The organism is Psychrobacillus sp. FSL W7-1457 (genome assembly GCF_038593405.1).
Classification (GTDB): Bacteria; Bacillota; Bacilli; order Bacillales_A; family Planococcaceae; genus Psychrobacillus.
On sequence record NZ_CP151993.1, the window covers coordinates 1,958,928 to 2,016,598 of the forward strand.

Annotated in this window: 60 protein-coding genes, 1 pseudogene and 1 other annotated feature (2 of these 62 cut by a window edge); of the genes and pseudogenes, 13 read left to right on the forward strand and 48 right to left on the reverse strand. The window is 36.3% G+C overall.

The features are described 5' to 3' along the window. The 5 genes from NSQ95_RS09410 to NSQ95_RS09430 all read right to left on the reverse strand — a co-directional run. Positions 1-373 carry the 5' portion of a lipoprotein BA_5634 family protein gene (locus NSQ95_RS09410; protein ID WP_340883517.1) on the reverse strand. Its footprint begins 203 nt before the window's first position, so 373 of the gene's 576 nt are visible here — the first part of the coding sequence; it begins with the start codon at positions 371-373; its stop codon lies off the left edge, out of view. 192 nt (positions 374-565) lie between these two features. Next, entirely contained in the window at positions 566-1,798 is a 1,233-nt protein-coding gene (locus NSQ95_RS09415) for a transglycosylase SLT domain-containing protein (RefSeq protein WP_342560764.1), read from the reverse strand. A gap of 129 nt (positions 1,799-1,927) precedes the next feature. Beyond that, entirely contained in the window at positions 1,928-2,440 is a 513-nt protein-coding gene (locus tag NSQ95_RS09420; RefSeq protein ID WP_340883513.1) for a hypothetical protein, read from the reverse strand. After that, the gene (locus NSQ95_RS09425) at positions 2,433-4,178 is read right to left on the reverse strand and encodes an ATP-binding protein (RefSeq protein WP_342560765.1); all 1,746 of its coding nucleotides are present in this window, start codon (positions 4,176-4,178) and stop codon (positions 2,433-2,435) included. Before NSQ95_RS09425 ends, NSQ95_RS09420 begins: the two co-directional genes overlap by 8 nt. Continuing rightward, positions 4,175-4,855 (reverse strand): response regulator transcription factor, encoded by a 681-nt coding sequence (locus NSQ95_RS09430; protein WP_340883510.1) that lies wholly within the window; start codon positions 4,853-4,855, stop codon positions 4,175-4,177. The genes NSQ95_RS09425 and NSQ95_RS09430 overlap by 4 nt, the downstream gene beginning before the upstream one ends. Positions 4,856-5,114: 259 nt before the next feature. On the opposite strand from NSQ95_RS09430, the gene NSQ95_RS09435 reads away from it, so the two are divergent. The 3 genes from NSQ95_RS09435 (at position 5,115) to NSQ95_RS09445 (ending at position 8,375) form a co-directional block, all read left to right on the forward strand. Continuing rightward, a complete protein-coding gene (locus NSQ95_RS09435) occupies positions 5,115-5,624 on the forward strand; it encodes a hypothetical protein (protein WP_342560766.1) in 510 nt (169 codons plus the stop codon). A 123-nt stretch (positions 5,625-5,747) separates the two neighbouring features. Further along, entirely contained in the window at positions 5,748-6,614 is an 867-nt protein-coding gene (locus tag NSQ95_RS09440; protein WP_342560767.1) for an SDR family oxidoreductase, read from the forward strand. 303 nt (positions 6,615-6,917) lie between these two features. Beyond that, positions 6,918-8,375, forward strand: coding sequence for a serine hydrolase domain-containing protein (locus NSQ95_RS09445; protein ID WP_342560768.1), 1,458 nt, complete (start codon positions 6,918-6,920; stop codon positions 8,373-8,375). Between the two features lie 99 nt (positions 8,376-8,474). Here NSQ95_RS09445 and NSQ95_RS09450 read toward each other — a convergent pair whose 3' ends face one another. The 4 genes from NSQ95_RS09450 to NSQ95_RS09465 form a co-directional block, all read right to left on the reverse strand. Then, complete coding sequence (locus NSQ95_RS09450) at positions 8,475-9,167, reverse strand: AIM24 family protein (RefSeq protein WP_342560769.1); 693 nt, start codon at positions 9,165-9,167, stop codon at positions 8,475-8,477. Positions 9,168-9,342: 175 nt separating this feature from the next. Continuing rightward, positions 9,343-9,522 (reverse strand): hypothetical protein, encoded by a 180-nt coding sequence (locus tag NSQ95_RS09455; RefSeq protein ID WP_342560770.1) that lies wholly within the window; start codon positions 9,520-9,522, stop codon positions 9,343-9,345. A gap of 136 nt (positions 9,523-9,658) precedes the next feature. Beyond that, a complete protein-coding gene (locus NSQ95_RS09460; protein WP_342560771.1) occupies positions 9,659-10,741 on the reverse strand; it encodes a DUF2812 domain-containing protein in 1,083 nt (360 codons plus the stop codon). Continuing rightward, the gene (locus NSQ95_RS09465) at positions 10,728-11,030 is read right to left on the reverse strand and encodes a PadR family transcriptional regulator (protein ID WP_342560806.1); all 303 of its coding nucleotides are present in this window, start codon (positions 11,028-11,030) and stop codon (positions 10,728-10,730) included. Before NSQ95_RS09465 ends, NSQ95_RS09460 begins: the two co-directional genes overlap by 14 nt. Positions 11,031-11,247: 217 nt before the next feature. Here NSQ95_RS09465 and NSQ95_RS09470 point away from each other — a divergent pair, with 217 nt between their 5' ends. Continuing rightward, positions 11,248-12,918: a ribonuclease J gene (locus NSQ95_RS09470; protein ID WP_342560772.1), complete on the forward strand. Its 1,671-nt coding sequence runs from the start codon at positions 11,248-11,250 to the stop codon at positions 12,916-12,918. A 57-nt stretch (positions 12,919-12,975) separates the two neighbouring features. On the opposite strand, the gene NSQ95_RS09475 is transcribed toward NSQ95_RS09470, so the two are convergent. The 8 genes from NSQ95_RS09475 to NSQ95_RS09510 all read right to left on the reverse strand — a co-directional run bounded on the left by NSQ95_RS09475 (position 12,976) and on the right by NSQ95_RS09510 (position 22,600). Continuing rightward, positions 12,976-13,791 (reverse strand): ZIP family metal transporter, encoded by an 816-nt coding sequence (locus NSQ95_RS09475; RefSeq protein ID WP_342560773.1) that lies wholly within the window; start codon positions 13,789-13,791, stop codon positions 12,976-12,978. Between the two features lie 142 nt (positions 13,792-13,933). After that, positions 13,934-14,476, reverse strand: coding sequence for a GNAT family protein (locus NSQ95_RS09480; protein WP_342560774.1), 543 nt, complete (start codon positions 14,474-14,476; stop codon positions 13,934-13,936). A 130-nt stretch (positions 14,477-14,606) separates the two neighbouring features. After that, positions 14,607-15,659, reverse strand: a complete 1,053-nt coding sequence (locus NSQ95_RS09485) for a LacI family DNA-binding transcriptional regulator (protein WP_342559585.1) — start codon at positions 15,657-15,659, stop codon at positions 14,607-14,609. A gap of 99 nt (positions 15,660-15,758) precedes the next feature. Further along, on the reverse strand, positions 15,759-17,423 hold the full coding sequence (locus NSQ95_RS09490) for an alpha-glucosidase (RefSeq protein WP_342559586.1): 1,665 nt from the start codon (positions 17,421-17,423) through the stop codon (positions 15,759-15,761). 81 nt (positions 17,424-17,504) lie between these two features. Beyond that, positions 17,505-19,043, reverse strand: coding sequence for an alpha-amylase family glycosyl hydrolase (locus tag NSQ95_RS09495; RefSeq protein ID WP_342559587.1), 1,539 nt, complete (start codon positions 19,041-19,043; stop codon positions 17,505-17,507). 28 nt (positions 19,044-19,071) lie between these two features. Then, the gene (locus NSQ95_RS09500) at positions 19,072-19,914 is read right to left on the reverse strand and encodes a sugar ABC transporter permease (RefSeq protein ID WP_251553106.1); all 843 of its coding nucleotides are present in this window, start codon (positions 19,912-19,914) and stop codon (positions 19,072-19,074) included. A gap of 1 nt (position 19,915) precedes the next feature. After that, a complete protein-coding gene (locus tag NSQ95_RS09505; RefSeq protein ID WP_340883493.1) occupies positions 19,916-21,196 on the reverse strand; it encodes a sugar ABC transporter permease in 1,281 nt (426 codons plus the stop codon). A gap of 114 nt (positions 21,197-21,310) precedes the next feature. Beyond that, positions 21,311-22,600 (reverse strand): extracellular solute-binding protein, encoded by a 1,290-nt coding sequence (locus NSQ95_RS09510; RefSeq protein ID WP_340883492.1) that lies wholly within the window; start codon positions 22,598-22,600, stop codon positions 21,311-21,313. A gap of 314 nt (positions 22,601-22,914) precedes the next feature. Between NSQ95_RS09510 and NSQ95_RS09515 the strand changes: the two genes are divergently transcribed. From NSQ95_RS09515 to NSQ95_RS09525, 3 genes are all read left to right on the forward strand, one after another. Continuing rightward, positions 22,915-24,663 (forward strand): glycoside hydrolase family 13 protein, encoded by a 1,749-nt coding sequence (locus NSQ95_RS09515; RefSeq protein WP_342559588.1) that lies wholly within the window; start codon positions 22,915-22,917, stop codon positions 24,661-24,663. A gap of 293 nt (positions 24,664-24,956) precedes the next feature. After that, a complete protein-coding gene (locus NSQ95_RS09520; RefSeq protein ID WP_340883490.1) occupies positions 24,957-25,847 on the forward strand; it encodes a hypothetical protein in 891 nt (296 codons plus the stop codon). A gap of 27 nt (positions 25,848-25,874) precedes the next feature. Then, on the forward strand, positions 25,875-26,075 hold the full coding sequence (locus NSQ95_RS09525) for a hypothetical protein (RefSeq protein ID WP_169359134.1): 201 nt from the start codon (positions 25,875-25,877) through the stop codon (positions 26,073-26,075). 11 nt (positions 26,076-26,086) lie between these two features. Here NSQ95_RS09525 and NSQ95_RS09530 read toward each other — a convergent pair whose 3' ends face one another. The 5 genes from NSQ95_RS09530 to NSQ95_RS09550 all read right to left on the reverse strand — a co-directional run bounded on the left by NSQ95_RS09530 (position 26,087) and on the right by NSQ95_RS09550 (position 30,738). Continuing rightward, on the reverse strand, positions 26,087-26,275 hold the full coding sequence (locus NSQ95_RS09530; RefSeq protein WP_169359133.1) for a hypothetical protein: 189 nt from the start codon (positions 26,273-26,275) through the stop codon (positions 26,087-26,089). Between the two features lie 682 nt (positions 26,276-26,957). Continuing rightward, positions 26,958-27,914 (reverse strand): tyrosine recombinase XerC, encoded by a 957-nt coding sequence (locus NSQ95_RS09535; RefSeq protein ID WP_340883488.1) that lies wholly within the window; start codon positions 27,912-27,914, stop codon positions 26,958-26,960. 212 nt (positions 27,915-28,126) lie between these two features. Continuing rightward, positions 28,127-28,711, reverse strand: a complete 585-nt coding sequence (locus NSQ95_RS09540) for a hypothetical protein (RefSeq protein WP_342559589.1) — start codon at positions 28,709-28,711, stop codon at positions 28,127-28,129. A gap of 398 nt (positions 28,712-29,109) precedes the next feature. Beyond that, complete coding sequence (locus tag NSQ95_RS09545) at positions 29,110-29,742, reverse strand: hypothetical protein (RefSeq protein WP_342559590.1); 633 nt, start codon at positions 29,740-29,742, stop codon at positions 29,110-29,112. A 96-nt stretch (positions 29,743-29,838) separates the two neighbouring features. Next, entirely contained in the window at positions 29,839-30,738 is a 900-nt protein-coding gene (locus NSQ95_RS09550; protein ID WP_342559591.1) for an aminoglycoside phosphotransferase family protein, read from the reverse strand. A gap of 182 nt (positions 30,739-30,920) precedes the next feature. On the opposite strand from NSQ95_RS09550, the gene NSQ95_RS09555 reads away from it, so the two are divergent. After that, entirely contained in the window at positions 30,921-31,400 is a 480-nt protein-coding gene (locus NSQ95_RS09555) for a GNAT family N-acetyltransferase (RefSeq protein WP_342559592.1), read from the forward strand. 145 nt (positions 31,401-31,545) lie between these two features. Here the strand turns inward: NSQ95_RS09555 and NSQ95_RS09560 are convergent, their stop codons facing one another. The 6 genes from NSQ95_RS09560 to NSQ95_RS09585 all read right to left on the reverse strand — a co-directional run bounded on the left by NSQ95_RS09560 (position 31,546) and on the right by NSQ95_RS09585 (position 36,097). Further along, positions 31,546-32,331, reverse strand: a complete 786-nt coding sequence (locus NSQ95_RS09560) for a DUF4097 family beta strand repeat-containing protein (RefSeq protein WP_342559593.1) — start codon at positions 32,329-32,331, stop codon at positions 31,546-31,548. Between the two features lie 45 nt (positions 32,332-32,376). Next, positions 32,377-32,796: a DUF5391 family protein gene (locus NSQ95_RS09565; RefSeq protein ID WP_342559594.1), complete on the reverse strand. Its 420-nt coding sequence runs from the start codon at positions 32,794-32,796 to the stop codon at positions 32,377-32,379. Positions 32,797-32,897: 101 nt separating this feature from the next. Further along, entirely contained in the window at positions 32,898-33,491 is a 594-nt protein-coding gene (locus NSQ95_RS09570) for a lysophospholipid acyltransferase family protein (protein ID WP_342559595.1), read from the reverse strand. Between the two features lie 176 nt (positions 33,492-33,667). Beyond that, positions 33,668-34,555 carry an aminoglycoside phosphotransferase family protein gene (locus NSQ95_RS09575; protein ID WP_342559596.1) on the reverse strand — a complete coding sequence of 296 codons (888 nt, stop codon included), beginning with the start codon at positions 34,553-34,555 and terminating at the stop codon, positions 33,668-33,670. 105 nt (positions 34,556-34,660) lie between these two features. After that, positions 34,661-35,158 (reverse strand): hypothetical protein, encoded by a 498-nt coding sequence (locus NSQ95_RS09580; protein WP_342559597.1) that lies wholly within the window; start codon positions 35,156-35,158, stop codon positions 34,661-34,663. Positions 35,159-35,227: 69 nt separating this feature from the next. Continuing rightward, a complete protein-coding gene (locus NSQ95_RS09585; RefSeq protein WP_342559598.1) occupies positions 35,228-36,097 on the reverse strand; it encodes a GNAT family N-acetyltransferase in 870 nt (289 codons plus the stop codon). 247 nt (positions 36,098-36,344) lie between these two features. Between NSQ95_RS09585 and NSQ95_RS09590 the strand changes: the two genes are divergently transcribed. Then, positions 36,345-36,662 (forward strand): hypothetical protein, encoded by a 318-nt coding sequence (locus NSQ95_RS09590; RefSeq protein WP_342559599.1) that lies wholly within the window; start codon positions 36,345-36,347, stop codon positions 36,660-36,662. 348 nt (positions 36,663-37,010) lie between these two features. Here NSQ95_RS09590 and trpA read toward each other — a convergent pair whose 3' ends face one another. The 6 genes from trpA to NSQ95_RS09620 all read right to left on the reverse strand — a co-directional run bounded on the left by trpA (position 37,011) and on the right by NSQ95_RS09620 (position 43,853). Further along, on the reverse strand, positions 37,011-37,799 hold the full coding sequence (trpA, locus tag NSQ95_RS09595; RefSeq protein ID WP_342559600.1) for a tryptophan synthase subunit alpha: 789 nt from the start codon (positions 37,797-37,799) through the stop codon (positions 37,011-37,013). Then, on the reverse strand, positions 37,792-38,991 hold the full coding sequence (gene trpB, locus NSQ95_RS09600) for a tryptophan synthase subunit beta (protein ID WP_342559601.1): 1,200 nt from the start codon (positions 38,989-38,991) through the stop codon (positions 37,792-37,794). The genes trpA and trpB overlap by 8 nt, the downstream gene beginning before the upstream one ends. After that, the gene (locus tag NSQ95_RS09605) at positions 38,988-39,602 is read right to left on the reverse strand and encodes a phosphoribosylanthranilate isomerase (RefSeq protein ID WP_342559602.1); all 615 of its coding nucleotides are present in this window, start codon (positions 39,600-39,602) and stop codon (positions 38,988-38,990) included. Before NSQ95_RS09605 ends, trpB begins: the two co-directional genes overlap by 4 nt. Then, entirely contained in the window at positions 39,599-40,390 is a 792-nt protein-coding gene (gene trpC / locus NSQ95_RS09610) for an indole-3-glycerol phosphate synthase TrpC (RefSeq protein WP_342559603.1), read from the reverse strand. The genes NSQ95_RS09605 and trpC overlap by 4 nt, the downstream gene beginning before the upstream one ends. Continuing rightward, positions 40,387-41,415: an anthranilate phosphoribosyltransferase gene (trpD, locus tag NSQ95_RS09615; protein WP_298467552.1), complete on the reverse strand. Its 1,029-nt coding sequence runs from the start codon at positions 41,413-41,415 to the stop codon at positions 40,387-40,389. Before trpD ends, trpC begins: the two co-directional genes overlap by 4 nt. A 68-nt stretch (positions 41,416-41,483) precedes the next feature. Next, positions 41,484-41,700 (reverse strand) — a binding site (T-box leader). A gap of 131 nt (positions 41,701-41,831) precedes the next feature. After that, on the reverse strand, positions 41,832-43,853 hold the full coding sequence (locus NSQ95_RS09620; RefSeq protein WP_342559604.1) for a right-handed parallel beta-helix repeat-containing protein: 2,022 nt from the start codon (positions 43,851-43,853) through the stop codon (positions 41,832-41,834). A 591-nt stretch (positions 43,854-44,444) separates the two neighbouring features. Between NSQ95_RS09620 and NSQ95_RS09625 the strand changes: the two genes are divergently transcribed. Beyond that, a complete protein-coding gene (locus NSQ95_RS09625; protein WP_342559605.1) occupies positions 44,445-44,684 on the forward strand; it encodes a hypothetical protein in 240 nt (79 codons plus the stop codon). Then, on the forward strand, positions 44,684-44,965 hold the full coding sequence (locus NSQ95_RS09630) for a hypothetical protein (RefSeq protein WP_342559606.1): 282 nt from the start codon (positions 44,684-44,686) through the stop codon (positions 44,963-44,965). Before NSQ95_RS09625 ends, NSQ95_RS09630 begins: the two co-directional genes overlap by 1 nt. 165 nt (positions 44,966-45,130) lie before the next feature. Here NSQ95_RS09630 and NSQ95_RS09635 read toward each other — a convergent pair whose 3' ends face one another. Continuing rightward, entirely contained in the window at positions 45,131-45,886 is a 756-nt protein-coding gene (locus NSQ95_RS09635) for a class I SAM-dependent methyltransferase (RefSeq protein ID WP_342559607.1), read from the reverse strand. Positions 45,887-45,936: 50 nt separating this feature from the next. Then, positions 45,937-46,773, reverse strand: a complete 837-nt coding sequence (locus NSQ95_RS09640) for an alpha/beta hydrolase (RefSeq protein ID WP_342559608.1) — start codon at positions 46,771-46,773, stop codon at positions 45,937-45,939. Positions 46,774-47,405: 632 nt separating this feature from the next. On the opposite strand from NSQ95_RS09640, the gene NSQ95_RS09645 reads away from it, so the two are divergent. Together NSQ95_RS09645 and NSQ95_RS09650 are read left to right on the forward strand one after the other, a co-directional pair. Next, a complete protein-coding gene (locus NSQ95_RS09645) occupies positions 47,406-47,561 on the forward strand; it encodes a hypothetical protein (protein WP_251553080.1) in 156 nt (51 codons plus the stop codon). Positions 47,562-47,671: 110 nt separating this feature from the next. Next, positions 47,672-47,887 (forward strand): hypothetical protein, encoded by a 216-nt coding sequence (locus NSQ95_RS09650; RefSeq protein WP_342559609.1) that lies wholly within the window; start codon positions 47,672-47,674, stop codon positions 47,885-47,887. Positions 47,888-48,125: 238 nt separating this feature from the next. Here the strand turns inward: NSQ95_RS09650 and NSQ95_RS09655 are convergent, their stop codons facing one another. From NSQ95_RS09655 to NSQ95_RS09710, 12 genes and pseudogenes are all read right to left on the reverse strand, one after another. Then, positions 48,126-49,322: an MFS transporter gene (locus tag NSQ95_RS09655; protein WP_169358299.1), complete on the reverse strand. Its 1,197-nt coding sequence runs from the start codon at positions 49,320-49,322 to the stop codon at positions 48,126-48,128. Positions 49,323-49,345: 23 nt separating this feature from the next. After that, positions 49,346-49,927 (reverse strand): TetR/AcrR family transcriptional regulator, encoded by a 582-nt coding sequence (locus tag NSQ95_RS09660; RefSeq protein ID WP_251553078.1) that lies wholly within the window; start codon positions 49,925-49,927, stop codon positions 49,346-49,348. 115 nt (positions 49,928-50,042) lie between these two features. Then, the gene (locus NSQ95_RS09665; protein ID WP_342559610.1) at positions 50,043-51,086 is read right to left on the reverse strand and encodes an LCP family protein; all 1,044 of its coding nucleotides are present in this window, start codon (positions 51,084-51,086) and stop codon (positions 50,043-50,045) included. Between the two features lie 116 nt (positions 51,087-51,202). Beyond that, positions 51,203-51,646 carry an NUDIX domain-containing protein gene (locus NSQ95_RS09670; RefSeq protein ID WP_342559611.1) on the reverse strand — a complete coding sequence of 148 codons (444 nt, stop codon included), beginning with the start codon at positions 51,644-51,646 and terminating at the stop codon, positions 51,203-51,205. Then, positions 51,633-52,180: pseudogene (locus NSQ95_RS09675) on the reverse strand (histidine phosphatase family protein). The gene NSQ95_RS09670 and the pseudogene NSQ95_RS09675 overlap by 14 nt, the downstream one beginning before the upstream one ends. A 21-nt stretch (positions 52,181-52,201) precedes the next feature. Beyond that, on the reverse strand, positions 52,202-52,819 hold the full coding sequence (locus NSQ95_RS09680; RefSeq protein ID WP_169358295.1) for an NUDIX hydrolase: 618 nt from the start codon (positions 52,817-52,819) through the stop codon (positions 52,202-52,204). 514 nt (positions 52,820-53,333) lie between these two features. Next, positions 53,334-53,870 carry a PadR family transcriptional regulator gene (locus tag NSQ95_RS09685; RefSeq protein ID WP_205963950.1) on the reverse strand — a complete coding sequence of 179 codons (537 nt, stop codon included), beginning with the start codon at positions 53,868-53,870 and terminating at the stop codon, positions 53,334-53,336. Between the two features lie 67 nt (positions 53,871-53,937). Continuing rightward, positions 53,938-54,678 carry an ABC transporter permease gene (locus NSQ95_RS09690; RefSeq protein ID WP_169358294.1) on the reverse strand — a complete coding sequence of 247 codons (741 nt, stop codon included), beginning with the start codon at positions 54,676-54,678 and terminating at the stop codon, positions 53,938-53,940. Further along, positions 54,672-55,382 carry an ABC transporter ATP-binding protein gene (locus NSQ95_RS09695; RefSeq protein ID WP_342559612.1) on the reverse strand — a complete coding sequence of 237 codons (711 nt, stop codon included), beginning with the start codon at positions 55,380-55,382 and terminating at the stop codon, positions 54,672-54,674. The genes NSQ95_RS09690 and NSQ95_RS09695 overlap by 7 nt, the downstream gene beginning before the upstream one ends. Positions 55,383-55,520: 138 nt before the next feature. Beyond that, entirely contained in the window at positions 55,521-56,594 is a 1,074-nt protein-coding gene (locus NSQ95_RS09700; RefSeq protein WP_342559613.1) for a metallophosphoesterase, read from the reverse strand. 41 nt (positions 56,595-56,635) lie between these two features. Beyond that, on the reverse strand, positions 56,636-57,034 hold the full coding sequence (locus NSQ95_RS09705) for a GNAT family protein (RefSeq protein WP_342560807.1): 399 nt from the start codon (positions 57,032-57,034) through the stop codon (positions 56,636-56,638). A gap of 224 nt (positions 57,035-57,258) precedes the next feature. Beyond that, on the reverse strand, positions 57,259-57,671 hold the 3' portion of the coding sequence (locus NSQ95_RS09710; protein ID WP_342559614.1) for a universal stress protein. 7 nt of this gene lie beyond the right edge of the window; 413 of the gene's 420 nt are visible here — the last part of the coding sequence; its start codon lies beyond the right edge, outside the window; it ends in the stop codon at positions 57,259-57,261.

A 57,671-nucleotide genomic window follows, 5' to 3' on the forward strand; every position in this document is an offset into this window, starting at 1 on the left:
CTATCGCATCCAGATTTTCCACCTTTTGCTTAGCAAAAATTAATCCTTCACCTTCTGAAACTTTCGAAAGAGATTTAATTACTTTTGATTTCCCTTTTTCTTGGTCAGTTATTTCTCGAATTAACTGTTTGCTTACAAGTACTTTTGCAGTTTCTTCCGTCATAGTCATTACTTTTTGTTGACCTTGCTCGATCATCTTAATAGTGAACTGTTCTTCTTCGATTATCTCTTTTTTATCTCGCTCTACAGAATCTATAATATCCTGTTGTTCTCCGTACAATATAACTCCATTAGCTTTTGCAAACATCCCACACCCTGATAATAGTGACGCAGCAACAATGGACGTAAGAAATACTATAAATAATTTTTTCATGTTTTTTAACCCCTTTTCTATTTTTAAAGCCTTCCTTGCTATTACTTTATTATAGGGGAGACATTTACAAAGAGCCTTCGCTTTAGATGACGTTCACATTACAATATTGCAACCTTGGATTTCCAATTAAACAAAAAAGAACCATTCTACTTTTCAAGCCGTAGAATGGTTCTTTTAATATAAACACGATTGTTATTGTCCCAGTAAAGCTAACTTGCTTTTAGATGGCGTTTCGTATTTTATATTGGAGGAATTCTGGATGTAGCTCCCCCCGCCTACGCCATATAATCCGCCATTGTTGCTCTTGTAATTATATACACGGTATTCTTCACCTTTTTTAAGCGTACGGACAGTTGTAATCGATCCACTGCTATCCATTTTGACTAAGTTTGTATCAGATAAGACAGTAACCTTACCTATTTGCCCTAGCTTAAGTTCTGTTTTACCCCACATGATCTTTTTAACAGGCTGGGTATTCGTATTTTTGTAAATGTAAGCAGAAGATATATAACCTACAAGTTTTTTGTCTGCTGTTCTAACTGGATACCATACGAATTGGTTTATGCTTGTTAGTGACTGGTCATATAAAAATTTCCCTTCAATAGTTAAGACAGTATTCTTGCCTATAGTAGTTGAAGCAGATGAAGTGCTGGGCTGTGATCTTAATTTTACATTGTCTATCGTGACACTAACCCTGTCTCCTTTTTGGAAATGATATGAGGAAGAATGCATCGGACTCGTTAATGTGTACTCCTTCTTCTTAAAAACTATGTTTTCAGTGCTGCTAGTATCATATTCAAAGTCCTCTGTACGGAAGTCTAGCTTTCCTAATTTAGTATTGTTCAAGTAACTATCCTTTTCAATAAATGAAAATACTTTCTCCTGATATGCCTCACTATTCTTTAAACCGTTAGATTTATAAATAGGGCTGTTCGCTGGTTTTATACCGTTATAAGCCATCACTGGAAAATACCAGCTCTCGATAAATTCTGGTCCTGATCCTTTTATTTTAGGTAAATCATTACGTTGATACATACTTTTAAGAATTTCCACACCAGCTTGAATATTGTAGGTGACATCGTATTTTAATCGTTCTTGATCATAGGCTGATTGATTAGTTATTTGCATAATACCTATCCCTTGATCTAATGAAACGACTGGCTGTCCATTTTCGTCAAATTGCTTCCATCCACCGTTTTCTTTGGAAGCCACAGCTTTCACAATCTCTGGAGGAATATTTGCATCTAAAGCTGCATTTGTAAGAAGACAGTTCATATGCTGATATGTCGGATTTTGGTTTTGCTTAATATCTCCGTACGAAGAACAATTAGCTTCCCATGTTGACTCAGCGGAAGCTGTATCATATGTCCAAACTAGTAATAGCAAACAAGTTAAGTAGCCCACAATCACTCTAGATAATTTCATTTATAAATACCCCATTCTTTGAATATTTTATATTTACTAGTATATTTTACCATAAAATATAAATGAGGTGTTTTAATTTTTAGACATGTCTTTCAACCGGAATAAAGAAAAAGCTATTCAACACAGATGTTAGTTTAAAGTAATAGTTTTCTCCCAAGTTAGCTCTTTGCCTTGGTCATCTTTGAAAATAAATATTACCTTCCCTTCTTCTCCTTTCATAGCATCAGAATAGAAGAATCCGGAATACTCTCCATTTCCACTAATATAGAATCCTTCTTCTCCGCTAGCTCCATGTTCAATGGCTTCTTGAACTGTATTAATCACTTGACTTTTATTTGAAATCCACTGCATTTCTGTTAAGGAGAATCCCTCTGGTACCTCCTTTATGACAAAGTCAAAGCTATTACCTTCAATTGGCTTAGCTGTTTGGTCAATAACGATTAAAATCTCGTCTTCCGTCACTTGTTTCGATTGATTGCTTTCAGTTTTAGTTTCATTTTCGTTATCCGACGTTCCTTTTGCTGCTGTTGATTCGTTTTGACTTTCTTCCGACTTGTCGGATGTATTAGAATTCACTTGTGTTCCACAACCGCTTGTAAAGAAAAGCACCATAACAGCTATAATGTAAATAGATTTATTCATCTTGATCTCCCCTATCCTCATTTAATGTAAAAGAAAATGCTACTCCTTGATTTGTATTCATCCCTCGATATTCACTTTGATGAAGCTCGAGTATATGTTTCACAATGGCTAGCCCCAAACCAGTACCACCGGATTTGCGGTTTCGTGAGTTTTCAATACGGTAGAATTGTTCCCAAATATTGCTTAGCTCCTCCTCCGCGATGAATGAGCCAATGTTTTCTATCATTACTGTCACTTTACCTGCCTCTGTTCGAGCAATACTAACGGTTATTATAGTATCCTCGGAAGCATGCCTAATTGCATTGCTTAAAAGATTTAAGATAACCTGTTCAATCCTTCTGTAATCTGCTATAACTAATATTTGATCAGCTTCAAAGTCAAAACTGAGTAGTAATCGCTTGCTCTCCAACTGCTGCGAAAACGATTCAGCTACATTCTGAATGAGCTCGGTTAGTGAAAAGTTTTCCATCTGTAAGCGGATAGCCTTAGCTTCATATTTCGAAAGCTCTAGCATATCTAAGATTAAGGCATTCATCCGATCTGTTTCACTAACGATGAGAGATAGATAGCGTTCGCTTTTTTCTTTAGCTATATTATCCTGCAAACCCTCAGTGAAGCCTTTGATGATTCCAAGAGGTGTTTTCAGCTCATGAGAGAGGTTTGCAATTAATTGTTTGCGAAGTTTCTCAGCTTGCTGTTTCTCTTTTATTTCCTCTTGTAATTTCCCATTTGCAAGTGTTAAATCATTTAAAGCTGCTTGTAAATTATTCGATAAGGAATTCATATCTCGCGCAAGCCCACCAAATTCATCCTTGGAATGGATTTCTATTTGCTCAGAAAAGTCGAGTTTAGCTAGGCGCGTTGCAGAACGGCTTAACATTCTAATTGGTCTTGAAACAATCCTGGAGTAAATCATGGACAGGATAATAACGAGCCCTATAACAATTGGAGCTATTAAGATAAAATATTGTTTAAGCACCTCGACTGCCTCTCCAACAGGCTGTAAAGAAGCCATAACCATTAAATACCTGTCCTTATCCCCTAGTGAGGATGTTAAAACAATGTAATTTACTCCGCTCCATTTGTCCTGCCATTGTCTTTGTACGATAGATCCATCTTTCAAAAGTGACAATTCTCTAGAATTAGGTATCCAATCATTTAAGACTTCATCAATGAGGGTGTCTTGATAAAGAGGGTTGTATGACCTTTGTTCTGGTAGCAGAAAATCAGTTACCTTTCCCTGAACTCTTGACAGTCCCATTTGCACGTCCCTATATTTAGGGGGGTTAATCTCAACTGGCTGTAAAATTGTATTTTTTTCATCTATGAAAATTCCATCTATAACTAATGTATTGCCAATCTCGAGTTCTTGTGGAATGGATCCCACCTCCATCCCCTCATTGGGAATTCGAATAGAGATCAAGGTTTGGTCAACATTTAGCTCGATAAAATATGGTTCTATTGGCATGTGGTTAAAATGTTCATTTAGTATAGAAATTGTTGCATCATTTTGATTCATAAAGGAAGCAATTTGCTCATTTATTTGTTGTTCATTTAGTTCCTCTTTATTGATTTGATCTTTTAAATAAATCATATTCTCTTCTAATGTTTGTACCTTTGACGAATGGTAAAACTTTTCGAAAAAGAACACTTCAGCCAGCATAACCGAAGAAAAAACGATTAAAATAAGAGTAGTTGTTACAATAAACAGTTTAAAAACTACACTATTTCTTCTCATGATTCCACTTCAAATTTATAGCCAGATCGTATAACTGTATAAATATATTTCCCTTCTACTCCAAGCTTCGCTCTTAACTTTTTTATATGTGTATCTACGGTGCGTAAATCTCCCATATAGTCATACCCCCATACAGCGTTTAAAATATATTCTCGGTGCAATACCTTGCCATAATGCTTGATAAGAAAGATGAACAAATCATACTCTTTTGGTGAGAGAAGTATCTTTTCGTGAGCAATGGAAACAGTATGTGCAGATCGATTAATACGTATATTCCCGTAAATCTCCGTATCTCCATCCTGTACGACAATACCTTCCCTTCTTTTGATCAATGCATTCGCACGGGCTACCAATACCCTTGGACTTAGAGGCTTAGTAACATACTCATCTGCACCTAGCTCAAATCCCAAGATTTGATCATCGTCTTCTGATTTAGCGGTAATAATTATGATAGGTACCTCCGATTTTTCGCGAATGTACTTGCATACAGACCATCCGTCCATTTTAGGCAACATGATATCTAAAATAACTAAGTCAAAGTTTGTCTGATTGAAACATTCAAGCCCTGCTTTTCCATCATCTGCTTCATAAATTTCCCAATTTCCCCTTTTGAAATAGTCTGTTATAAATTCCCTCATTAACATGTCATCCTCAATCAACAATACCTTTAGTTTCATAGTTTAAGACACCCATTTCTCCCTCAATCTTAGTCATCACCCCTAAGGCTCACTATAAAGGCCTTATGTGTACATTGTGTGTATTTTATATTATTTTTGAAAAGAATTATATAATTGTAGTTAAAATCTTCCTATTTTCCTATATTTGTAGTTCCTTAGCACAAGGTCTGTTTAACATAATAATAACTGTCCAACTCCATCAAACATGCTGACATATACTAATAAAGGGTCGAATCAACTGTTATTGGAATGATTGAAAATGTGGACTGAATCACAAATAAGTGCTTGGATTGAAGCAATAGGAACTGTATTATCTGCTATAGGAAGCACTCCTTCACACGTTTTATCAGATGCGATGCTAAACGATCTAAATGTCATTGGTTTAGCATTACAGGCTATTGGAAGTAGTCTAATACCGCAAAATCAGGATTATTTATTCATTGTAGGAAGCCAGCTGGAGGCAATTGGAAACTTGGTATCCTTACAAGCAGAGTTCATTGAAAATGAAAACGTTAGCTCGGTGTTAGGTTCCCAAGGTGATTTGATTGAGGCAGTAGGAGGAGCATTAACGATTGATTTCACAGGAAACCAATCCATACAAAATGCTCTAAATAATTTAGGTGATGTTATTCAAGTCATTGGATCTGCCTATCAAGCTTTGTCGGTTAGATATCCACCTAATAGTTTAAAAAATCAGGAAATCAATACAGTGGGTAGCTGGATACAAGCTGTTGGAGCCGTACTTTCTGCTATATTTGTAGAAGCGTAGGTTAATAACAATTATAATCCTTTGATATATAATATAATCTACCTTCCCTTACATGTTTGGTGTTTTTTGCTATGGGTAATTAATCAGTATAATGGAAAATTACACATAGCTATCAAGAAGGGAATGAATTTAGTGAAAAATATAAAAGACGAAAAAATTCCAGCACAAGAACAGAACCGCCAGCCAGGAATAGAAGCGGAAATGAAGCCTAGTCCTGACTTTACTCAAAATCTTGCAGGTAAGTCACAAAGACTTGCCGGAAAAACAGCTTTAATCACCGGTGGGGATAGTGGTATCGGACGAGCAGTAGCAGTGGCTTATGCTAAAGAAGGTGCAGATATAGCAATCTCCTACTTAGATGAACATGAGGATGCTGAAGAAACCAAAAAATTTGTAGAGAACGAAGGCAAAAAATGTTTACTAATACCTGGAGATATTGGTGATGAGTCAGTTTGTCAGGAAATTATTAATAAGGTGATTGGTGAATTTGGAAAGCTCGATATACTAGTTAATAACGCAGGTGAACAGCACACGCAAGAATCACTGAAAGATATAACAGCTGAACAAATGGAAAAAACTTTCCGTACAAACGTTTTTAGTATGTTCCATCTGACTAAAGCTGCACTTGATCATTTGAAAGAAGGAAGTACGATTATTAACACTACTTCTATCACTGCATTCCAAGGTGCACCTAATTTGATTGATTATTCCGCTACAAAGGGTGCAATCTTGACTTTTACTCGCTCCCTCGCAGGCTCGCTTGTAGAGCAAGGAATACGAGTAAATGCCGTTGCGCCTGGGCCAATATGGACACCACTTATTCCAGCCTCTTTCGCAGCTGATGAGGTAGAAGGTTTCGGGAGTCAAACACCTATGAAACGACCTGGCCATCCAAGTGAGCTAGCATCGGGCTATGTATATTTAGCGTCAGAAGATTCTTCTTATGTTACTGGACAAGTACTTCATATTAATGGGGGTACTCCTTTATAACTTCATGCATATTCATAAAACAGGTTCCCCTTTCTAAAGACGAGGAACCTGTTTTTATATTTAAAGTTTGGTGGTTTTTATCAAACTGAGAAAAAAACTTATTGTTAATAAAATGAATATCAATTGTTACATTAATGCTTTTTCCTTGAAGTTATGATCAGCTATTACCTCAAAAAGGCTATATACGACCGTGGACTTAGAGCGTACTTAGCCTTAAGTCGGTTAACCAATTAATACTTTCTTTGTATGATTATTTTGTACTTTTAATATTTAAACATCATAAAAAGATTGGAGGGATAGTATTTGAAGTCAAGCAAATCAAGCATTATTTTTCTGTTAATAATCATAATAATAGCTATATTGCCTTTTCCCTATTCAGCAGGAGAACAGGCTACACAAACGCTTAAAAATGAAGATATTGATCAGTTTGTCAATAGCTATCTTGAACAAAATGGGCTACCTGGTGCATCTATTGTAGTTGTTAACGAAGGTAAATTAGTATATGAAAAAGGATATGGTCACGATTCTGAGGGGAATCCAATAACGAATAATTCTTTAATGAGAATTGGATCCGCCTCCAAACCTTTTACTGCATTTGCTATTTTACAACTTGTTGATGAAGGAAAAGTTCAACTAGATGACCCAGTAATTAAGTATTTGCCAGAGATTACACTCGACGATTCAAGATGGAAGGAAGTCACAATACGTCAGCTTTTGAGTCATACATCAGGTATCCCAAACCCGATAATTGTTCCACCTGCAAGTGATTTAGATGCGGGAGTAAATCGTTTACATGATTGGAAACTTCGTTCAAATCCAGGGGAGAAATACTTTTATAGTAACGCGAATTACTGGATCATAGCTCTTTTGGTGGAAAGAATAAGTGAAATTGAATTTTCTCAATACCTTAACCAAAAGGTATTCTCTCCACTAGGTATGAATGACTCAGTTGCGACTGTTACCACTGGAGATGTCGTAGAAGGATTACCTAAAGGATATGTAACAGCATACGGAAAGGCCTTGCCTTGGTCAGAGCTTGAAGCGATGAGTTTGGGAGCAGGAAGTATTATATCAACTGCATCAGACATGGGTAAATGGCTTTCTATGCTAACAAATGACGGGAGATCTGATAAAGGAGAGCAATTACTATCAAAAAAATTGTTAGAAGAATCTTATTCGCCACCACTTGAAAGTAAAAAATATGGACTTGGATGGGAGTTAAGTTCACCGAATGTAAAACCTGCGCGCATTTCCCACAGTGGTGTGGAAACCACGTATCAAGCACAGCTAGATATTATACCAGATAGTGGTTATGCTGTAGCGGTGTTGCTGAATAGCTTTACACCAACAATGGAGCACGCTTATGAAATTAGTACGGGAATCATCCAGCTGACTGAGGGAAAAGAACCTGAATTAAAGGCTCCGGTATCTAAAATAATAGATTTATCACTTGGCGTTATCACTTTGGTTTATTTGGGGTTAGGACTTAGAGGAATCCTTCGGAGTAAAAGGTGGTCTGAGAAACGTGGAAAATATCCTGTTTGGAGATTTATCCTGCGATTATTTCCTCAAATGGTACCAGTATTATTAATCGGTTGGTTGTTTTTTATTGTTCCTGTCTTACAAAATAACAGTTCGACAACGATCAATGTAATTGGTTTATATCCAGCAGCGATGCTGTTAATGGCTTCTATTTTCATTATTGGGCTGGTTCATATTGTTATAAGAATCTATTATCGAATAACATTCAAAAAAGTTTAACGTTTAAAAATAAATTATAAAAACGCTCAGAGCTTCTCTGAGCGTTTTGTCATACAACTATATTTTTAAAAGTTAAATCATATTCGATTTAACGAATATTTAACTTTGCCCTTGGTAATATACCTCTTCATAAGGTTGTACAATAACAAAACCGTCCCCTTCGAACTTCATTTGAATCGACTCTCCACTTCCCCTGCCGACGAAAGTTTTAAAAGAAATATCTGTTTGGAAATCTGGCTTAAGATTCCCGGACCAAGCCACGGTTGCATTTGGATCTGTAAAAACAGGCTTCCCAGGGGTCACTCGTAATGTGAGAGGCTCATAATGTGAGGTAATAGCTATTAAACCAGTTCCCTCGCATCTTACATTAAACAAGCCACCAGACATCATCCCAGCCACTTTTTTCATGACTTTGATATTGTGTTTTATAGTAGGCTCAAAGGCCAGCAGATCATTCCCATTTACATAAATCGCTTCATTTTGAAGATGAAGAATAATAATCTTTTTTCCACTGTCGGCAAGATATAGCTTTCCCTGTCCATTTGCCTTCATAAGAGAGGCCCCTTCACCCGTTAAAGCTTTTTTGAACATTGCACCCATGCCATGCTCTAGTACACCCTCACGTTCAAATTTAATCTTCCCATGATAGGCAACCATAGCACCTGCCTTCGACCAGACACGTCCATCCAGATTAACCTCAAGTAGACGTTCCGTTTCTAATTCAAATACGCCCTCACCCTTGTCTTCCTGCTCCGTACTGCGTATAAATTCAGCTATCGAGTATCGATTCATCACAACCACCCCTTCTTCTTATCATATACGTTGAAGAGACAAACTATGTTTTAAATTTTTTTATGAAACCTATAAATCTAGCGTGATATCGATTATCTTAGTGTTGATCTCACGATGGACTGTACTATCAAGGTTTAATAGAATAGCGAGGCCTATACCTTCGTCTTGTATTATTCTAAAATGTTTGATTGTTATACCGATCTACTTCTCTATCGGAGTTAGCTTGAGCAGCTACCTGATTAATTGTCTTCTTATGCTTGAGGTTATATTTCTTACTACTTAAACGATCAACAAGATAGGCAGCTAGTATCATACTTAAAAAGAAACCCCAGAAAATCCACATCATCCAGTGCATGACATCCACCCCTTCTGAAAAGACGTAACAACTAATATAATATAGATACGCTAAAATCTTTAGAAAGTTTCAATTATTTGGCATAAGAAAGTAAACTCATGAATAAAAAAAGAATCCATAAGGAAGGATTCTTTTTTTAATACTCTTTCAGTAAATTTAACTCTTTTTTATATCCAAGGATGATTTTGAAAGATAATATTATCCAAAAAACCGTCATAACTGTTATTACATACTTTAATACAATATCAATCGAAGAAGATGATCTATTCAAACCCCATTGTAAATACATGGACTGTGCAAGCACCAACAATAAGAATAGAGCGATGGTCATATTCATTCTAAAAGCTTTTTTAATTTGCTGTCGTTTCTCCGCTGCATCGTAAGAGAATGCAGGTTTATAGTCTAGCTCGCTATAGGGCATCGACCAGATAGAGTAATTTAATAGGGACATATTAGATGTGTATCGAAGCCTCCATCCATTTTCTTTGTGAAGGGTATAATAGTCAGCCTTCAGCTTTGGTTCAAATGTTACTTCATATGCCATTTTTTCGTGTTTGGAAGGAACAAAAGAAAAGACGGTAGCAAACACACTTTCAAGCTCATATCCCTTTTGATGCATTTCATCTAACCAGTTTTTAGTCTGGAGTGGCTGATACATCCACGCTAAACGAATCTTCCTAACTTTTTTTCTACTATGTTCGACCTCTTCATTTAGATTAAAAGTGCTTTTTTCAAATGCTCTATAGGAAATAAAGACAAAAGTAGTTATACCTGCTAGTAGCAATAAAATAAGTAAGGGAATGATTACAGTATAATTAGAGGTACTATTATCATAAGCGTTAAAAATTAATAAGTTAACAGGGCTTGTTGATAAATAAAAAATAGATAAAAATAAAAATAAATAGGCATGCAATCGAATCCTTTTAAACAAGCTATCGCTAGATGGATAAAATGGAACATGAGATGCTTCATTTTTGAGGATACTCCATTTACCCACCTTTAATGGATCTCGCCAGCCGGCTTTTTGTAAGCGATCGGGTAAATTGCCGGATTTGTATTGTATCGAATAGGTTACTTTGCTAGGTGTTGTTTTATTAAATGTAAATCTGCGTGTGAATCTGTTGAAATCTTTTAACATAAAACCTTTCAAAGCCATGCTTTCTAGCCATTTCTCGGTCGATTGTATACGGTAGCTCCAAAACCATCTAAATGTCTTCATCAAACTCCCCCTTATAAAGCGAAATATTATTTTGCACTTCCTGTAACCTATCCATTTCCTTTCGCATAATTAGTTTACCTATTCCTGTAATTTCATAAATTGTTTTTCTTTTTTCATCTGAAAAGACAGTGATCATTTCATCTTTTTGCATTTTAGTGAGCGTTCCATAAATCGTGCCTGAACCTAGATGAAGCCTACCATTTGTCAGCTCTTCTACTCTTTTGATAATACCGTATCCATGGCGTGGTTCTGTCAAAGAAAAGAGGATATAAAATGCGGACTCCGTCATCGGTATGTATTTCTTAATTAGTTTCTCCAAGCTGCTCCACCCTCTTTATAATATGTCACAACATGACTATATCACAACGTGACATATTAGCCAATATGTTTTTAACTGATTATTTGTTTATTTTACAAAGTAAATATTACCTTTTCCGATATTTCTCTCATAAATAATAGTTTAAAGTTCATACTTAAAATAGTTTATTTAATCAGGAGGTATCTTTTTGACTACAAAAAATTCGACCGTATCTGTATTTGCACTTGGTGGTATAAATGAAATCGGTAAGAATATGTATGTGATTGAATCATACGATGATATTGTAATTATTGACTGTGGCGGTAAATTTCCAGATGAAAGTCTTCCAGGTGTTGATTTAATTATTCCTGATATTACATATCTGCAGGAAAATGAAAGCAAAATACGTGGTTTAATCGTCACCCATGGGCATGAGGACCATATCGGTGGAATTCCTTACTTTTTAAAACAGCTGAATGTACCAGTCTATGCCACAAACCTTACCCTTGGTTTGATAGAGATTAAGTTAAAAGAGCATGGGATTCTCCGGGATAGTAAGCTATTCCTGATAGACGAGGATAGTGTTTTAAGGCTTGGCACCATACGGACGACCTTCTTCCGAACGAGCCATAGTATACCAGACTGTCTAGGAATTACTTTTCAGACTCCTGTAGGCACGATCGTTCATACTGGCGACTTTAAGTTTGACTGGACACCAGTAGACAAACAAGCTGCAGACATTCATCGAATGGCGGCGATTGGTCAAGAAGGTGTGCTATTGCTTCTTTCTGAAAGTACGAATGCAGAGAGACCAGGATCCTCTCCTTCCGAAAAGCTTATAGAAGAACATTTAGATGAAACCTTTAGGAAGGCAACGCGAAAAATTTTCATTACTACTTTCGCCTCTAATGTGCATCGGGTACAGCAAATAGTAGATGCATGTATTAGAAATAATAGAAAGATCCTCTTACTCGGTAGAAGTATGGTGAATGTCGTTAGAGTTGCAACTCAGCGTGGCTATTTGAGAATACCAGAAGGAATGCTACTAGAAGAAAGTGAAGTTCCGACAATGTCTCCCGAGGAAGTGACGATTCTTTGTACAGGTGGACAGGGTGAGCCTATGGCTGCTCTTTCGAGATTGGCTAGCTCTAGGTTTCGTAAACTCGAGGTACATCCTGAGGATACCGTAATTTTTTCATCTAGCCCCATCCCTGGCAATGAAACGAATGTCACAAGGGTAGTAGATAATCTGTTAAGGTTAGGAGCTAACGTGATCTATGGCTCGGGAAGCAAGACAGGTATGCATGTTTCTGGACACGCTTATCAGGAAGAGCTGAAGCTCATGCTAACATTGATGAAGCCAAAGTACTTTGTCCCAATCCATGGAGAATATCGCATGCTCCATATACATCGAGAGCTAGCACAGTCTGTCGGTGTAAAACGGTCTAATATATTTCTTCTAAATAACGGCGATGTTGTGGATATTATCGATAATAATGAGGTCATACAGACGCGCTCCGTAGAGGCAGGGGACGTTTTTGTAGATGGTTCAGGCATTGGGGATGTCGGGGAAATCATTCTTCGTGATCGCCGAGTACTTGCCGGTGATGGAATGGTTGTTATCGTCATTAGTCTTAAAAAAGGATTGAAGAAAGTCCTAAATGGGCCTGATACACTAACTCGTGGCTTTGTATATGGGCCAGATTCTGAAGAGCTAATCAATTTAATCAATCAAAATGTTCGCACGACAGTAGAAAAATGGGATAACAATAAAAATCAGCGTACACTCAAAAAGAACATCAAGAATTCCGTAGAAAACCTCATATATACTCGTACGAAGAAAAAGCCAATGATTCTTCCGATCATTATTGAAATTTAAAAATCAGTGCATCCTCTGTACAAGTAGGATGCGCTGATTTTTTGCTAGCTCATAAATCTATCCAAATGCAACATCCAGAATCATCATAATTGTGAAACCAATCATTAGGCATACCGTTGCTAAATCACCGTTTCCATACTCCTGGGAGCCGGGAATTACCTCCTCCACCACAACAAAAATCATAGCTCCTGCTGCGAACGCAAGTGCAAAAGGTAAAATAGGTGACATAAAGGATACAGCAAGGACACCGACTACTGCAGCTATCGGTTCCACCATTCCGGAGAATTGCCCATAAAAGAAGCTCTTTCTATGAGACATGCCATCTCTTCTCAAGGGCAATGATACTGCTGCACCCTCTGGTAGATTCTGAATACCAATGCCTATTGCTAATGCTAAGGCTGCAGTTAAAGAAGATGTATCTAGTCCTGCTGCTACTGCTCCAAAAGCAACGCCTACAGCAAGACCCTCTGGGATATTATGAAGGGTGATCGCAAACACAAGCAACGTACTTCTTCTTTTGCCTTTAGGCTTTATCCCTTCTGTTTGGTTCGAGTTAGAGGAAGGATGCATATGTGGAATTATTTTATCGGCGAGCCATAAGAAGAATCCACCTAGTAAAAATCCGGTGGCTGCTGGAAACCAGGCTGGGAATGCCCCTTCCTTTGACATTTCAATGGCAGGAGCAAGAAGCGACCAAAAGCTTGCCGCTATCATGATTCCTCCAGCCGAGCCAAGCATGCCATCCATCAACTTTTGATTTACTGTTTTTGTAGTGAAAACAAGAGCTGCACCTAATGCTGTCATGCCCCAAGTAAATATAGTTGCTAACAATGCCTGCAATACCGGACTGAGCGTAGATATGTAAGCAATCATAAGACCTGTCCCTTCTTCATGTTCTTCTACTATCGTATGATTTACTAAACATTTTTATCTATAAACGAGTCCAGTGTATGTTACTAAATATTTGAATATAAAAATGCCTGGCAGGTATTAAACTGCTCGGCGCTTGTTCAATCTATTTCTTCCAGTCACTTGCTAGCATACCGTAGACCTCATGATCCACATAATGATCGTATAGCCATTCCGATTGACGAATGGTGCCTTCATGTGTAAAACCAAGCCTTTCAGGAATTGCTCTGCTTTTCTTGTTTTCTACTGCAGCGCGAATCTCTACTCGATTCAATCCTAAATCGATTAAAGCATAATCTACAAATGCTTTTACGGACTTAGTCATGAGACCATTACCCACATAATCTTCACCCAACCAATACCCGATGCTTGTGGATTTGTTATTCCAGTCTATTTTATGAAATCCGATAACACCTGCAAGATTGCCTTCATACCATATTCCTGCTTGGATTCCGTTGTTTTCGCTGAACTGTTTCATCGTCGATTGGATGAAGTTCTCCGTATCAGCAACCGTTTTTGTATAATCGATAAACGGTAGCCATTCTCTTAAAGAATTCTTAGACCCAACAGTTAAAGAGAACAATTGTTCGGAGTCTCGTAAATCTAGCATTTTTAGTGTAATTTTGTCATCAATTGCATATGTAAACATAATATATCCCTCCTTATAAAGAGTATAAAATATTTTTAGAATAATAGAAATAGTTTTTAGTTTACATAATAAAATTATAATGAAAAAATGGTTACCCAATATCTCATGGATAACCATCATTTAGTTTAACTTAAACTGTACTATCTTTTATAATTGCTTTTTGTGAGATTGCACAAGAGTTACGAACCACAAGCTGATGTGGAATGATAATGCGCTTCACAGGTTCGTTCTCATTCTCCAATATTTGAATTAAGCTTCTGGCTGCCTGATAACCTAACTCCACAATATTGATATTAATGGATGTCAACGGTGGTCTAGACATTTCTGCAAACAACGCATTGTTGAAGCTTATGATAGAGACCTGGTTTGGAATGTCGATTGCCATTTCTGTAAGCGTGTTAACTACACCTAGGGCCATCAAATCATCCGTCACGATTAAAGCAGTTGGCGAAACACTTGCTGAGAATAGTTTGTTGACCGCTTGCTGGCCACCTTCTCTCAAGAAGTATTCAGAATGAATGATATAGTCCTCTAGTAATGGTAGATCTTCCTCTCTCAAGGCATTCTTGTAGCCTTGGAGTCGGTCTAATGTAACGGTTAGGCTTGGACTACCTCCAATGAAACCAATATGCTTATGTCCAAGTCCTATAAGATACTCAGTCGCCTCTTTTGCTGCAAGGAAGTTGTCATTATCTACATGAGTTATTTTCTCTACATGCTCAAAAGGCTTACCAATCATCACAAACGGGAAATGGCGTGTTCTTAAATAACTTAAAATCTCATCATTAACTCGAGAGTAAAGAAGTATAATTCCATCCACTCTGCCGCCTTGGACCATCTGTACTACTCCATCAAATAGTTCTTCTTCTGTCGTTCCAGTAGTCATTTGGAGAGCATAATGTTTTTCATGCACGCCATCACTTAGTCCGTGCATAACCTCTGCAAAGAAAGGATTTTGAAAGAAAGCACCTGAAGAAGGCGGTAATACCAGGCCAATTACTTTCGTGGATTGATTTGCTAGACTTCGAGCAATAAAATTAGGATGATAACCTAGCTGCTCCATTGCCTCTCTTACACGCTTCTTAGTTTTGTCACTAATGCGGGGATTATTGGCAATTACCCGAGAGACCGTCGAGGGAGCTACATCTGCTAATTTTGCTACATCTTTAATCGTAACCGCCAAAGGAATTCACCACTCTTTTTCTGTTTTCTTCAATATTCTTTAGAATATCATTATATAGATAAGGAAAGTTATTAACTAGTCTCTAAAGAGTTAAACCTATTATTTAGACAGATATACTCTTGTCTCATAGGGCTTTAAAGTAGCCATTCCGGTTAATGTATCAGGTGCCCCCTCAAAATTACTTAGCACGAGGCGATAATCCTTCTGCTCCACCTCATGAAGATCCAGTTCTACTGTCTTGTTACGGAAATTGCATAGAATAACCGCGAATACATTGTCTAAGTATCTTGTATAGACATATACATCTGGATCAGTTTCTAAAAGAAGATCATATGCCCCATAAACAAACACTTCATGTTCCTTACGAAGCTTAATCATGCTTTTAAAAAAGTGGTAAATAGAATGTTCGTCCTTTAATTGAGCCTCTACATTAATGGAGGAGTAGTTCGGATTAACTTTCATCCAAGGCGTTCCAGTAGTAAACCCAGCATTATCTGTGCTATTCCACTGCATTGGAGTTCGTGAATTATCTCTTCCACTAGTCCAAATAGTTTCCATCACTTCAAGATGTGGACGACCCTTTGCTATTTCTATCTCATAGAAGTTACGCATACCAATATCATCGTAATCATCGATGGAAGGTAGTTGAACATTTGTCATACCAATTTCTTGCCCCTGATAGATGAATGGCGTACCTTGCATAAGGAAATAGCATGCCCCAAGCATCTTAGCACTTTCATTCCAATATTCCTGGTCATTTCCCCAGCTAGATACACTTCTTGTTTGATCATGATTTTCTAAAAATAGCGCATTCCAGCCTCTTTCATGGAGTCCCTTTTGCCATTTTGTTAGCGTCTTTTTTAAACCAATGACGTCTACAGACTTATTGGCATCCTTGTTCCAAAGCCCTAAATGTTCAAATTGGAAAATCATACTAAACTTTCCGTTTAACTCACCAACCCAATCATCTGCCTCTTCAACACCTACGCCATTAGCTTCACCGACCGTCATGATGTCATATTTAGAGAACGTTTCTTCCTTTAGCTCACTTAGGAATGTTTGGATGCCTGGTTGGTTAGTATGCATATCAAAAGAGGAAACAAACTGCTGTCCATCCGGATTTGGCATGTCTGGAAAGCCTTGTCGTTTTTTAATATGACTGATAGCATCTACACGGAAACCATCAATCCCCTTATCCAGCCACCAATTAACCATCTTATATAATTCCGATCTTACATCTTCGTTTTCCCAATTTAAATCTGGTTGTTTGATCGCAAAAAGGTGCATGTAATATTGTTCGGTTGCCGTATCATATTCCCATGCACTCCCGGAAAAAATGCTTTCCCAATTGTTTGGTGGCTCTGTCCCTTTGCCATCACGCCAAATATACCAGTCTCTCTTTGGGTTATCTTTAGAGGACCGAGACTCTACAAACCATGGATGCTCATCACTCGTATGGTTGATGACAAGGTCCAAAATAAGCTTCATACCTCGTGCATGTGTTTCTGTTAGTAATTCATCAAAATCCTTCATATCTCCAAATTGCTCTGAAATCCCTTGATAATCGCTAATATCGTAGCCATTATCCGCATTTGGGGATTTAAAAAATGGAGATACCCAAATAACATCTATTCCTAATTCTTTTAAGTAATCAAGCTTTGTTATTATTCCACGCAGATCCCCGATGCCATCGCCATTGCTATCCATAAAGCTTCTAGGATAAACCTGATAGCTGACCGCTTCTTTCCACCAATTTCTATTCATATAAAAAATACTCCCTTCGTTATGAGTTGTGTACATCTATCCCATAACTTTTAGACTTTCTTTTAAAGCTTCTTTCAGTCCTTACAATCTAGACCGTTTGTTCACTTCTTTAATTCCTAGTATAAGAATAATGATGAATGACACAATTACTGCAGATGAAAGAACTATAAATAACCAGTTAGGTCCTGGCTTCTCAGTTAGCTCGAAGATTTCTGCTTGACCACTCTCTAATTTAATCGAGTATTCATTCCCATTCGACTTAACGATAGTGTCAGAGAGCTGGCTAACTAACCGTTTCCCATTTTCAAGTTTATCCTTAAGCACAATGGTCTGATCACTCGACGTGTTATTTATGGCAACAACGATCTTCTCACCATCTGATTTTCTAGAATAAACTGCGGTTCCTTCTTCTTCATGCAATAGTTCCATCTCACTATTGGTTAAAGCTGGATGCTCTTTTCTTATTGCTCCAAGCTTAGATATGTAGTCAACTACATTGTTTTCTGTATTAAAATCCAACATACGACGATTATCCGGGTCATTACCACCATCCATCGCCATCTCGGTACCATAATAAATGATAGGCACACCAGGAGCGGTATATAGAAAGGTGAGACTTTGCTTAAGTTGAGTCAAAGGATTTTCTTTTTGAGTGATCACCAGATGACTAAATCTTGTCATATCGTGGTTATCGACAAACTGTCCAAGCAAGTGGGACCGATCAAAAACCTTCTCGTTTCTTTCAGCGTTTGAGAACAGCCAGCCAAGTGATTGATTTGATCTCTCGAAAGCAGTGCGCAGACTACCATTTTGGGAAAAGTCAAAAAAACCATCTATTCCTGTTTCCTCATAGCTGGCAACGACATTTGGATTGTCATGCCACACTTCCCCTATCAAATATAAGTCTTCCTTTTCAGCCTTTACAGCAGAAGCGAATTCTTTCCAGTAATCCTTCGATACATGTTTGACTGTATCTAAACGGAAACCATCTATATCTGTTTCTTCTATCCACCATTTCGCTGCATCTATTAAATAGGCAGCTACCTCTGGATTGCTTTGGTCTAAGTCTGGTAAATCATATAGCCAGCCATTTTCTACTTCCTGCTGGTCATTCCAATTAGTTATGGGTTGGTTGGGATGAAACCAGTCTTCCTTAGAAGGGTCACTTAGCCATTCATGATTTGGCCCCACATGATTGACAACAAAATCTAAGATAATTTTTATATCTCTTTTATGTGCTTCATCTACAAGGGTCTTAAATTCATCGATTGTTCCGAAATATTCATTTGTTTTATAGTAATCCTTTGTCCAATAGCCATGGTACCCTTTTGGCATATTTTCAAAGATAGGGGTCAGCCATATAGCAGTGAAACCCATTTCTTCTATATAACCTAGCTTATCCGTAATTCCTTTAAAATCGCCACCATGATAAGCATAAGGGTCATCAGGGTTAGCATCCTTATCATTGGACGGATCACCATTATTAAAACGATCGACCATGATCATATATATAATCTCATCCTGCAGCGTACGCTCTCCACTGGCAAAGACTGAAAGTGGCTGGAAGCTAACTAAAAGTATAAGAATGAAAAGTAAATGTCTACCCCTTTTTATAGTCATACACCCCCGATAGTTTCTTTGAACATTATTATCCCTTTGTTCCCCCAGCAGTTAGTCCGGAAACAAAATACTTTTGGAACGCTAAGAACAAAATAGTTATCGGAATTGCGATTAATACGGAGCCCGCAGCAAAAGTGGTGAACTCATTCCCAAATTGCTTAGATACTAGCTCATACAGCCCCACGCCCATCGTAAATTTTTCCTCTGAGCGAAGCATTACGCGAGCCAATATAAAGTCTCCGAAAGGTGCGATAAAAGAAAACAAAGCAACTACTGAAATAATTGGCTTTGCTAACGGCATAATGATCTGCCAAAAAATTCGAAGGTGTCCAGCACCGTCCATCCTTGCAGATTCATCAAGCTCTTTTGGAATGGTGTCGAGGTAACCTTTCATTAGCCATGTATTCATCGGTATCTGACCACCTGTATAAATTAAAATTAACCCTAAGTGAGTGTCTAATAGACCAGTTCTTTGTGCTAAAACAAAGATTGCAATTAGCGCTGCAAAGTTAGGAATCATTTGAAGCACTAAAAACGTTAGTAAGCCATTTTTGCGTCCGACAAAGCGATAACGAGAAAAGGCGTATGCAGTTAGTGATACACTGATAACCGACAAAGCCATCGTGATCAAGCTAATCTTCATGGAGTTGATATACCACAAAACATAATTAGAGTTATCCATATCAAACAATTCTAAGTAATGCTTGAAGGTCGGATTTTCGGGAAACATAGTTGACCCGGAAAGACTCTGACCTGGATTTAGTGATGACCCAATTACCCAAAGAAGCGGATAGATAACGACTAGAGCAGCTACTAAGAGAATAAAGTACGAAAGCGTCAGTCTAATAATTTTCTCTGTTTTCGTATTCATATCACATCATATCCTCCTCTTTGAATGAATTTGTACGTTTGAACTGCCATAAAGCTACGGCCACTACAACTAATGATAAAAGCATCGTAATTGCTGCAGCTTTACCATATTGAGCAGAAGTCATCGTTAGCTTGTAAATCCAAGAGATTAAAATATCTGTTCCTCCGGCATTTTGCCCAGGTAATGCAGGACCACCACCGTTGAATAAGAAAATAACATTGAAGTTGTTAAAGTTGAACGTATATTGCGTGATTATGATAGGAGCAGTTGCGTATAGTACCATCGGCAAAGTAATACTACGGAACTTTTGCCAAATAGACGCTCCATCTACGTTAGCTGCCTCATATAGTTCATCAGGAATCGATTGAAGAACACCCGTAGTCATTGCAAAAACAAACGGGAATCCAAGCCAGGATTGTATTCCTATTAATGCAATACGGGTCCACATTTCAGAAGTCATCCACGGGACAGGGTCTATACCAAGAAAGCTTAATATTCCATCGTTAATAACCCCGAAAGATTCATTGAACATACCAGAAAATATTAAGATAGATATAAATGCTGGAACTGCCCAAGGAAGTATTAAAATTGTACGGAAGACTGCTTTACCTTTTAAATCTTTTTGATTAATGACAACTGCAAGGAATATACCAACCGCGACCTGGAGTGTTGTTGCTCCAAAAGTCCAAACAATCGTCCATCCTAGCACACTGAAGAATGTAGAGCGCCATAATTCTAATTTAAAAATGTCTATATAGTTTTGTATACCAACCCAGTCCACTAGCTTTGCAGGTGGTGTATGGTACAGGTCATAGTTTGTAAATGAAAGAAGGATAACGAAAAAGATTGGGAAAATAACTACAAAGATTAACAGTAAAAATCCAGGGGAAATCATTAAATATGGAAAACCATTATCTAATAAGTTATGGTACTGCTCTCTTACGCTATTTAACTCGAAGCCTTCATCTCTTTTTTTTCCATTGTTATACGCATCATAAATATTAAAAGCATATATACCTAAACCGATTGCTGCTACGAGTAAAGCAATAACTCCATCAACTAAAAGGAACACGGAATGATCTAAACCAGGAATTTCACCAAGCGTAATTAGTCCCCAAAAGCCCCAGTTAAGGGTTTGATAAAAACTACCGAAAAAAGCTACTGTTAAAACTAAGAAAATGATTCCTTTAACATACTGTTTATTATAAAGCTGGCCCATACCTGGAATAATCGATAATAGCCCAGCAGTTTTTCTATGTTTGTTTGTGACATTATTGTCCATCGCTAAAGCGGCCTCCCTCTTTCCTTTGAAAGGAGAATTTCTTTTCAAAATTATATTATATATAAGCAAAGCCATGTTCCCATGATAGGAAACATGCCTTTGCAATTTAAATCATCAGTTAGGGTGATTTGTTTCAATATTTGTTTTGATGTTTTTAACTGCATCGTCCATTGCTGCTTGTGGTTGAGCTTTTCCTGTTGCTATAGTTTGTAGTGCTGATGCTGCAGGACCCCATACCTCTGCCATTTCTGGAATGTTCGGCATTGGTACTGCATATTGAGATTGAAGTGCTACTGCTTTTGCCCCTTCGTTGTCTGCAATAATCGGATCGTCGATTAATGTTTTAACTGGAGGTATTTCTTGTGTTGTTTCAAAGCGAATTTTTGCATTTTCTTCATTTGTTAACCACTCTACTAATTTTGTAGACCAATATTTGTGTTCAGTGAATGCAGTTACATGCCATCCTTTAACTCCCATGAACGTTTTCATAGGTTCGCCGTTAGGAAGCTTAGGCATTGCAGAAATACCGATGTCAATTCCAGCATCCTTCATGCTTTGGAAAGACCAAGGACCATTCATAACGGAAGCAATTTTTCCTTCGTTAAATAGTCCATCTCTTGTAGAACCACCGCTTTCCCCAATAATCCCTTTAGGGAAAAGACCTTCTGAATACCATTTTTGGATATAAGAAGCTCCTTCAACTGCTCCCTCGTTATTTAAACCAATATCGTCTCTATCTAGAGCTCCATCATTTTCTTTAAAAACGTATCCGCCCATTCCAGCAATTACACCATGTGCAAAATAGAAGTCATCCCAAGTTGCGATAAATCCAAATTGCTTGCCGTCTGTAAAGCCTTTTGAAAACTCATAAACGTCATCCATCGTTTCTGGTGCTTCTGTCATTAGAGCTTTGTTATAAATAAATACAGGTGTTTCCGTTGCTTTTGGAAGACCATAAAGTTTTCCATCATATTTTTGTGCGTTCACAGAAGATTCACTGAATGTAGATAGTACTTCGTCACTTACTTCAATTTCTTGAAGAAGACCTTCTGTAACTACTTGACCAATTTGGTCATGCGGCAAAGTAACAACGTCGGCACCAGTTCCTGATGGACCATCCATACGAAGCTGGTCGCGCATTTTATCTGCCATACCTAATTCTTTAAATTCTACTTTAATTCCATATTCCTTTTCAAAAGACTCAATTGCAGGTTTTAAGGCTACAGATTTATCTGTATCTTCCCATACAACAAGTTTTTCAGGCTTAGCTGGTTCATCCGTATTGCCACTTTCCTTATCACCTGTATTAGATGATCCTGTGCTTGTTTCTCGATCTGGTCCACATGCTGCTAACAAAGCCATCAATAAAACTAGAATCGATAAGAATGATAGTGTTTTTTTCATTTCTTTTAACCCTCCCAATTGTTTATCTCTATTTCTTAAAGTTGTACAACCGTTTGCACAAATATATAAATGAAAACGCTCACATAAAATTAAATTATGAACATGCTAAGCTACTTATTCTTGTTATTTCTAGTATATTAAGAAAAATAGAATCATAATGTTTCAATAAAATGTTATGAAAGCGATTGCACAACTTATGGTTTTATTATACATTTAAAGTAAGTTTGCACAATACTTTTTTTAATATTTTTAAAAAATATTTTATTTAATAATTTTGAAGTGTAAAGTACTCACTTCTAAAAAGGAGAAATCAAATGGAAAAGTCCGCTGTATTTCATAGACCAGTAGATAACTTAGCTTATTTACTCGATAACAAAACGTTACACATACGATTAAAAACGAAAGCAAATGACCTTCAAGAGGTTTTACTAATTCATGGAGACCCATACATATGGTCAGATGGTGAATGGAAGTATGAAATGGAAAGGATGTACTTAGCTGGCACAGACGGAGTACATGATTATTGGGAGATTAAGATTTTCTCAGAAACAAATAGAATTCGATATGGATTTAAGTTAATTTCTAGTGACGAAGAAGTAATTTATACTGAAAAAGGGTTTTATGCTAATCCCCCTAAAGATTCAGATTACTATTTTTGTTTTCCTTATTTGCACAATACAGACCTTTTTGACGCTCCAGCCTGGGTAAAGGACACAATTTGGTATCAAATTTTCCCGGAGCGCTTTGCTAACGGTGATCCTTCTATAGATCCTCCAACGGCTAAGGCCTGGGGCAGCGAGCCACCCGCTATAAACAATTTCTTTGGTGGGGATTTCGCTGGCGTCATTCAGCATTTAGACTATTTGAGTGATTTAGGTGTAAACGGTATTTACTTCACTCCTGTGTTCAAGGCAAGCTCCAACCATAAATATGATACAATTGATTATTTGGAAATAGACCCACAGTTTGGAGACAAAGAATCGTTGAAGCGACTTGTAAAAGAGTGTCATGAGCGTGGCATTAAAGTGATGTTAGACGCTGTTTTTAATCATAGTGGCTATTACTTCCCACCATTCCAAGATGTTTTAGTTAATGGGGAAAGTTCACGTTATAAGGATTGGTTCCATATTCATAGTTATCCTGTCCGGGGTGGTGAAAGACCGAACTATGAGGCATTTGGTTTTGTCGAGTCTATGCCGAAGCTAAATACTGCCAATCCGGAAGTGAAAAAATATTTAATGGATGTAGGTGCATATTGGATAGAGGAATATGACATCGATGGCTGGAGATTAGATGTGGCAAATGAAGTGGACCATAAATTCTGGCGTGAGTTTAGGGAAACTGTTAAAGCAATTAAGCCTGAAGTATATATTTTAGGTGAAATTTGGCATGACTCTATGCCGTGGCTTCGTGGAGATCAGTTCGATGCAGTAATGAACTATCCGTTCAAAACAAACCTATTTAATCTTTTAGTAAATGAAAGCATTAATTCTACACAATTTGTAGAAAATATAACAAGGGTTTACTATAACTATCCTAAAAATGTTTTTGACTATACATTTAATTTAGTTGGTAGCCATGACACTGCTAGATTATTAACAGAATGCGACGATAATATAGGTAAAGTAAAGCAAATATTTACCCTTCTACTAACTTTCATGGGCACGCCATGTATTTACTACGGAGATGAGATTGGCTTAACTGGTGGTCAGGACCCGGGGTGTAGAAAATGTATGGATTGGGATGAGTCGACACATAATCTTGATTTAAAAAACCATATTAAAGAACTTATTAGTATCCGTAAGCAAGAAAGGCTGCTTGCCAACGAAGGCTCAGTTAGGTTTATCCTTCCTACCACTGATAACGGGATTTTTGGTTATGAAAAGTTCAATGAAAAGTATTCTATTGTTGTGTTATTTAACCCAGAACAATACGAGCAGTCATTGGAGTTGGACATAGCTAGTGAGCAGGTGTTGATGTATAGTGATCCAATGTCTGTCGAGGGTAGTACGCTTACTCTTGGAGGAAATGGTTACGTCATTATTAAATCAAAGCTAACGTGAATTAAGTATATTATGAGGATTTTCCATTAACTATTAATGCACAGCAAAAAGGTCGGATTCCATTCGTTTTGGAATTCGACCTTTTCATTCTGTTAAAATCCTATTTTCATTGGATTATTGAAACAATGTTTTTCAGCATTCCTTCTATTATTCTAGCGTTACTATCATTTTTTGGAGCAACCTTACGTACGATAAAGAGGATTTGGTCATAATTTGGGCTCTGTCACATACAATCAATTGATAGACAAATATACAAAACATGATTTATATATGTATGGAGGTGTAGTCCTTAGATGAGATTCCCAATCCAAGAAAGACGCACTCTATTCCAATGGATAAATATGATAATCCCTTACATTTATACTATTGGGATATTAATCATTGTAGCATGGATGGCCACCTCCTCTCTGCTTATTGGAATTTCTACATGGCAAGAGAACCCCAAGGCATTTTTCCTTCAAAATGTTCAGATTAAAGAAATAGAAGCTGAACAAGTGGTCCAAGAGACTGCTTTTTCGATTATTATAAAACCCTTTGTGCAATCTAATTTTCATCAGGTCATATTTAGAGGCATCTTTTTGCTTTTTATATGGTTTCTGCTTTTTCTGTTGATTCCAGTTGCCTTTAAGAGATTGAAAAGGTTTAAGTTTATGAATTTAGAATTTGAAGTGGACAATATTGAGCAGGCGGCTATTGAAACTGTGGAAATTAGTGGAACAAAGGCAAAGCTCATGGCATATTTTACAGGAGACGATGCCTCAGGTAGGACATTAGAATTTTTGTTCAGATCAGCAATCGATTTCAAAGAGGTCTTGGAGTACTTTTTAGAGGAAACACAAATCGGATACAAAAATTATCCAATCCATGGAGCGTTCTCTTTTCAGGTCTATACAAGAGATACCCCAGAAAAGCTGACCGATTTAATAGAGGAATCGAAGGAAACCGGCGAGGCTGTCGTGTTTAATAAGACAGATGAGTTAAATATATGGAAGAAAAATTATTTAGTTTACCATTTCACGTATGATGACCTAGAATTTATAACCGTGATTGAAAGCTTCACCTATTCATTTGATATTATTGACAAATATCTCTTTGAGCTGCTTCATAAAACTATTGCAAAAAATATTGAAAACATCGAGTACATGGTAGCTTTAACTAACTCGGAACAAATGGAAAACCAATAAATATTTATTTCTTAAGGAGTGTTGAGTATGCTAAGTGAAAAGGTTCCTATTTGCACGGAAGATGTGAGGAGTCGGGCAGCAAAAAAGCTAAGTGGATTCAATGCATCCAAAAAAAGCAACAAACATGTTAAGACGGTAGCAATTACGGGAGACCTAGTTAAACCAATCCATGTAAAAAAGACAGAGCCATTAGTGAAGAGAATTACTTATTTTCAAAACAACAGTTAGTACCCACTATTTTAAAGTGGGTACTTTCTATTTTTTTCTTTGAAATGCTTCGAGTGCTTTTCAGCCATTTCCTGCATAATTGGCGATGGTCCAACCAAGTCTGCTGGATGCTTTACGGGTAATTGGTTTAGCTTTATATCACTAACGTTTTTGAACTTCTCGCCCTTTAGTAAACGATTATATATGTCTCGTATTTTCACTTTTTCCCCTCATTTTTTCAATATTCCTTTTGTAGTATATTCGTTCATGGCAAAATGACTTATGCTATCTTTAAAATAAGCGGAAATATTAGTTTACATAATATTATTATTTCAATCTAAAATAATTTGCTCTGTTTCTTCATTTTGTATAGCCACAAATTATGGACATTAAAAAGATGATTTCTGTACAATACGGAAATCATCTTCTCTCTATAACCATTATAAAAACACGAACAATAAAAAGATTATAATAATATTTGTATGTATTTAGGGAAGAAGTAAGTTTTATTTATGCTGAGGAAAGAGGGTTTTTGGGGATGATATTGAAGTGGCCTCTATAACAATTTAGCAGGATTTTAGTATCTTATCAGTTTCAATCCTCCCTACCTCAGTCCTATTTTTCACTACAATTACTATTAATAATCGTTCGTGTTTCATTGGTGTTCTGTTATTTATAAATTAACTCAATTATATGGAAAAAATGTTTCTCGGTACTTTTATTACAGAGCGGTCAGATGGATTGTTCTATATATTAATTCTCAGATTATAATTACTTACCCGTTTTCCGAACTATACTCTACACCAGATTAATGTATCCCCATCAAACTTATTTAAGTTAAAGATCGAGTCGACCACTTCAATTTGTGAATCAATTAGGTTTACATAATAATATTATGTAAACCTAATTGATTTGATTGAATGGATTGCTCTCTAAAACTTGTTGTATTTCTTTGTCTTCCACATGCGTATAGATTTGAGTCGTGGAAACGCTCGTATGACCTAAAATATGCTGTAGACTTCTTATGTCTGCTCCATGCTTGTACATAATAGTTGCAGCTGAATGCCGTAGCTTATGTGGAGTTATTTTATCATTTTTAAGTCCAGAGTTTACGTTGATCTGCTTCACTATTTTAGCAACGGTTTGTCTTGTTAGACGTGTTCCTTTTTGAGATAAAAATAAAGCATTATTGTCTTTTGCCCTTTGTATAGTTGGTCTTTCCTTCTCAAAATACATTTGAATAGAATTTATACAGGCGTTATTTAAGTATACCGTACGTTCCTTGTTACCTTTACCGACGATTCGAAGGGTTCGATCATGTATCGAATTAAGATCTAAGCTACATAACTCAGAGACACGAAGTCCTAAATTCAAAAACAGCATAATCATGCAGTAGTTTCTATAGTAATGATTGTTCCGCTTTATACCTGCTATAAATTGTTCTGCCTCTACCTGATTCATGTAAATAGGAGACTTTTTCCCGATTTTAGGGCTTTCCAACTCATCTGCAGGATTATCCTCCAATAATTTTCGTTTCCCCTTTAAATATTTGAAAAAAGATTTCAGTGTTGCAACCTTTCTCGCTCTAGTTGCTGCACTATTATTTCTCTGTACCTCACAAAATTCAATAAACATATAAAGATCTTCTAATGTGACTTCTCTTATTCGATCTATTTTAATATCTTTTATATTTACTTCTTCTATTTTGTTTGCTGGAATGTCCTCGTCCATAGATTTTATAAAACGTAAGAACAGACTGATATCATATTCGTACTCTTTTCTAGTTCGAGGAGATTTCCCTTTAATAGTTGTCAAATATACTAAAAAATCCTTTAATAATCTCGGAATTTCTTGTTGCATTTCGCTCACCTCATAACATCCATTTTATCACAAAATAAGGTTCCCAAATATGAATTTGGGAACCTTATTAAAATTCTTTTTTAAAAATAACTTAAAGTGGAATTTATGTTATTATTTCGGGCGCGTGAGATTGCCTCTGAGAGCGTTTTAAATTATTATTTCCGTATAGTTACCTATTAAGAATCTCTAAATTGAAAATTACTTTTACTATCTTATATGCGTTGGAGATACTCTTTTATAGATTCAAAATCCTTCGAAATGTATTCAGCGTTTTGTAAAGTTTGTACAAACCATGTTCTGATTTGAAAGGTATCTTCTAGTAGTTGCTCTGTTCCATCCGTTTCTTTTTGGACAACAGAATTCACAACCGCTACCCGATTTCTGTAATAAAGTATATGCTGCATAAAGCGATCTTTAACCTCTGGGTTAAATAAATCTCCCATTTTAATGATGCCATTATTTATATGCTCCTCCGCATAAATACTGGAGGCAGTAACCGCTATCTCTTCTTTAAAGGTTTTGCTTTCTATAATTTCCTTTTTATGCTCTTCACATAATTTTTCCGTAATATCCGCTATCTCTAGTAAAAACACTCTGTTCGGTTCATCCAACATTTTCTTACTATTAAAATCCTCTGCTATTTCTAAGACCCGCTTTAACTCCTGAGTGATTGTATCCATTTTTTCTATATTAAACGAATTATTATTAAGCAGTCCTTTTGTTTTTTCATAAACATAAAGCCTTTGTAGATAACCGTTTAGTAATACTAAACCGTTATATTGTGTAGCAGCTTTCATGAAGTGCACCCCTTTTCTATATTTATTAGTCGGTTCCCCTTATAAGAACCTTATAAACGGTTATCTTCCAAAAATTAGATTACGGTACCAATTTCAACATTCTAACGCAAAATAAATAGAAAAATTTAATATATATCTGTCTTCTAAAAAAGGAAGTTAGATTAATTATTTCTCATATATTTTGGTTAAAAGAAGAGTGCTATTAATGTAAATGAGATTAAAAGATAAAAGGCATTTAAATGTTTTGAAAATTTTTAAGGCTATGTTAAAGGTAAAGGCCGATTTAAAATACACATAAAAAATGAGCTAGGATATTTCTCCTGGCTCATTTTACTTTAATGCTCTACGAACGCACCTGTTACTTTAAGTACAATTCATTTAAAACTACTCTTGAAGAATTAAACCTTCACTTTGAATAATACTTCTTTTGTTTCAAAATTTAAAATTCTTGACCGTACATCGTTCTCTGAGATAAATACAACTGAACCATCTTTGTCAATACAATAGGCAATTGGTATAGAAATACCAGTATCTTCAAATGAGCCATCAGCGTGGCTAGTCCCAATAATCATTGTTTTATATTTTATTGCGATTTTTGTTGCTTCTGCAATCCATTCTTCGAACTGTCCTTTGCTAAACATCCCTACACCAATTGGATGTACAATTAAGTCTACGTCATTATATTCATCCCCCTTAATCCCTTGTACTATTAACTCATCGCAAAGAATATTACCAATTTTAAATCCCTCTACTACTGCGAAAGATGTTGTACTATACTTTACTCTATCTAAAATTATCTCACCCATACGATTTATTACTATAACTCTGTCTTTTGGTCTTTCTTGTAGCCTTCTATGTCCGCCAATTAAGACAGTATTATATCTTTTAGCTAAATCACATGCTTTTCTAATATTTTCATTTAGATACCCCTCTGGAAAAATAACTACATCAATATCAGGATTATTTTTTAGTTCAGCTTTGAGCTGTTCAATATGTTTTTCAAGTTTTGGTTGGATTATTAATAATTTCATTCATACACACCTTCCATACAAAAGAGATTTATGTAACATTTCACAATGCGAAACCAACCCTAGCCTTTAACATAGCCATTTTTAATAACCTTTCAATTACTCATTAAGGAAGCTTCGGAAGTGTTTAGTGCATATATATGTTAGTTCCCAGTTCGGATCTTTATCTTCAATTGCCCAGCATGCACTTAATGTAGCCATTATAAAGCTAGCTTTAATTAGTTTTTGTTTATCTAACTGTAATAAAGTAGAAATTATATTTATTCTATTATGTAAGATTTCTTTCACATCCTGATTTATTGGGAGGTGATTGACCATAAAGGAAGTAAAGTCAAAATATAAATGTCCAACTACTCCTTTAGGATCAATTACAGTCCAACCATGCTTGTCAGAATAGAGAATGTTTTCGTGATGCAAATCTCCATGCAGTAAAACTATTTCATCACTTTCGTATAGAAAATCATCTACAAGCATTTTAGCTTCTACAACAAATTCCTCCAAAGGATACTCTTTTACATACTCACTCTCTAAATAACGATCAAACGCAGAGAACCATGTAATTATTTGTGTCAACGAAAGTTCGGGATTTAATATTTTAGGAAGATTGCTATATACCTCAGCGTATTGCTCAATTGCCTGCTCCTCTGGCAAACTGTACAGCATATTACCTGGTGAGATTTTTTCAAGTAACATTATTCCGTCCTTGTGGTCAAAACGTAGTATTTTAACGCATCCTATTCCGTTATATGTGATAAGAGTATTAATTTCATTGGAAAAATCCCAATTAGGAACTCCTACTTTTAGGATTGCGGGTGTTCCGTCTTTCTGCATTACATTCAACACATAATTATAAGATAAGTTGTCTACTGGACCATGTATGGATAAGTCCCACTTTTCTCTATATTCTTCTATTATTAGGTGTAAACGATTGAGCCATTGCTTCCCTTCCTCTTGGAAAGCACCTGTTATTTTTTCTACAAATGCATCTGGATATTTCATTTTTTATACACCGACCTTTAGCTTGATATAATTTTATTTCTTTCTTAAATAATTGGATGCCCTTTACCCTTATTATATTCTTTGTTTTTTTATATAGTAAGAAAATTAAATTTTTATATTGTAAAAGTATGGAGCTCTAGTAAAATGAAATAAAATAATTAGTCTATTGAAGGAGAAAGAGTATGAGAATTTTAATAGAACGAGCAGACATATCTGATTTTGATGGGGTAAATATATTGGTAAAAGAAAGACATGAAGAGCATTCCCTTGCATTACCACATATTTTTAGACAGATCGATCAAGTGATGCCTCTTGAATACTTCCGCTCGTTGCTAACAAATCCATCCAGCGACATTTTAGTTGCTAGACAAGCTGATGAGATAGTTGGTTTTGCTGTATTGGAGGTTAAAGCAGCCCCTTTATTTGAATCATTAATTCCAAGAAAATATACATATATCAATGACTTTGGAGTGGCAAGCAAGCACAACAGAAAGGGAATCGGCAAAAAAATATTCCATGCATGCATGGACTGGGCAAAAAGCCATGGATCTACTTCATTGGAACTGAATGTTTGGGAATTCAATAATAGAGCTATTTCTTTTTATGAAAGCTTAGGGATGGAAACAGCAAGTAGGAAGATGACACTAAGTTTAGATGAGTAGAGTCACTATAGAGTAGATTTGAATCAGACTGCAAATTCTGTAAAAAAATTCCTTCTACAAAGCATGGTTCTATACCTTTGAACAATTAAAAAGAATGGACTAGAAGTAGTCCATTCTTGCTCTTCATTTTTCTTCATTTCAACATTTATTTAACAGATATACTGCCTAAATCCGTATCCAGCTCAATTTGATACTTGCCTTTGCCATATGTGATGGTTTTATCAGAGGATCCGTAAATATTAATACCACCGAAATCATTGCTTGCTGTAATGGTTGCGTTTGTAGGCTCCTGATCAGAGTTCACTTCAATGCTACCATTATCCGTGCTTAGGCTAATATGCTGATCTAGTGTTTTTGTATCCAACGTGATGGATCCATTGTCTGAATCTGCCTCGATTTTTCCTTCGACATTTTTCATGAAAACTTTACCGTTATTCGTTTCGGCATAGACATCTTTGCCAATAATGTCTTCTAATTCTACTGAACCATTATCAGATTCAAATATAAGTTGATTTGCCTTAATCTCCTTCCCTTCCACACTGCCATTCGATGTAGACACTATTATTTCTTCATATTCTTTTTCAGGTAAAAAAATGATTAGCTTATTACTACTCGTGTTTATTTCAAATCGAAAATTATTCCACCATTTTTGCTTTAGCTCTACTAATAGAGTATTGTCCTTCACTTTTACCGAAAGATTTTTTCTGTTTTGTTTGGATGAATATTCAACTGACGCATCCGAACTAGACGTAGGTAATACACTAATAGATGCATTATCAGAAGTGACTTCCACATGATCAAACTGCTCAGTTATGGTTGTTACCTTAGCAGCGTCTACTTGATAAAATCCTCTTACATTAAAGGCAATATTAATAACAACTCCAACCAATAAAATGGTTATACAAACGTAGACTATCCTTTTTAAATTCATATACTTTCCCTCCATCCCTTCTATGTCAAAGGGGCTGTTTTTTGATTAAGCATAATCGCTCTGCGTTATTGGCTTGGAAATAAAAGCAAGGTACATCCAAACGCTGTTTACGATCAGCAATAAAATACTAATTCCTATTGCTATAAATAGCTGTATTCCTATCGAATAGATCGCACCAATAATCACAAATGCAATGATTAAAAAGAATATGCTAATTGCACCTAATGCACATGCAACAGCCATAATATATTTCATAAAAGAAATACCGACGGAATATAAAAGTAAGGGCACTAGATAGCAAACTAATAAGAATGCTAAACCTAGCCACATGCCCGTTGTTCCAAACTTATTTGAGTTTTCACCAATATCAGCCATTGGAGATAAAGAAGTCACAACTAAGAGGCTACTAAATAAAATTGCGGAAAAAATTGTACAAATAATTAACTTCTTTTTATTGTTTTTCACGAACTCACCACCTTTTTAGACCTTTCCTAAATTATAGTAAATGTAGGAATGACCTAAAATAGACCTAAGGCTTTTGTTTACTAAGCCTTAGGTCTGATTATTTATGGATGTTTAGTTTTTTTGAATTTTTCTGCCAATAATTGTGTCTGGTCATTTAACAGCTCGGTATATAAGGCAAATTCATCTTTGTTTTTTACTTGTATAAAAATGGGTTCCCCAAATATGATGGTAGCTTTTTTCATTTGCTTTAATTCCTTTAAAGTACGAGGTCCCTCATAATAAGCTGGAATAATTGGAGTTTTAGATAGGTTTGCAATCGTCACTGCCCCTCTTTTTAATGGAGCTCCTTCAGAATTGCGTGTTCCACTTGGGAAAATACCTACTACTTCCTTGCTTTTTAATAATTTAACTGGAATTTTAATAGTACTCGGTGAAGGATTGTCACGATCTACTGGAAACGCATTGATTTTACGTAACAGAAAACCGATGATTCTATTATTGAATAGCTCTTTTTTTGCCATAAAATGAATTGGTCTTGGAACTGCAATTCCTAATATAACTATTTCCAGCCACCCTCTATGAGTGCATGTGACAATATACCCCTCTTCTTTTGGCAAACGATCCTGGTGCAATACCTCTACTTTACCAAAAGATCTTACAATAATTTTAGCTATACCTAATACAAACTTATACATATTAACCACCTTGTCATCTACAATTAGTACCTAGTGCCAATTGTAGATGAGTATATAAAAAAATACTAGACATTTTTATATTTACTAGAAGAATAGTTGCTTACTATATGGTCAGGCACTAGCAAAATTCCCTCTCGATATTTAAATGACAGGAGCAGTCTTCTTATACACTTTAGTTATTGATCGGTATACCATTTAGGTATTAAAAGCTGGAAATTATTAAATTGGTCTAACGTAAATCGGGTAAATGCTTGGAACTTTTCTTTTTGTTTGATTGCAACTTGATGTCCCCATACCTCAGCTGAAATTAGATGAACTGCAGCATAAAACCGATGTAACTCCCAAAAGCTAGAAGGTATTTCCCCTTGCTTATGATATCCATCTAATACTCCCTTTGAGTAAAATTTACTAACCTGTACATTAAAATATTCAAGCTTATAAAATTCATTGACTGGATCGGCATATCTAATTTTTTGCATATCGATTAAACCACTAAACTTGTCATCATCAATTAAAATATTACCAGTATGAAAGTCATAATGCTGAATACAGCTTGGTCTTCCTTTTAATAGGTGAATTTGACTGTCTATAAAAGGAAGTATGCAGTTATAATCAGGATTTGCCTCTACTATAGGTAGAAATTGTGGTGTCAATTTTATAATACGCTTTGTCCATACTTCCTCCCAACAAGGAGTATTAGGTCGAGCTGTGATACTATGCATTTTACGGAGTGTTTCTCCAACCTGTATACCTACTTGATATTGAACCTTTTTTGATAGAGTAGGAAGTTTCGTTTCTCCATTTTCGCCTTTTATGTAATCTAAAATTACGTAACTTCTATCCTTTAAAACCCCAACCTCATAGACATATGGGATATGGTGATCTAATTTATGTACTTTATTTGTGAGCTCAGCTTGATTTTTTAATTGTTGAAGATCTGTATTACTGGATAAACGGAGTAAATATTTTTGATCTACACACCATTTCTCGTCCTCTGAATATCCTTCCTCTATTAGTTGGAACGACGAGTAGTTTTGGAGCAAATGTATTTTGTGAAACTCCATAATTAGCACCCTTCCTAAAATTAGTTTAAATAGCAAAGGCACTAACCAAAGCTAGTGCCCCTGCAAAGATTTATTTCTTTCATATTGAATAAATATGTAAGTTACCTATTCAATAAACTCAAGTATTTCCGGTGAAACCGTCATAAAAATTAGGATTTCTGCATTTTCATATGGCCTATTTGCTAAATAATCCTCGATACTGATCATGCTTTCCCAGTATTGTTTTACTAAGGTTTCCTTAGAAGGGAGCCCCTTAGTAAAATAACCTCCCCCTGTTTCTTCTTTCATATAATCGTCCTCTATGTAAGCAAACAAATCACTAGAGATTTCTCTATTAAAAATGAGGATTTTGTTAGTGAAAATAGGAAACTTGAAATAAGGCTTGGAAGGTTCCGTAAATTCTGCTCCTATTGCTTGACCAAAATCAATCCATGTCGGTGCACGTAGTGGTCTATATTTTTCTGTTACTTTAGAAAACAAGCGTCCTCCGTTTGTATAGGAACCTGTTTTTGTAGAAATATTTAAACCATGTTTCAATGCTTGCTTTGGATTGATGTATTCATTACTATCATGCTGGTATCCTACATAATGGTATAATTCCATTTGTTATTCCCCTTTAATTTATGTTCATAATTAGGAAGTTAAATTTATTTACTTTATTAAGTCCCAAGATCACTTCCTATAGGAGACTAGCTCACTTTTTAAATCAAAACCACATGACTTATAAAAACCTAACGCTTCGTCGTTACCAGAACTAACGCTTAAAGTAATTTCCGTAATACTTTCGTAGGAAAATAAGTATTGTAAGGCAGCTTGCAGAAGCTGGGTCCCTACTCCTTGTTTCTGATATTCAGTAGAAACTGCTATATACTCTATTGTCCCATCGTTAAAACTAGGCTCTGCCTCTACATAAACATAACCTTTTATTTTTTTAATTCCGTCTCCTACCACCATTAGTCTATTATGTTTGTCCAACCTACTTAAAATTTCTGAACTATTATAGTAGGTCTCTGGAAAAGTAACAGTGTGAAGGGCTTCAAATGATTCTTTAAAAGAATGGTCGTATTCAACCACTTCTGTACTTTTTGAACAAAAGTTCTCTTTTTTAACTGTTAGGATCAAATGCTGACCGGTTTCCACACCGCCAGTTTCACGAATATATTCTCTTGTACGAAAGTTTTCCTTACCGACAAAGAATCCGAAGGTTTTAATTTCAAAAGGCAGCTTTGAAACCAAGTGTTTCCACATGGCATCTGCTATTTCCTTATATTGCTCTGACTCTAAAACAAATGGTCCCCATACCTCAATGGTTCTCTCTTCCTCATCTATGTCAAAGCCAAGAGCTCCTTTAATTGTCTCTTGCTCAGAGGCTACAGCAAAGGAGTGCTCTAAATCCAAATCAGAAAACTCATGAAGTATTGTATATTTTATTTCCTCCGCGTCTTGTCCACAATAGCCGATATGATACTTTGCTTGATTGTTGAGTGTTTCAAGAAATGCAGAAAGCTTTGTTAAATTTGTTACCTTGTTAATTTCAACCATGTAATTGCCTCTATTCTCGTTATAATATAAATATTCTAATGAAATATGGTACGACCTTCACCTATTATTAGCCTAATACAGTAATTCTATAAATAAGATAGAAATCCTCTTAAATTATAGGACGCTAGTAAAAATTACTGGTAGAATTTTTGAATAAAAGATTTCGCTTAAGGTTCGTGGTTAGAGAAGCGTAACTAATTATGTTAAAATTAGAATAATAAGAAAATTGTAAGGAGGGAGATAAAGTATGAATTACATGTTGGACATGGCGCGTATTTTACTACCTATTATAATAGTAGGTGGAATTGCAGTGTTTGTTATTCTTAGAATGAAATATAAGTATGAAAACGGCACACTTGGTAAAAAGAAAACAAAGAGTAGTCAAAATTTGCTGGATAGTTTGATACCACTTGGAATGATGATTGGATCAGTACTTGCCATCGTTTTAAACATGTTTACCACAGTTTCGCTTCTATCAGCTATTACATGGGGACCGGGATTGGGCTTATTAGCTGGGTATTTAGCTTATGAACAGTACAGTAAAAGTGACAGCTATTCCTATTAAATCGTGATATGTTCACTAAAATAAAAGTTACCTCAAAATAAAGCATGGTTGTTTTCCGTTCCCGCTGCTTTCCGAGGGCACGACTTCAATCTTCTCGTCGCTGCGTTAGCTTATTCCCCAGGAGTCGCCCCTCCGCTCCAAACAACGATAATAGAGGGTTATTTACTAAAAAATAAGTTACCTTTATAAAAGTATAGACGAGAAATCAAGTAGTGGATTTCTCGTCTTTTAATTTTTAGACTAGTTATCTAGTTATGATTCAGTCTCTTTCATATATTTTGGATTAAGCTTAGACTAGCAATCCAATATAATATAGATCGCATTGCCTCATATCTTTAATTTTGTTTTTTAAGAGATTACTTTATTTTTAGAAGCATTTATTAAGCTACTAATTAGCTCTAAATCTTGTTCTCTAAATGCCTCTACAATTGCACTTCCCACGATTACCCCATCAGCCATGCCATTCATTTTTTCTACCTGCTCTGGAGTAGATATCCCAAACCCAACCATCACGGGTAGATTACTCAGCTCTTTAATGGTATGTAGGTACTCATCTAAGTCCTTATTCATTCCTTCCCGTGCACCTGTTATACCATTAACGGTGATCGCATATATAAATCCTTCTCCTGCACGCACTATTTTGGCTATTCGCTCTTTAGGGCTAGTCAGCGAAATGAGCGGTACTATTGCTAGATCTGTTTCTTTTAAGGCATCTCTTAAGACCTCACTTTCCTCATAAGGTAAATCAGGTACAATTATCCCTGCAATGCCTAGACGCTCACAATCCTCTGCAAAATTACTTAGTCCGTAACTTAATAAGGGATTGAAATACGTCATCAGCACCAAAGGAACATCAACCTCTTCATAAAACTCTTCTAGCTTAGCTAGAATGTTCGACAAGGTGGCTCCGTTTTGGAGGGCTCTTTCTCCTGCTTGCTGAATGGTAGGTCCATCTGCCACCGGATCTGAAAATGGTATGCCTAATTCAATAGCAGTGGCACCCGCCGCTTGGAGAAATAGAATTCTATCCTTCAGCTGATCGAGACCGCCATCTCCTGCCATAATATAAGGGATGAAAGCTTTATGTCCATTACGTAAGCAATTAACAATTGCCTGTTCCAGATTCTTTTTAGTCATGATTCATCCCTCCCAATGCATCTCTGACAGTATGAACGTCTTTGTCACCGCGACCAGAAAGACAAATGACGATTGTTTGATCAGGACTCATTTCCTTTGCAAGCTTAGCTGCGTAGTAGATGGCATGTGCACTCTCTAGGGCTGGAATGATTCCTTCTGTCTTCGCAAGTAACTTTAATCCATCTAATGCCTCTAAATCTGTCACGGAAAGATAGTTGACCCTGCCAATGTCATGTAAATAACTATGCTCTGGACCGACCGCAGGATAATCTAAACCGGCGGATATTGAATGAGCCTCCTGTATAAATCCATTATCATCCTGCAGAATGTACATATAGGCTCCATGCAATACACCTTCCTTAGCCCCAGCTATTGCAGCAGCGTGTTTTCCAGTTTCAATTCCCTCTCCTGCTGCCTCCACTCCGTATAAATTTACATCTGTATCGTCTATAAAAGGATGAAACATTCCAATCGCGTTACTTCCTCCCCCGACACAGGCGACGATGGCTTCAGGTAGTTTGCCTTCCTTTTCTAATATTTGTTTTCTAGTTTCTACACCAATTACTCGTTGAAAGTCACGTACTATTCTAGGAAATGGATGTGGTCCAAGAGCAGAACCTAATATATAGTGAGTGTCTTCCACATGTGCGACCCAGTATCTGAGAGCTTCATTCACAGCATCTTTTAAGGTTCCAGATCCTTGATCGACTGATACTACCTTTGCACCTAGCAGCTCCATGCGAAAAACATTTAGCTGCTGTCTACGAACATCTTCTTTACCCATAAAGACGATACACTCTAGATTAAATAATGCACAAACGGTAGCGGTCGCAACTCCATGCTGACCTGCTCCAGTTTCTGCTACAATTTTCTTCTTGCCCATCCGAACGGCCAGGAGCGCTTGCCCGATCGTATTGTTTATCTTGTGGGCACCTGTATGGTTTAAATCCTCGCGCTTCAATAAAATCCTTGCTCCGCCTACTTCCTTTGTGAGACGTTCTGCAAAGTAGAGAGGTGTCTCTCTTCCTACATAATCTTTCAGGTAATAATTTACTTCCTCTATAAAGGTTGAATCCTGAATTGCCAAATCGTATGCCTTTTCTAATTCTATTAGTGCCGTCATTAATGTCTCCGGCACATATTGGCCACCGAAGCGACCATACCTTCCAGCTTTTGTTTGTACCATGCTCATCTCTCCTCATCCTTGACCGTTCGTATGAACTCACGTATCAATTGCTCGTCTTTTCTACCACTTATCTCTACTCCACTCGAAACATCTACCATATAGGGCTTTACTCGATCAATGGCTTCTCTAACATTCGATTTTTTCAACCCACCAGCAAGAATAATCCGGTTGGTAGAGATGCTATGACCCCTTAATAATTGCCAATCAAACGTCATTCCGCTGCCTCCTTTAAAATCTGTACCAGGGGCGTCAAATAACAAGTAATCTGTATCAAACCTTTTTGCTGTCTCCATGTCACTTTTATCTCGGATTGATATCGCTTTAATACATGCAGTTTTAATATCGTTAAAAAAGTCTGGCTCCTCTTCGCCATGTAGCTGTATAACATCTAAAGGAACCTCTAAAATAGCTCGCTCCAGTTCTTCCTGATCCGGATTAACAAAGACTCCTATTTTTAAAACATCTGCTGGAACTATTTTCGCTAGCTCATGCGCCTGGGTTATTGTGATTCTCCTTTTGCTAGGTGCAAAGACAAAGCCTATGGCATCGGCGCCGGCTTCTACTGCTGCAAGCACATGATTTTTCTCCATCAATCCACATATCTTCACCTTAGTCATAGGACAACCACTTCCCGTTCGACCTGTAAGCTACGGATAGACAGCTGCACCTCACCGCTTCTCATTAAGGCTTCTCCTACTAATACTGCGCTGGCACCATAGCCCGCAACTCTTTTGGCATCCTCGGTAGTCCATATACCGCTTTCACTAATTAACACCCGTCTCTCTTGAAATGGAAAATGCTTTGCCAATTCAGCGGTATTAGTTAAATGAACTTCAAATGAATGTAAGTCTCTGTTATTCACTCCAATAAGTTTTGCATCTAATTGAAGTGCTACATCAAGCTCTTGGGCGTTATGAACTTCCACTAGCACCTCTAGACCATTTGACACTGCATATGCATATAAATCTGTTAACTTTTCCTTTGAAAGTGCTGCGACAATGAGAAGAATGACAGACGCACCAGCACTTTTAGCAAAATCTATTTGTATTTCGTGTATGATAAAGTCCTTGCACAAAATCGGTATGTCTACTGTATCTGCTACAGTCATTAAATCTTCAAAACTACCTTGAAAGAAAGGAGTATCGGTTAAAACGGATATGCAGGCAGCCCCGGAATTTTGGTAGAGAAAAGCTTGGTGAGCAGGGTCAACCATGCCTTGAATTAAACCCTTGGAAGGGGATGCTCGTTTAATCTCTGCAATGACTTGGAGCTGCTTGTTCTTATATAAAAGCTCAAAAAGAGAAGATCTTTTAATATCTTTTTTAGATATCGGTAGCTTTTTTTGCATCAACTGATTAACAAAGCTCTCTTTTTCTTTAAGAATTTTTTCGAGAATCGTAGTCATAGTATTACCTCCTGCGCTGCAGAGGAGCTATAGGCGATAACCGCCTCCAATTTATCAAAAGCTTTGCCAGAGAGAATGCTGTCTTTAGCTAGTTTTACACCCTCAGGTATATTATTAACAACTCCATTGGCAAAAAGACCGATACCTGCGTTAAATATAACGCTATCAAAATAAGCATCTTGCTTACCGTTAAGCAAGTTCCGCATTATAATGGCATTTTCCTGAGCAGTTCCTCCTTGTACAGCTGAGGCTGGATATGTGGTTAGGCCGACATCCTCAGGAGAAAGGGTGAAAGGAATCAAGTCCCCCTTTTCTACTAACACGAAAGAATTACTGCCTGCTAGGGAAGCCTCATCCATACCTCCTGTCCCGCAAACTACAATTGCTCGTTCTCTTCCAAGCATATGTAGTACCTTCCCATATTCCATCGTAAAGTCTGGCCGGTTAATGCCGGTGTATTGACTGATGAGTGGAACTGGGTTTGTAAGTGGACCAACGAGATTAAAGATAGTTGGTTTACCTATTTGCTGCCTTACTAGGCCGATTCTTCTTAGTTTCGGATGTACGATTGGTGCATATAAAAATGTAATGCCTTCATTTTTTAATATATTTAAAGAATCTTGTATATCAATCATAGATTCTATTCCCAGTGCCTCTAATACATCTGTACTTCCAGATGCACTGGAGATTTTTCGATTCCCGTGCTTAGCTACCTTTACACCCGCACCTGCCATAACAAACGCTGAGGCCGTACTAATATTAAAGCTATTAGATCCGTCACCTCCAGTTCCGCAATTATCCATATAATTACCGGAGGGTACATCTACCTTGACGGCTAAAGATTTTATTACCGTAGCAAGGGCTGCTACTTCGTTTGCCGTTTCTCCTTTTTTAGATAAAGCAATCAAAAATTCCTGTATCAAGTTTAAATCTGTACTTTCCTCAAAAATAATTCTGGAAGCTTCCTTCATTTCCTCGAATGATAAATGCTCATTATTATTCACCTGTTCAATATACTCTCTCATCTAATCTCTCCTCGTCTCATCTCAGCTAAATAAAAAAATCCTCTCCATAGGAATATAAAAATTCCCATGAAGAGGACGATGTTAACCGCGTTGCCACCTCTAGTTGGAGTATATATACTCCCCCTTTGTTCCTTATAACGTAGGAAATACGTCTACCTCTAAAACAAAAATGTTATCAAGGTAGCTCTGATAAGTCCATTCACATCAGTTGCAAATCAGTTCACACCTACCACTGACTCTCTTAATTGCATCACTGATGCTACTTCTCTTATTTAAACAATTTCTCAGCTATACTCATCTCGACTCGTCTGTTCTAATGGCGACATTGCTCTCAATGCCTTCTGCCTTTACCCGAACATAAAAGTTATTGTCTATGTTAATAGGAATACTTTAAATTGTCAAACTATTTTTCTCACCTAAATAATAATTTCAATTTCAAGACCACCATGGGTCATATTTGCAAAAGGTATATGATTAGACTCTTTGTCAGCCTTTATACCAATAATGATACTTTGTTGAGATACTTGATGGGTATAAATATAATTGATGAATTGCTCGGAAGCAATAAGCCCCTTTTCTCCCGTTTGGGAAACCTTCACCATTGGCTGAATACCAGGAGAGGTATTTCGAAGCTTAACCTCTAGTCCTTTTTCATTGCTTTCTATGATTGAAATATAAGATTGTCCGCTTTTAAATTGCACCGCACCATTCCCGTTATTTGCATTGATAGTAAAGAAAATTGATTGACCCTGAAGAGGCTGAAATGCAGCATTTCCTCCAAACAATGTGTTGTGTGCTACTACCCCTGTTGTTTCTGCATCCAAAGGTATTCCTTCTGGACCCATTTTAATCGTATTCCCAACTGCCCCTACGTCCTTACAGTTCCATAATCTTAAGCCGTAAAGAGTCAATGGATTCTGTGTTTTAATCGTGTTACCTAGAACAGAGCCTTCCTCCAAATTTCGAACTAAAATCCCCCCAGCTATTTGTGGATGATTTACATCGATCACGTTATTAGAAATATTACCAGCAAAGTTTGGCTGTGTAGCAATCGAATATCCAACATACATTACATATGGCTCAAAAGTGGTGTTAGCTACGTCTAATTCTTGTGGTGTTCCATGAACGATATTTCCCTCGATAATCAGTCGATCAAATGCCCCAGCAAAAATCACACCTTCTGTACCAAAACAATTCTTTATATGATTATTTGAGATTATCGTATTCATTTCTTGGTTTTCTCTTGATTCTCTTTGTACACCTCCAACATATATCGCTCCAAGTGGATTTTTAGCATATCCGCAATCTTCAATTTTATTATTTGCAACAATGCAGTCTTTCGTAAACTGATCGACATTTGTCCATTTATAGAACACACCACCGACCATGGAGTCCGAGATTAAATTATCAGTTGCGATTAAGCCACCTGCAGCATGTCCATCGATCGCTTTACGTTTATTTCCCCTTAAGGTGCATCCGGTCACTAAAAGGTCGTTTGCCTTAGGAAACATAGTCCCAAGAGCATTTATTCCATAACCCGGGTCGACATACGTATGCAGCTTAGAGGCATTCGGATGCCCTGCTCGATCGCTTATACAATTGATCACTCGTGGTCTCTCCACAGCAGAAAAAACAAAATTACTTGAGTAATTGTCATGGGCATTACATTCTAGGAAAGTAATGTCTTTATTATCCTCGTATTGTAAATCGGTTGGTAAATAGTCTCCCAGATGACCAACTGCAAAACCTGAAAAGTTAAATCCACTGCTCTCACACGACTTAAAAAGAACGTTTTTGCAGCCACGATGCACTAATACTCCGCTGCCGACATTCCCGATGAACCCACCACCAAATATTCCAAAAGGTTTTCCATCATTTCTTGCGCGCTCGCTTGTATCAAAGCTATTATTTTTACGATAGTTCCAAAAACCAGACGTGGGATACCCTCCAGCTTTCGTTCCTTTTTCCCCATATCCTGTTACTGGATCTATGCCTGGGAATTCCCCATACCCTTCAAATGTAATCCCCTCGATTACACAATCCTCACATTGCTGAAGCTCTAAAATTCCTTGGGCATGTGTCCGTGTAAACAACACTGCACCGTAGCCAACTAAATGCACTCTTTTTTTCCCTCTAAGGAGCAGGCATGGCTGGTCATTATTGGGAAAATCCTTTAGTTTGTTGTTTTTTTCTAGCCAATAACGTCCTGGTGGGAGAATTAAAGTGTCTCCATCTCTAGCGTGATCAAAAGCAAGCTGGATTAATTCTTGAATCATTGTCCGTCCGGTTGTGTCGGCCTTAATCGTCTTAGCTGTACCACCATCCATTTCATCTAACATTTCAAAATTACGTGTTATTCCTTGAACGAAATCCTTTGAAAGTTTGTCTTCAATGTTAGTTGGAATATAATATTTTTTCTTGGGTGTATAATTAGTCATTTTTATATCTCCCCTTTTAAATTATTTTTTACAGGCTAATTCCTTAACAATGTTCTTTTCCTTCCCCCCTTTTGTTCTTATAAAACGATTAACCCCCTACACACGGGATTAGTATTTTACTAATTCGATGTGTAGGGGGTTATTTCCTTTACTATGTAAGGCAGAAACGACATTTCAGTAAAAAAGGCCAGTCCAAGACATGCTAATTTACCTACAATTAATTGTTGAAGTAGGATTATTTTTTTATATGTGTAAAGTAGAATTGTTTCTGCTCATATCTCGGACGCTTTCCGTGGGGTGAGCGATAAGCCATCACCCATTGCTTACGCGCGTGGTTGTCATTTATAAATGGATACAAAAGTAAAATTTAAAACAATAGTGAGTACGTATTGCCTAAGTTTATCGCTCATTCAGCTATATATGGATTACAATAATTATTTGAAGCATGTGGATTGTCACAAAAGCAGTGTCCAACTTTTTTCCAAGTATTGACTATTTATCTTGAGATTGGGTAATATATAAGTAAGAAAAGGTTATTTTTAATTCTTACAGCATATACTATGTATAATAAATATGAAGGATGTGCTGTAAATGAGGAAAAGGAGGGAAAAGAAGATGATTAAATTAGCGAGAGTTCCATCTTCGAGAAGAGTTAAACTAGGTCGTCAAAATAGAAAAATAAGTTTAGAAATGAAAAATGAATTACTTTCCAATCAAATAGCTCAAATAAAATTTAAAAATAATACAGAAGTACTTAAAGTAAATAAAGCAGGAGTAATTACTAATTTTGACTATAATAATCCGAATCATAAGAGGTGGCTAGAAGATTAATGAAAGCAGGGGATATCTACGATGTTGTTTTTCCATTTAAACCACCACTTCCTGCGGACGGTTCTTTTGCAAAAGGTCGACCGGCATTAATTATTTCAGTTTCTCAAGATGGTACTGCTTTAGCCCTTATGGTAAAGATTACTGGTACCGCTCCAACTAATAGGTATCGCATTAAAATTACATATTGGCAAGAAGCTATGCTAAACAAACCATCCTATGCAGAAATAGATTCTGAGAATATTTTAATCTTGAAGATGCGGAAACTTATCGCGGAACATTAAATTCAATAGATTTAAATCATATTTTAATGGCTTATGTGAAATTAAATGCAGGCACATGATTTGCTAGATAATCATATTCATAGAGAAATAGTGCATTCATTCTGGATTATATTGTTTATTTAATGAATAAAATTTAATGACAATTTTCTTGTTAAATATTCTTATTCACCCGTTTTTCGCCACTAATATAAAGCGATGTTGTAGACTTTCTATATATCCCTGACTTTCCTTCATTTTCTCTAATTCTATTAATCGTTCCAGACAGGAGTCGACTGTAAATCCTGGAAATTCCCAATCTATAATTTTTGCATAGTACACGATTGCTCCGACATCCCTAAATTTCAACGAAGGATATGATTCGTTTTTATATAGTAAAGAAAATCCTTCAGCCGTAAACTTTTGGGCTTCGTTCTCAAGAGCGAAATTAGGATATAGAGACTTGAAGTTAGGGATTAAATTGTTAGAAAGCCACTCATTATCCCTTCCCCCTACCTGCTGGGTTATAAAGATGCCGTCTTTTTTAAGAACTCTTCGAACTTCCTTCAAATTATAGGATTCATGGCGATTAATAATAACATCAAAGGTTTGGTCCTCAAAAGGTAATAGATTGTCATCAAACACCTGCTTAACACGTATCCCTAATGGCTTCAAAATCTCTCTGCATAAATTTATATTGGGCTCCCACCCTTCTGTAATGGATGTATTTTCATAGGGGTGACCTAAGGTGAGCAGGAACTCACCTCCACCTGTTCCCATATCTAGAAGAGAATGCTCATTAGATAGGTATTGATCTATTATTTTTCGATAATCCCAAGGTGTCGCTTGCTCTTCCCAACGGTTTTTTAAATGAGAAAAATCCCATCCTTTAAAGCTTTCCGCTTCTTCCATTAGCCACTCTTCTTTTAGTCTTAGTATATTCATCTGACCATGCTCCTAAATTTATTTGTTAATTAAAACGTCTTATGATTTTTCTAATCAAGTGTTTTGACAACAAATTCATGAAATTTTTCTGCTTCCTCCGAATATGGAAAGTGATTACTTTCATTAAAAGAAACAAACGTTGAATTAGGCAATAATTGAGCTATCTCTTCTCCATACTTGTATGGACATTGTGTATCAAATCTACCAGCATAAATGTACGCAGCTATAGAGACACTTTTCAATTCTTCTCGAATATCATATGTAGCACATTCTACTTTTCTAAAATAATCAAGCCTTGGTCCCACTGTCTTTCCACTGTTAGGTGTCCTTAAGGCTTCCTTTAAGTTCTCCTCTTTATGATAAGACATCAAAGTCCATTCATAGCTTATGCTTTGGCGAATTTCGATTGGAGTTTGTACATCGTTTAGTAAATCCATTATTTCTATTATTCTTTTAAAATTAGGGTTTTGTTGATTATAAATACTTTCTTCATCCTGACTATAAGCAACACTAGCAGAAGCTCCACCTGCTACTATTTTGTCTAATGACTTCTGAGCTAATGTAGCATATTTTAAAGCAAGCATGCCCCCTGTGGAATGTCCACCAAATGCCCATGTATCTATATTCAAGGCTATCCGTATTGCCTCTAAATCTAATACCGATTCATCCATGCTATATTCCGATTCCTCTTTAGCCTGTACGGAATTTCCGACGCCTCTAAGGTTTATCAAATAGACATGGTAATGGTCTGTGAAAGGATTTGCAAAATGATTTCCTCGACTATCAAACGCACTATAAAGGTGAGTAATAGCCATAGGTGGTCCAGATCCTTTCTCAAATAATTCAAATGTACCTCTAGTCGTCTCAATAAAACCTTGCGTCCACATACAATGCCCCCTATTTTCGATACTGCTAATATCCTACTTTTGTAAATCATACATTTCAGCCTTCTACCAAAGCTATAAAAATAGCCATAAAAAGAAATATCAAAATGACTACGATGCAAAATTAATTCAAGGTAGACACCCTTATGGAAGATCCTATATTAGTATTCCATATCAGAATAGTTAACTCCTTTAAATTGAAATAACTACTCCTAATATTTTGTAAAAACATGAACAATAACAGAGAGAATAATATTTCTTTGAATTGTAAAGTAGAATTAATAGGCTATGTTATAACAAGTGGACTAATTTTCGATTGAACGCTTAACCATATATGTTGATTAGGCGGCGACGCTGGTTAGTTTAATAACAATAAACGAAACTTTAACTGAAAATTAACGACTTATTGGGAAAAGGAGGAAAAGCGTATTAGAATAAAATACTTTTTCTTTTCATTAATAGCTATTGCTATCTTATCGGGTTGCACTAACGATTCATCAGCTATTAGTAACAATTCATCGGAGAAAGAAACTACTGAAGAGCCTGAAATTAGCGAACCTACTCCACTGCAATGGATAAATTATGGTGGTGAGAAGTATGTTTTTAAAAGGATTATTCCTAAAGATGAAGTGGATATGAGTCAAATTGTCTCAACAAACACATTAACAGCATTAGGAGATGGTGCTGAATCTGGGAATGAAATTTTTCTTTATAAGAAAGACGGTAGTTTATTCATAATAGATAACACAGGACCTACTGACCAATGGGTTAATTTCACTAAAAATAATTAAAAGGAGCTACGTTTCTTGTTGAAATAACGGTGTGCTTTACTTCGAGAAGGAAATATTTATTTGGAATCTATTCATGTTGACTTTCGTATATAATCCGAGGGGGAATTTCTTTGAAAAATACAAAGTTAAGAATCGCATGGATTATACCTAATGTATTTTGTTACTTAATGCTATTTGGATTATCCATTTGGACAGTGGCAAACGGCGAAGGCTTACTAGAAATCAATAGACTTTCGATTTACGTTATAATTATGCTTTTACTTTTCTTAGCATCAGTGTTCGTAAGTTACCAAATTCGGACATGGATAAAAGAAGGTAAAATATAAAAAGGTCTTATCAAGCTAGAGGGTTCGTTAATCAAAAATAATATTAAAGTAAAATGAGCCTAGAAAAAATATCCTAGTTCATTTTTTATGTGTATTTAAAATCAACCTTTACCTGTAACCTAGTCAATTGATATTAGCACAGGTTCCGGTCTCTTCCCGTTCTATGAAATACATCCCTGCAAAAAAGAAGTATTGCTAAACGTTTCCGTTGCAATACTTCTTAATAGTTTTAATTTATTTATAAACTAGTTTCCCATTGCTTATCCTTCCAATACACAGTGATCACAAGCCCCACCAACATAACAAGTCCGGCAAACAGGTAAGGATAATGAATATTCACATCGAAAAGAATACCTCCGAGTGCTGGTCCTACTATATTACCTAGGCTCGTATAAGTGGAATTCATGCCCGCAACAAATCCCTGCTCTTTTCCTCCCGCTCTTGATAAAAATGTCGTTAAAGCAGGACGCAGTAAATCAAATGCTAGAAAAATAAAACTTGTGACTAATAGTACCATGAGGAAGCTTGTAACCATTGTAGAAACAAACGCTAATAAGACCCCAACTATTAAACAGATTTGTATTAACTTTTTTTCTCCTAGCCAATCGACAAGCTTGCCAAACATAAATATTTGCACGACTACACCGAATATCGAGCTGATAGTTATAATGAGAGCAATGTCCTTTGGAGTGAAGCCAAATTTATGATCAGAAAATAAACTGAACACAGTTTCGTAAGCAGACAATCCGAATGCTAACACAAATATAATAATAAAGGCTATGAAGTACATTGGTTTAAATGATTTTTTCAAGTCGCCTATAAAATTGGTTTGCTTACTGTTAGCGGATATTTCTGCAAGCTCTTCTTTAGAGAGTGGTTCCTTTAGGATAAATAAAGAGGTGATACAAGCAATAAATGCTATACCTGCTGCAAAGTAAAAAGGTACTCTTATGCCAAATTCAGCTAAAAACCCTCCGATTCCTGGTCCAATGATAAAACCAGTACTAATAGCTGCTGAAATATAGCCCATCGCTTTTGGACGTTCCTTTATCGTAGTTATATCTGCAATATAAGCAGTTACACCAGGCATTATAAAGGCTGCACTAATCCCACCCAATGCTCTTGATAAGTAAAGCACCCAAACATTTGTTCCAGCTCCAAAAATAAGCTCGGAAATAGCAAATAATAATAGTCCTAGAGTAATCATTTTCTTACGGCCGATTTGATCAACCCATCGACCTGCAAAGGGGGAGGTTATCAATTGGGCAACTGCAAATACCGCAACTAGATACCCCATTGTACTTCCTGTAAGATTCATGATATTCATAAATGATGGCATAACAGGTATTACTAAGCCTACTCCTAAAAAAGCAATGAATATATTGCTAAGAAGTATAATAACTACGGATTTTTGTTCTTTTAATGGTTTGTTCATCCTACGCACTTCTTTCTTTAACTTTAATGATTAGATATACCACGACAAAATACCTTCCAGGAGGCATCTAGTCTCTCTGATAAACGCTTCTCATCGTTGTTATAGACAAGTTCAAGCATCATCGAATCTATCATGCTTAAAAAAGCATATGTCAAAATCAATGCTGACTCACCGTCAACTAGCTTTGCATCTATCCATTGTTGAAATTTTTCTTCTAATACAGCTTGCACTTGTTTCTCTATATCAAGTACATCTTCTTCGATATCTTTAGCTAAGTGCGCTGGAGGAAAAAATGACATCCTTAGCCAAAATTTTAAATGCTCGTCTTTTTGAAAAAGATTAATAACCATTTTTAAGAAGCCATATAAATCCTTTAAAGGATCTTCAGCATCAAGAGGACGAAAATAATGAAGCTTTGTGTTCAGCTCGATTTGCTTGGCATCTCTTAAGACTTGAAGAAAAAGGTCATCTTTTCCTTTAAAGTGTGCATATATGGACTGTTTTTTCATACCCACTTCTTCAGCAATTTGAGATAATGAGGCTCCTTCATATCCATGAATCGTAAAATACTTGAGAGCAGCTTCTTTTAATTCTATATGTTTCACACCTATCGCTCCTTTTAACGAACGTTCGTCAGTTATAATATCAAATGTTCACTTAGGAAGCAAACAATTTATCTCAAAATAAAAAACGTGTCCGGGGATGGTACCCGGACACGTTTTATTTACCTATTGATAAATCCTTTACTTCTTCTACATCTGCTTTATATGTAGTACTACCTAGGTTGGATTTTAGCTGCTCCCCGACTTTACTAAGTGAGTCTTCGTCTGGAACAAAATACCAAAGGTCCAGTCCTGCTTCTTTACTGTAGATCATTTTACCACTGCCATCTAACTGTAAATGCTCAATAGGACTGTTTTTAAATTTTTGATACATTTTGGCTAGTTTTAAATAATCTGAAGACGGGATATTCGTTTTAACATTTTCTCCTACATCCTCAATTAAATCATCGATTTTAGTAATCATGCCCACATTGGTCATCTTGTTTAATAATGATTCGATAACTTGCTGTTGCCGTTCATTACGGCCCTTATCTCCCTCAGGATCTTTTTTTCTCATTCGTACATAAGCCAGTGCCTCGTCACCTTCTAAAAACATAGGACCTTCCGTAAAAGTTTTCCACTCAAAGTTAGCGAGTTGAATTTTAAATGTAAAAGGTACATCTACCTCAACGCCTCCTATGGTATCGACTATATCTTGGAAGCCTTGAAAGTCAGTGGAGACATAATAATCGATAGGTATACCTAGCATGGTCTCTATTGCTTCTGATACCCAATCAATTCCCCCGTTTGCATAAGCATGGTTAATTTTATCTTCCCTGTCTAATCCTTCAATATGAACTAACGTATCTCTAGGGATGCTAACCATAGAAATTTTGTTTGTAGACGGATTAACAGTTGCTACAATTAGCATATCTGAGCGACCATATTTTTCCGTCTTTCCTCGCTCGACACCTGTTAAAAGAATAGTAAAAGGTGAGTCATCCGCCTTTGCTACTAGCTCATTCTTAATCGAAGTGTCTTTTAGGTCTTTTTCCAATGGCACAAACATTTTATTGTTTGCATGCTTGGCTTCCCAGGATAAATTAATCGCGAAGAAAATAATAGCCGAAGTCAATGCCATTAAACTAATTAATACTATATTTTTAATCTTTCTCTTTTTTGAAGAAGATTTCTTCTTCAACCTGCTTTGAGAATTTCCCATCCGTTCTTTTCTCCCTTGAACAACAATATATGTATTTGCTTTATTATAAAATCGCTCACTTTTTCTAAATTATACCATTTTGGATTGAAATTACAAGTTGAGGTAACTTCTATATTTTAACCTACTTTAATTTGTTCTGTTAGTGTTCTTAACTGTTCTGCTTGAGTAATATTCCGTTTAAGGTAATCTGGAAACTCTTCCTCATTTAAGATTTCTTCCGTGGTCATCCATATTACTTCATCTAATTCTTCTTTGCATTTCACGTATGGTTCCCCAAAGAAGTGGTCACAAACGAAGACAATATCTACAACAGGTTTTCCTGTATCTGATATAAAGGTCGAGCTATTCACATATTGAAGATTTGTTACTTCAATGCCTACCTCTTCATCAATCTCTCGAATTAGCGTTCTTTCGAAAATATCACTTGAATTCCCTTTTTGATCTACCTGACCACCAACAAGAGCCAGGCCTCCCGCACCATGCTCCTCCTGCTCACTTCGTTTCACTAGAAGCCACTTTCCTTCTTTATATATAGCACCCTCCACATTAACGATGAACATGTAACTCCTCCTTAAAGGTATAGACTTTGAACTCTCCATTATTTGAGGAATAGCGTAAGATATTTTTATCTTTCGGTATACCTTCAAAATAAGCACCTATACAACCTGTCGTACAACGGTGCCCAGAATGAGTATATTTCCTTGAAACTTGTTGTATGTCTTTTCTAAGTGAAACATGAAATCAAATACTCGTGTAACATATATAGTGATATCTTCCACACCCTTATAAATAGTTGGATCAGGTATCGCACCTGCCAGCTTCACTTCTTCTTTTTTTACTCTGTCTGCCCCACCCAAATCAAAAACATCTAGCCTGGAATCTATGGTAGCTGTTCTACCCGTTACAATTTCTGCAGTTTGTATTGCTCTTTCCTGAGGGGAAGAAAAAACTAAGTGAAAAGGAACTTCTTTTAAAAGTTTTCTTACGTATTCAGCTTGCTGTTTTCCTTTTTCATTTAACGGGAGGCCGTTTCTACCTTGTAAGCGACCTTCCTTGTTTAAATCTGTTTCTCCGTGTCGTACTACATATATCATCGGCTCATGTACCTCCATACGTTAATCGAAGATCGTTTCTTTATCTGGATTAATGAGAAATTCAAACATAGTCTTAATCTGAGATTCTGTATTTCTGTTAGTAGACAGTGTAGGTAAGTTAGTTGGAGAAAAGAATTGAACATGATTTGTCTCCACTCCGCTAGCAGGTGCCCCTCCAGTAATTTCACAACGAATAAAAATTTTATAGTAATGGTAAGCCTCAGGTGGATGGGGATGCTTGTCCTTATCCATTAATGCAAGCAATTTTACTGGCCTTACTTCATAACCAGATTCCTCTTTTATTTCCTTTACGATATTTTCCGCTGCTGATAATCCGATATCACAAAAACCACCCGGTAATGACCATTTGTTGTCCAGGCTTTCACGAACCATTAAAATTTGATTGTCCTTAAAAACTACCCCACGCACGTCTACTTTTGGGGTTTGATATCCCTTATCTGTAGCAAATAAATCACTTACCTTTTGAAATTCTAAACCCGTTTGCTCCGTCAAAATTTCAACACTTATGGCTCTTAACTCTTCATATCGCTCGATATCGTATATATCCTTTGAAAAAGCCAATCCAGATTGTGATAATGCTTGTATTCGTTTGGCCCACTCCAACCATTTTTGGCTCACTATAAAACACTCCTATTTCCTATTAATTCATACTTTTTTAGAGTTAAACTCATAGTAGAATTTTTAAGTTTTTAATACACATTTTTAAAATTAAATCTGAATGATGATAGGTTAGTCTTCTTTTTATGTGGAAAATCTACGAGTTTATGAGACATATCTAGATTCTTAGGGACTTTTTCTAAGTTTATGGATTACTAGTCCTCTTTAATAGCAAAACGCTCATTGATTGTAGAGACAGGCGGCGACTCCTAGGGGAACAGCACGTGAGAGACTACAGGCTCGAGCCGTGCCCAAATAAAGCGCCTGCGTGAGAGCGGAAAACTGTGATTTATCATTCTACTTCATAACCTTCTTTTCCCTTTTCTACAACAGGCGGAGCATGTTGTACCGTATTTCTGTTGTAAACAAAATAATCAAAAAACATATAATTAATATATCATCTAACTAGTTATAAATATATAAAAATTAAAAAAACTACCAACAATCTGAGGGATTGTAGTAGTTTTTCATGTAATTATTTATTTTCCAGTTCAAAGATGTTAATTAATTTCTTCAGCAATTGTATTTGTAAATCGTATTGACTATACATATTTTCAAAAATGAGCTCTGTAACTTCATCAATTTTCATATGTTCTTTTTTTATTTGGATACCTTTCTTTTGCATCTCTAATTCTTTTTCCAGTATTGTTGTTTGTTTATAAAATGCTTCTAACACATCTTCTCTTGGAAGGTTTTGTATAAAGCTTAATGCAGTATATAGATTGCTTGGCAGGTTTACTGATAGTTCTTCTAATGTATCTTTCAATAATTTCTGAAATTCTCTTACGCCATTCTCGGTTATCTTATATATTGCTTTACTTCTATTCCCAGTCTGTTCAATTGCCTCAACCTCAACTAGCTGTTCCTTCTCCATTTTCTTAAGAGCGTGATAAATAGAGCCAGCTAATATACCTGCCCAACGATCTGCTTCACTAATTTGAAGAGTTTGTTGAATTTCATAACCACTCATTGGCTTCGTTTTTAATAGTCCTAATACCATCAATCTTGTCATAATAATGTTTCTCCCCAATTTAAAATAAACAACATTGAGTATTATTATAGCACAAGACAATAAATGTTTAGTTTGAAAAAACCTTATACTCTGTTTTAAGTTTTTCCTCCCACTTGAAAGTAGCTGTTGCTAGTAGTACGCTGATCAACATGTAAAGCAATAATATTAACATAGCAGATCCCATTTGGAGTATTGCTTCCTCCATCCCTGCATTTAATCCTTTTACATAGTGATTAAATGGTGATAACTTACTTAGAAATTGAATCCATCCTGGTGCATTGCTTAAGGAATAAAACGCTTCACTAAACAATATAAATGGAATTTGGAACAAATTTGAAATCATATTAATGTGCCCCTCATTATTAGCCAGGTTAGCGATTAGAAAGCCGATGCTAGTAAAACAGAGTGTTGCAACTGTAACTAAAAGTATAGTTCCTACTATTAGTGAAAAACTTAATGATATCTGAAATAACAAGACTCCGAAAGTCCAGACAGCCATATTCAACCCTACACCCAAAGCTGTTCTGGCAAGCACCATAGAAATAATAAAGTGTGCAATTGGTAAGGGAGATATTTTGAGCATTTTATAAACACCTTTATTCCTTTGATAGAGGACTTGAAAAGCAACTCCTTGCATCCCCCAAAATATAGTTCCAATTGCAGTCACACCTGTTAATATACGTTCATCCATATTATCCATGTAAATGCTCAAACCAATCATCACTACTAGTGGAAATAGAAGAGAATAAAATACGGTAATCTTATCACGTAGAGAGCTAATAATCATAGAGCGAAAGATAGTTAACATTCAACTCCCTCCTTAGAAACCAATTTTATATAAAGGCTCTCTAAATTTGTTACTTCATGTTCAGCTATCAATATTTTGGGCTCACCCTCACAAATAATTTTCCCTTTATTAATAAATATAATTCTATCTGCTATGTGGCCTACCTCTTCCATGTCATGAGAGGTAAATACAACTGTTCTTCCTTCATTATTCACTTGGCGAATCAAGGCTTGTATTTCCTTTCTAGAAATTGGATCTAATGCTGCTGTTGGTTCATCTAAAAAAATTAACTTAGGTTGATGAATTAGAGTAATGGCAATTGCTAGACGTTTTTGCTGTCCACCGGAGAGCTTGGAGGCTTCAGTATTAGCACTCTCCGTTAATCTACATTTTAAAAGTATATCGTTCAGTTCATACTTGTTTACATTCCTTTTGTAAAAGGCTCCAAATAGCTTTAAGTTTTCTGAGACAGAGAGCCCTGGGAAAAAGGAGCTTGCTTGTAGTTGAACTCCTATATTTTCTTTAAAATCCTCCAAGAAATATTGTATGGTCCCTCCATCTCTTTCCTTTAATCCTATTAGTAACTCTAAGCAAGTAGACTTTCCTGCCCCATTCGGGCCGATAACACCTAATATTTCGTTATCTTTAATTTCCAGATCAATACCCTTAACAATGTGTCGATTACCATATTTCTTTTCTAAATTTGTAGCTTGTAAATACAGCATTACATCACTCCTTCTCCCTTTATACTCAACATTGACTATTCAACGTTAATTAAAATTTATAGTAGCGCTAGATAATTGTCAATACAAAAATAAAAAGGTACGGAATTTTCTCCATACCTTTGAAAAACATTAAAATATTCAACGTTCGATCCATCCTATTTCCCCATTTTCATTTTTAACAAGGATATATCCTTCACATGTGTCATCAACTACCCAAACCTTTTCTCCTCGCTTTACCGGAAGGAAGGTAGTGCTTACATCTGTTTTACATAGGATGGAATCATTTTTTTCTATAATATATTCATTTTTAATCCATTGTTCTGTTCCTAGGAGTACATTTTGACATCGTGTAAAAAATGCCCCCCTTTTCATTATTTTTAATTCGTAATTAGGATAAGTGACTGTACCAGTTCTGTTTAAGTCAGCCATATGATCATGTTCTATTATTATGTAATGATTAAGACTGTCCACAAATGTATAGGAATATGTCCCGTCCTGAATGATTAAAGCATTCAACTGACCGTCTTGTTTCAGTTGGTTTCCACCATCAATGGCTATTATATTCTTCTCTAAATCTACCAAAGGGTTATGGGAGCTTACATCGGTTGCTCTGTAGTTAATCACTGGCCAATGACCAACAATTACTGGCTTACCTGCCTGATGAGATTTATCTAGAAAAGAGGAGGTATATAAAGCAATTTTTTCGTCCGTTTGCTTCCAATCTGTTTTAGGATCAATTCCTGCATGAATGATGATAAAATCATCGGTTTCATAAGCGACCGGTAGAGCTTCTAGCCAATCAATTATGTCTTGAAAATGTGCTTTATAATACGTTGACAAGTGTTTTACGCTATTAAATTCCTCAACACGCTTGTTATTCTTCGCAAGCATCTCATTTAAAATAGATTTTCGACTTTTCATGTAAGGAATTATTCCTTCACTTTCTTGAAAAACGTACCGATGAACAACGTCACAATTACCTTTGACAATAAAAACGTTGCTTGAGCTCTTTTGAAGCGAGCGGACAAATTCCACAACCTCTAAGCTGTTATCTCCTTTTTCGCATAAGTCCCCATTAATAAATAGATAATCATCCAGCTGGTAATTGACTCTGTCTAATAACTTTTTAAATAGCTGTAAGTTTGCATGTATATCCGAGATAACTATTACTCTTTTGCCAGGCTCTAAACTAATTCTTTTCATATCTATCATTTTCTTTGTCTCCTATAAAACTCTAATTACATAAAGCCCTCTTAATTTTCTTGATTAATAATGGCTAAGATGAGATGGTCCTGCCATTTACCGTTTATTTGTACATTTTCTTTAGCAATCCCTTCTTTATGAAAGCCTGCTTTTTCCAACACTTTTATTGAAGGTGTGTTGTGAGGCATAACTCCAGCCTGTATTCTATGTAACTTTAATGTTTCAAAGCCGTAAGCAACGGCCATCTTAACTGCTTCCGTCATGTAGCCCTTCCCATTATGCTGTTCATCTAATGTGTAACCAATCATACAACTTTGAGCGGGACCCCGTGAGATGTGTGAGAGGGCTACATTGCCAATTAATTCATCTGTTTTGGATAAATAGATGCCGAACGCATACAATGTATCATTTGTTGCTCCTGTTATCCCATTTTCAATGCGTTCCTTTATTTTTTCATATGTGTAAAATTCGGGTTCTCTTAAAACTGAATATGCTTGAAAAAATCCTTGTTTCTTATTTCTAAGTCTAGTGCCTCTTCGATATCTTCCATTTGAAGAAGACGAATATAAATTCCTTCTTGAGTGTCCATCATTTACCTCCTCTAGTTTATTAAATTATATGAAAATTCCACTAAAAATAAAAGCCCTGTTATAAACAGGACTTTAACATGAATTTACTTAACTACTAAAGCTGGGCATTGAACTCGTTTTATTACCTTATGACTGACGCTACCTAAAACCATTTCCTGTAGAGAGTTCAAGCCTCTGCTACCTATTACTAAAAGGTCTACCTTATTTTCATTGGCAAATTTCACAATCTCAGGACCGGGGTTTCCATGCAGTATATTGACTTTATAGCAAATTTCCGATTCCTTTAAAAGCAGCTCTACATTTTGCATTTTCTTTCGACGTTCTAATTCTAAAACCTCTGTAGAGCTAGCATGCAGTACCTCTGTCTTTGCCTTTTCAAAATCTGCCACATAAACTATTTCCACCAAACATTGCTTATTTAAAGAAGCAATTTTGATTGTCTCCTTTGCTGCGCGAACGGCATTTTCGGAGCCATCTGCTGCTAAAACAATATGGT

Excerpts from the sequence above, each read along its gene's own strand:
- NSQ95_RS09415 (WP_342560764.1), bottom strand. The coding sequence starts at position 1,798 with ATGAAATTATCTAGAGTGATTGTGGGCTACTTAACTTGTTTGCTATTA.
- NSQ95_RS09420 (WP_340883513.1), bottom strand. The coding sequence starts at position 2,440 with ATGAATAAATCTATTTACATTATAGCTGTTATGGTGCTTTTCTTTACA.
- NSQ95_RS09425 (WP_342560765.1), bottom strand. The coding sequence starts at position 4,178 with ATGAGAAGAAATAGTGTAGTTTTTAAACTGTTTATTGTAACAACTACT.
- NSQ95_RS09430 (WP_340883510.1), bottom strand. The coding sequence starts at position 4,855 with ATGAAACTAAAGGTATTGTTGATTGAGGATGACATGTTAATGAGGGAA.
- NSQ95_RS09435 (WP_342560766.1), top strand. The coding sequence starts at position 5,115 with ATGTGGACTGAATCACAAATAAGTGCTTGGATTGAAGCAATAGGAACT.
- NSQ95_RS09440 (WP_342560767.1), top strand. The coding sequence starts at position 5,748 with ATGAATTTAGTGAAAAATATAAAAGACGAAAAAATTCCAGCACAAGAA.
- NSQ95_RS09450 (WP_342560769.1), bottom strand. The coding sequence starts at position 9,167 with ATGAATCGATACTCGATAGCTGAATTTATACGCAGTACGGAGCAGGAA.
- NSQ95_RS09455 (WP_342560770.1), bottom strand. The coding sequence starts at position 9,522 with ATGCACTGGATGATGTGGATTTTCTGGGGTTTCTTTTTAAGTATGATA.
- NSQ95_RS09460 (WP_342560771.1), bottom strand. The coding sequence starts at position 10,741 with ATGAAGACATTTAGATGGTTTTGGAGCTACCGTATACAATCGACCGAG.
- NSQ95_RS09465 (WP_342560806.1), bottom strand. The coding sequence starts at position 11,030 with ATGACGGAGTCCGCATTTTATATCCTCTTTTCTTTGACAGAACCACGC.
- NSQ95_RS09475 (WP_342560773.1), bottom strand. The coding sequence starts at position 13,791 with ATGATTGCTTACATATCTACGCTCAGTCCGGTATTGCAGGCATTGTTA.
- NSQ95_RS09480 (WP_342560774.1), bottom strand. The coding sequence starts at position 14,476 with ATGTTTACATATGCAATTGATGACAAAATTACACTAAAAATGCTAGAT.
- NSQ95_RS09490 (WP_342559586.1), bottom strand. The coding sequence starts at position 17,423 with ATGAATAGAAATTGGTGGAAAGAAGCGGTCAGCTATCAGGTTTATCCT.
- NSQ95_RS09495 (WP_342559587.1), bottom strand. The coding sequence starts at position 19,043 with ATGACTATAAAAAGGGGTAGACATTTACTTTTCATTCTTATACTTTTA.
- NSQ95_RS09500 (WP_251553106.1), bottom strand. The coding sequence starts at position 19,914 with ATGAATACGAAAACAGAGAAAATTATTAGACTGACGCTTTCGTACTTT.
- NSQ95_RS09505 (WP_340883493.1), bottom strand. The coding sequence starts at position 21,196 with ATGGACAATAATGTCACAAACAAACATAGAAAAACTGCTGGGCTATTA.
- NSQ95_RS09510 (WP_340883492.1), bottom strand. The coding sequence starts at position 22,600 with ATGAAAAAAACACTATCATTCTTATCGATTCTAGTTTTATTGATGGCT.
- NSQ95_RS09515 (WP_342559588.1), top strand. The coding sequence starts at position 22,915 with ATGGAAAAGTCCGCTGTATTTCATAGACCAGTAGATAACTTAGCTTAT.
- NSQ95_RS09520 (WP_340883490.1), top strand. The coding sequence starts at position 24,957 with ATGAGATTCCCAATCCAAGAAAGACGCACTCTATTCCAATGGATAAAT.
- NSQ95_RS09525 (WP_169359134.1), top strand. The coding sequence starts at position 25,875 with ATGCTAAGTGAAAAGGTTCCTATTTGCACGGAAGATGTGAGGAGTCGG.
- NSQ95_RS09535 (WP_340883488.1), bottom strand. The coding sequence starts at position 27,914 with ATGCAACAAGAAATTCCGAGATTATTAAAGGATTTTTTAGTATATTTG.
- NSQ95_RS09540 (WP_342559589.1), bottom strand. The coding sequence starts at position 28,711 with ATGAAAGCTGCTACACAATATAACGGTTTAGTATTACTAAACGGTTAT.
- NSQ95_RS09545 (WP_342559590.1), bottom strand. The coding sequence starts at position 29,742 with ATGAAATTATTAATAATCCAACCAAAACTTGAAAAACATATTGAACAG.
- NSQ95_RS09550 (WP_342559591.1), bottom strand. The coding sequence starts at position 30,738 with ATGAAATATCCAGATGCATTTGTAGAAAAAATAACAGGTGCTTTCCAA.
- NSQ95_RS09555 (WP_342559592.1), top strand. The coding sequence starts at position 30,921 with ATGAGAATTTTAATAGAACGAGCAGACATATCTGATTTTGATGGGGTA.
- NSQ95_RS09560 (WP_342559593.1), bottom strand. The coding sequence starts at position 32,331 with ATGAATTTAAAAAGGATAGTCTACGTTTGTATAACCATTTTATTGGTT.
- NSQ95_RS09570 (WP_342559595.1), bottom strand. The coding sequence starts at position 33,491 with ATGTATAAGTTTGTATTAGGTATAGCTAAAATTATTGTAAGATCTTTT.
- NSQ95_RS09575 (WP_342559596.1), bottom strand. The coding sequence starts at position 34,555 with ATGGAGTTTCACAAAATACATTTGCTCCAAAACTACTCGTCGTTCCAA.
- NSQ95_RS09580 (WP_342559597.1), bottom strand. The coding sequence starts at position 35,158 with ATGGAATTATACCATTATGTAGGATACCAGCATGATAGTAATGAATAC.
- NSQ95_RS09585 (WP_342559598.1), bottom strand. The coding sequence starts at position 36,097 with ATGGTTGAAATTAACAAGGTAACAAATTTAACAAAGCTTTCTGCATTT.
- NSQ95_RS09590 (WP_342559599.1), top strand. The coding sequence starts at position 36,345 with ATGAATTACATGTTGGACATGGCGCGTATTTTACTACCTATTATAATA.
- trpA (WP_342559600.1), bottom strand. The coding sequence starts at position 37,799 with ATGACTAAAAAGAATCTGGAACAGGCAATTGTTAATTGCTTACGTAAT.
- trpB (WP_342559601.1), bottom strand. The coding sequence starts at position 38,991 with ATGAGCATGGTACAAACAAAAGCTGGAAGGTATGGTCGCTTCGGTGGC.
- NSQ95_RS09605 (WP_342559602.1), bottom strand. The coding sequence starts at position 39,602 with ATGACTAAGGTGAAGATATGTGGATTGATGGAGAAAAATCATGTGCTT.
- trpC (WP_342559603.1), bottom strand. The coding sequence starts at position 40,390 with ATGACTACGATTCTCGAAAAAATTCTTAAAGAAAAAGAGAGCTTTGTT.
- trpD (WP_298467552.1), bottom strand. The coding sequence starts at position 41,415 with ATGAGAGAGTATATTGAACAGGTGAATAATAATGAGCATTTATCATTC.
- NSQ95_RS09620 (WP_342559604.1), bottom strand. The coding sequence starts at position 43,853 with ATGACTAATTATACACCCAAGAAAAAATATTATATTCCAACTAACATT.
- NSQ95_RS09625 (WP_342559605.1), top strand. The coding sequence starts at position 44,445 with ATGAGGAAAAGGAGGGAAAAGAAGATGATTAAATTAGCGAGAGTTCCA.
- NSQ95_RS09630 (WP_342559606.1), top strand. The coding sequence starts at position 44,684 with ATGAAAGCAGGGGATATCTACGATGTTGTTTTTCCATTTAAACCACCA.
- NSQ95_RS09635 (WP_342559607.1), bottom strand. The coding sequence starts at position 45,886 with ATGAATATACTAAGACTAAAAGAAGAGTGGCTAATGGAAGAAGCGGAA.
- NSQ95_RS09640 (WP_342559608.1), bottom strand. The coding sequence starts at position 46,773 with ATGTGGACGCAAGGTTTTATTGAGACGACTAGAGGTACATTTGAATTA.
- NSQ95_RS09645 (WP_251553080.1), top strand. The coding sequence starts at position 47,406 with ATGAGTCAAATTGTCTCAACAAACACATTAACAGCATTAGGAGATGGT.
- NSQ95_RS09655 (WP_169358299.1), bottom strand. The coding sequence starts at position 49,322 with ATGAACAAACCATTAAAAGAACAAAAATCCGTAGTTATTATACTTCTT.
- NSQ95_RS09665 (WP_342559610.1), bottom strand. The coding sequence starts at position 51,086 with ATGGGAAATTCTCAAAGCAGGTTGAAGAAGAAATCTTCTTCAAAAAAG.
- NSQ95_RS09670 (WP_342559611.1), bottom strand. The coding sequence starts at position 51,646 with ATGTTCATCGTTAATGTGGAGGGTGCTATATATAAAGAAGGAAAGTGG.
- NSQ95_RS09685 (WP_205963950.1), bottom strand. The coding sequence starts at position 53,870 with ATGACAAGATTGATGGTATTAGGACTATTAAAAACGAAGCCAATGAGT.
- NSQ95_RS09690 (WP_169358294.1), bottom strand. The coding sequence starts at position 54,678 with ATGTTAACTATCTTTCGCTCTATGATTATTAGCTCTCTACGTGATAAG.
- NSQ95_RS09695 (WP_342559612.1), bottom strand. The coding sequence starts at position 55,382 with ATGCTGTATTTACAAGCTACAAATTTAGAAAAGAAATATGGTAATCGA.
- NSQ95_RS09700 (WP_342559613.1), bottom strand. The coding sequence starts at position 56,594 with ATGATAGATATGAAAAGAATTAGTTTAGAGCCTGGCAAAAGAGTAATA.